Annotated in this window: 54 protein-coding genes and 2 pseudogenes (1 of these 56 running past the window's edge); 27 read left to right on the forward strand and 29 right to left on the reverse strand. The window is 55.3% G+C overall.

Going from position 1 to position 57425, the window contains the following annotated elements:
* On the reverse strand, positions 1-409 hold a 409-nt coding region (locus GOX63_RS18620; protein WP_170329042.1), incomplete at its 3' end, for an SDR family NAD(P)-dependent oxidoreductase.
* Positions 410-487: 78 nt separating this feature from the next.
* Here GOX63_RS18620 and GOX63_RS18625 point away from each other — a divergent pair.
* Entirely contained in the window at positions 488-1051 is a 564-nt protein-coding gene (locus GOX63_RS18625; protein ID WP_170329043.1) for a TetR/AcrR family transcriptional regulator, read from the forward strand.
* A gap of 88 nt (positions 1052-1139) precedes the next feature.
* Here GOX63_RS18625 and GOX63_RS18630 read toward each other — a convergent pair whose 3' ends face one another.
* From GOX63_RS18630 to GOX63_RS23675, 4 genes are all read right to left on the reverse strand, one after another.
* Complete coding sequence (locus GOX63_RS18630; protein WP_170329045.1) at positions 1140-1916, reverse strand: hypothetical protein; 777 nt, start codon at positions 1914-1916, stop codon at positions 1140-1142.
* Positions 1917-2060: 144 nt separating this feature from the next.
* Positions 2061-2642 carry a hypothetical protein gene (locus GOX63_RS18635; RefSeq protein ID WP_170546778.1) on the reverse strand — a complete coding sequence of 194 codons (582 nt, stop codon included), beginning with the start codon at positions 2640-2642 and terminating at the stop codon, positions 2061-2063.
* A 234-nt stretch (positions 2643-2876) separates the two neighbouring features.
* Positions 2877-4517, reverse strand: coding sequence for a sulfatase-like hydrolase/transferase (locus GOX63_RS18640; RefSeq protein WP_170329049.1), 1641 nt, complete (start codon positions 4515-4517; stop codon positions 2877-2879).
* A 23-nt stretch (positions 4518-4540) separates the two neighbouring features.
* Positions 4541-4783: a hypothetical protein gene (locus GOX63_RS23675; RefSeq protein ID WP_217356231.1), complete on the reverse strand. Its 243-nt coding sequence runs from the start codon at positions 4781-4783 to the stop codon at positions 4541-4543.
* Between the two features lie 238 nt (positions 4784-5021).
* Between GOX63_RS23675 and GOX63_RS18650 the strand changes: the two genes are divergently transcribed.
* Positions 5022-6266 carry a tetratricopeptide repeat protein gene (locus GOX63_RS18650; protein ID WP_170329052.1) on the forward strand — a complete coding sequence of 415 codons (1245 nt, stop codon included), beginning with the start codon at positions 5022-5024 and terminating at the stop codon, positions 6264-6266.
* Positions 6267-6668: 402 nt separating this feature from the next.
* On the opposite strand, the gene GOX63_RS18655 is transcribed toward GOX63_RS18650, so the two are convergent.
* The 6 genes from GOX63_RS18655 to GOX63_RS18680 form a co-directional block, all read right to left on the reverse strand.
* A complete protein-coding gene (locus tag GOX63_RS18655; protein WP_170329053.1) occupies positions 6669-8546 on the reverse strand; it encodes an adenylate/guanylate cyclase domain-containing protein in 1878 nt (625 codons plus the stop codon).
* 955 nt (positions 8547-9501) lie between these two features.
* Positions 9502-10155, reverse strand: coding sequence for a fructose-6-phosphate aldolase (fsa, locus tag GOX63_RS18660; protein ID WP_170546781.1), 654 nt, complete (start codon positions 10153-10155; stop codon positions 9502-9504).
* Between the two features lie 93 nt (positions 10156-10248).
* A complete protein-coding gene (locus GOX63_RS18665) occupies positions 10249-10920 on the reverse strand; it encodes a hypothetical protein (RefSeq protein WP_367647218.1) in 672 nt (223 codons plus the stop codon).
* Positions 10917-11699: an ATP-binding cassette domain-containing protein gene (locus GOX63_RS18670; protein ID WP_170546784.1), complete on the reverse strand. Its 783-nt coding sequence runs from the start codon at positions 11697-11699 to the stop codon at positions 10917-10919. Before GOX63_RS18670 ends, GOX63_RS18665 begins: the two co-directional genes overlap by 4 nt.
* Positions 11699-12769, reverse strand: a complete 1071-nt coding sequence (locus GOX63_RS18675) for an ABC transporter permease (RefSeq protein WP_170546786.1) — start codon at positions 12767-12769, stop codon at positions 11699-11701. Before GOX63_RS18675 ends, GOX63_RS18670 begins: the two co-directional genes overlap by 1 nt.
* A gap of 109 nt (positions 12770-12878) precedes the next feature.
* A complete protein-coding gene (locus GOX63_RS18680) occupies positions 12879-13898 on the reverse strand; it encodes a sugar ABC transporter substrate-binding protein (protein ID WP_170546787.1) in 1020 nt (339 codons plus the stop codon).
* Between the two features lie 186 nt (positions 13899-14084).
* Here GOX63_RS18680 and GOX63_RS18685 point away from each other — a divergent pair, with 186 nt between their 5' ends.
* The gene (locus tag GOX63_RS18685; RefSeq protein WP_170546839.1) at positions 14085-15284 is read left to right on the forward strand and encodes an ROK family transcriptional regulator; all 1200 of its coding nucleotides are present in this window, start codon (positions 14085-14087) and stop codon (positions 15282-15284) included.
* Positions 15285-15713: 429 nt separating this feature from the next.
* On the opposite strand, the gene GOX63_RS18690 is transcribed toward GOX63_RS18685, so the two are convergent.
* From GOX63_RS18690 to GOX63_RS18720, 7 genes are all read right to left on the reverse strand, one after another.
* A complete protein-coding gene (locus GOX63_RS18690; RefSeq protein WP_170329087.1) occupies positions 15714-16823 on the reverse strand; it encodes a Fic family protein in 1110 nt (369 codons plus the stop codon).
* Positions 16824-16976: 153 nt separating this feature from the next.
* Positions 16977-18032 carry a helix-turn-helix domain-containing protein gene (locus tag GOX63_RS18695; protein ID WP_170329089.1) on the reverse strand — a complete coding sequence of 352 codons (1056 nt, stop codon included), beginning with the start codon at positions 18030-18032 and terminating at the stop codon, positions 16977-16979.
* A gap of 206 nt (positions 18033-18238) precedes the next feature.
* Positions 18239-19213: a ParB/RepB/Spo0J family partition protein gene (locus tag GOX63_RS18700; RefSeq protein ID WP_170329091.1), complete on the reverse strand. Its 975-nt coding sequence runs from the start codon at positions 19211-19213 to the stop codon at positions 18239-18241.
* Position 19214: 1 nt separating this feature from the next.
* Positions 19215-20396: a plasmid partitioning protein RepA gene (repA, locus tag GOX63_RS18705; protein ID WP_254436017.1), complete on the reverse strand. Its 1182-nt coding sequence runs from the start codon at positions 20394-20396 to the stop codon at positions 19215-19217.
* A gap of 566 nt (positions 20397-20962) precedes the next feature.
* On the reverse strand, positions 20963-22027 hold the full coding sequence (locus tag GOX63_RS18710) for a tyrosine-type recombinase/integrase (protein ID WP_254436018.1): 1065 nt from the start codon (positions 22025-22027) through the stop codon (positions 20963-20965).
* A gap of 167 nt (positions 22028-22194) precedes the next feature.
* Positions 22195-23568: an SLC13 family permease gene (locus tag GOX63_RS18715; RefSeq protein ID WP_170546790.1), complete on the reverse strand. Its 1374-nt coding sequence runs from the start codon at positions 23566-23568 to the stop codon at positions 22195-22197.
* 192 nt (positions 23569-23760) lie between these two features.
* Complete coding sequence (locus GOX63_RS18720) at positions 23761-24678, reverse strand: LysR family transcriptional regulator (protein WP_170328276.1); 918 nt, start codon at positions 24676-24678, stop codon at positions 23761-23763.
* 80 nt (positions 24679-24758) lie between these two features.
* Between GOX63_RS18720 and GOX63_RS18725 the strand changes: the two genes are divergently transcribed.
* The 5 genes from GOX63_RS18725 (at position 24759) to GOX63_RS18745 (ending at position 29620) form a co-directional block, all read left to right on the forward strand.
* Positions 24759-25769, forward strand: coding sequence for a TRAP transporter substrate-binding protein (locus tag GOX63_RS18725; protein WP_170328275.1), 1011 nt, complete (start codon positions 24759-24761; stop codon positions 25767-25769).
* 101 nt (positions 25770-25870) lie between these two features.
* Positions 25871-26368, forward strand: a complete 498-nt coding sequence (locus GOX63_RS18730) for a TRAP transporter small permease (RefSeq protein WP_170328274.1) — start codon at positions 25871-25873, stop codon at positions 26366-26368.
* A complete protein-coding gene (locus GOX63_RS18735) occupies positions 26365-27747 on the forward strand; it encodes a TRAP transporter large permease (RefSeq protein WP_170546792.1) in 1383 nt (460 codons plus the stop codon). Before GOX63_RS18730 ends, GOX63_RS18735 begins: the two co-directional genes overlap by 4 nt.
* Before the next feature lie 89 nt (positions 27748-27836).
* Complete coding sequence (locus tag GOX63_RS18740) at positions 27837-29324, forward strand: aldehyde dehydrogenase family protein (RefSeq protein ID WP_170328272.1); 1488 nt, start codon at positions 27837-27839, stop codon at positions 29322-29324.
* Positions 29321-29620 carry a DUF2218 domain-containing protein gene (locus GOX63_RS18745; protein ID WP_170328271.1) on the forward strand — a complete coding sequence of 100 codons (300 nt, stop codon included), beginning with the start codon at positions 29321-29323 and terminating at the stop codon, positions 29618-29620. The genes GOX63_RS18740 and GOX63_RS18745 overlap by 4 nt, the downstream gene beginning before the upstream one ends.
* A gap of 372 nt (positions 29621-29992) precedes the next feature.
* On the opposite strand, the gene GOX63_RS18750 is transcribed toward GOX63_RS18745, so the two are convergent.
* Both GOX63_RS18750 and GOX63_RS18755 read right to left on the reverse strand, forming a co-directional pair.
* Entirely contained in the window at positions 29993-30400 is a 408-nt protein-coding gene (locus GOX63_RS18750; RefSeq protein WP_217356233.1) for an MOSC domain-containing protein, read from the reverse strand.
* Positions 30401-30549: 149 nt separating this feature from the next.
* Positions 30550-31113 carry a hypothetical protein gene (locus tag GOX63_RS18755; protein WP_170328269.1) on the reverse strand — a complete coding sequence of 188 codons (564 nt, stop codon included), beginning with the start codon at positions 31111-31113 and terminating at the stop codon, positions 30550-30552.
* 398 nt (positions 31114-31511) lie between these two features.
* Between GOX63_RS18755 and GOX63_RS18760 the strand changes: the two genes are divergently transcribed.
* From GOX63_RS18760 to GOX63_RS18840, 17 genes and pseudogenes are all read left to right on the forward strand, one after another.
* A complete protein-coding gene (locus GOX63_RS18760; RefSeq protein ID WP_170328268.1) occupies positions 31512-32291 on the forward strand; it encodes a coniferyl-alcohol dehydrogenase in 780 nt (259 codons plus the stop codon).
* Between the two features lie 110 nt (positions 32292-32401).
* Entirely contained in the window at positions 32402-33136 is a 735-nt protein-coding gene (locus GOX63_RS18765; protein WP_170328267.1) for a PIG-L deacetylase family protein, read from the forward strand.
* Entirely contained in the window at positions 33136-33807 is a 672-nt protein-coding gene (locus tag GOX63_RS18770) for a 4-carboxy-4-hydroxy-2-oxoadipate aldolase/oxaloacetate decarboxylase (protein WP_170328266.1), read from the forward strand. The genes GOX63_RS18765 and GOX63_RS18770 overlap by 1 nt, the downstream gene beginning before the upstream one ends.
* Entirely contained in the window at positions 33800-34873 is a 1074-nt protein-coding gene (locus GOX63_RS18775; protein ID WP_217356234.1) for a 4-oxalomesaconate tautomerase, read from the forward strand. Before GOX63_RS18770 ends, GOX63_RS18775 begins: the two co-directional genes overlap by 8 nt.
* An 11-nt stretch (positions 34874-34884) precedes the next feature.
* Positions 34885-35754 (forward strand): amidohydrolase family protein, encoded by an 870-nt coding sequence (locus GOX63_RS18780; RefSeq protein ID WP_170546795.1) that lies wholly within the window; start codon positions 34885-34887, stop codon positions 35752-35754.
* A gap of 24 nt (positions 35755-35778) precedes the next feature.
* Positions 35779-36273: a hypothetical protein gene (locus GOX63_RS18785; protein WP_170328264.1), complete on the forward strand. Its 495-nt coding sequence runs from the start codon at positions 35779-35781 to the stop codon at positions 36271-36273.
* 60 nt (positions 36274-36333) lie between these two features.
* Positions 36334-37122: a nuclear transport factor 2 family protein gene (locus GOX63_RS18790; protein ID WP_170328263.1), complete on the forward strand. Its 789-nt coding sequence runs from the start codon at positions 36334-36336 to the stop codon at positions 37120-37122.
* Positions 37123-37176: 54 nt separating this feature from the next.
* Positions 37177-38049 (forward strand): SPL family radical SAM protein, encoded by an 873-nt coding sequence (locus GOX63_RS18795; RefSeq protein ID WP_170328262.1) that lies wholly within the window; start codon positions 37177-37179, stop codon positions 38047-38049.
* A 353-nt stretch (positions 38050-38402) separates the two neighbouring features.
* On the forward strand, positions 38403-39587 hold the full coding sequence (locus GOX63_RS18800; RefSeq protein ID WP_170328261.1) for a 4-hydroxybenzoate 3-monooxygenase: 1185 nt from the start codon (positions 38403-38405) through the stop codon (positions 39585-39587).
* Positions 39588-39718: 131 nt separating this feature from the next.
* Positions 39719-40087 carry a protocatechuate 3,4-dioxygenase gene (locus tag GOX63_RS18805; protein WP_170328260.1) on the forward strand — a complete coding sequence of 123 codons (369 nt, stop codon included), beginning with the start codon at positions 39719-39721 and terminating at the stop codon, positions 40085-40087.
* 28 nt (positions 40088-40115) lie between these two features.
* Positions 40116-40961: a class III extradiol dioxygenase family protein gene (locus tag GOX63_RS18810; protein WP_170328259.1), complete on the forward strand. Its 846-nt coding sequence runs from the start codon at positions 40116-40118 to the stop codon at positions 40959-40961.
* A 97-nt stretch (positions 40962-41058) separates the two neighbouring features.
* A complete protein-coding gene (locus GOX63_RS18815) occupies positions 41059-41562 on the forward strand; it encodes a hypothetical protein (RefSeq protein ID WP_170328258.1) in 504 nt (167 codons plus the stop codon).
* Positions 41563-41685: 123 nt separating this feature from the next.
* Positions 41686-42366 (forward strand): annotated as a pseudogene (locus tag GOX63_RS18820) (IS6 family transposase).
* A gap of 57 nt (positions 42367-42423) precedes the next feature.
* Entirely contained in the window at positions 42424-42984 is a 561-nt protein-coding gene (locus GOX63_RS18825) for a sugar ABC transporter substrate-binding protein (protein WP_170328257.1), read from the forward strand.
* Positions 42985-43050: 66 nt separating this feature from the next.
* Positions 43051-44571 carry a sugar ABC transporter ATP-binding protein gene (locus GOX63_RS18830; protein ID WP_170546797.1) on the forward strand — a complete coding sequence of 507 codons (1521 nt, stop codon included), beginning with the start codon at positions 43051-43053 and terminating at the stop codon, positions 44569-44571.
* 37 nt (positions 44572-44608) lie between these two features.
* Positions 44609-45361 (forward strand): SDR family NAD(P)-dependent oxidoreductase, encoded by a 753-nt coding sequence (locus tag GOX63_RS18835; RefSeq protein ID WP_170328255.1) that lies wholly within the window; start codon positions 44609-44611, stop codon positions 45359-45361.
* A gap of 73 nt (positions 45362-45434) precedes the next feature.
* Positions 45435-45890: pseudogene (locus tag GOX63_RS18840) on the forward strand (IS6 family transposase).
* A gap of 366 nt (positions 45891-46256) precedes the next feature.
* Here the strand turns inward: GOX63_RS18840 and GOX63_RS18845 are convergent.
* The 6 genes from GOX63_RS18845 to hutI form a co-directional block, all read right to left on the reverse strand.
* On the reverse strand, positions 46257-47807 hold the full coding sequence (locus GOX63_RS18845) for a TRAP transporter large permease (protein ID WP_170328254.1): 1551 nt from the start codon (positions 47805-47807) through the stop codon (positions 46257-46259).
* The gene (locus GOX63_RS18850; protein ID WP_170328253.1) at positions 47804-48298 is read right to left on the reverse strand and encodes a TRAP transporter small permease subunit; all 495 of its coding nucleotides are present in this window, start codon (positions 48296-48298) and stop codon (positions 47804-47806) included. Before GOX63_RS18850 ends, GOX63_RS18845 begins: the two co-directional genes overlap by 4 nt.
* A 58-nt stretch (positions 48299-48356) precedes the next feature.
* Positions 48357-49442: a TRAP transporter substrate-binding protein gene (locus GOX63_RS18855; protein ID WP_170328252.1), complete on the reverse strand. Its 1086-nt coding sequence runs from the start codon at positions 49440-49442 to the stop codon at positions 48357-48359.
* Between the two features lie 76 nt (positions 49443-49518).
* Entirely contained in the window at positions 49519-51192 is a 1674-nt protein-coding gene (hutU, locus tag GOX63_RS18860; RefSeq protein ID WP_170328251.1) for a urocanate hydratase, read from the reverse strand.
* A complete protein-coding gene (gene hutG / locus GOX63_RS18865; RefSeq protein WP_170546800.1) occupies positions 51189-51980 on the reverse strand; it encodes an N-formylglutamate deformylase in 792 nt (263 codons plus the stop codon). Before hutG ends, hutU begins: the two co-directional genes overlap by 4 nt.
* Entirely contained in the window at positions 51977-53152 is a 1176-nt protein-coding gene (gene hutI / locus GOX63_RS18870; RefSeq protein ID WP_174826842.1) for an imidazolonepropionase, read from the reverse strand. The genes hutG and hutI overlap by 4 nt, the downstream gene beginning before the upstream one ends.
* A gap of 109 nt (positions 53153-53261) precedes the next feature.
* Here hutI and GOX63_RS18875 point away from each other — a divergent pair, with 109 nt between their 5' ends.
* Positions 53262-54632 (forward strand): formimidoylglutamate deiminase, encoded by a 1371-nt coding sequence (locus tag GOX63_RS18875; protein ID WP_170328248.1) that lies wholly within the window; start codon positions 53262-53264, stop codon positions 54630-54632.
* Positions 54632-55330 carry a GntR family transcriptional regulator gene (locus GOX63_RS18880; protein WP_367646758.1) on the forward strand — a complete coding sequence of 233 codons (699 nt, stop codon included), beginning with the start codon at positions 54632-54634 and terminating at the stop codon, positions 55328-55330. Before GOX63_RS18875 ends, GOX63_RS18880 begins: the two co-directional genes overlap by 1 nt.
* A 12-nt stretch (positions 55331-55342) precedes the next feature.
* Here the strand turns inward: GOX63_RS18880 and GOX63_RS18885 are convergent, their stop codons facing one another.
* The 3 genes in view from GOX63_RS18885 to GOX63_RS18895 are tightly spaced (at most 11 nt apart) and all read right to left on the reverse strand, a layout consistent with a single transcriptional unit that may run on beyond the window.
* On the reverse strand, positions 55343-56374 hold the full coding sequence (locus tag GOX63_RS18885; RefSeq protein ID WP_170328247.1) for a quaternary amine ABC transporter ATP-binding protein: 1032 nt from the start codon (positions 56372-56374) through the stop codon (positions 55343-55345).
* Position 56375: 1 nt separating this feature from the next.
* Positions 56376-57212: a choline ABC transporter permease subunit gene (choW, locus tag GOX63_RS18890; RefSeq protein ID WP_170328246.1), complete on the reverse strand. Its 837-nt coding sequence runs from the start codon at positions 57210-57212 to the stop codon at positions 56376-56378.
* Positions 57213-57223: 11 nt separating this feature from the next.
* A protein-coding gene (locus tag GOX63_RS18895; protein WP_170328245.1) for an alpha/beta fold hydrolase crosses the window boundary here: on the reverse strand, positions 57224-57425 show its final stretch. Its footprint extends 701 nt past the window's final position; only the last 202 of its 903 coding nucleotides appear in the window; its start codon lies off the right edge, out of view — the gene reads right to left on this strand; it ends in the stop codon at positions 57224-57226.

Here is a 57425-nt window from a genome sequence, read left to right on the forward strand (position 1 = left end):
TCCGCGATGCGGGGTCGTCCGGGAACATGTCGATCAGAAGTGCGGTCAGCAGAAAGTGCCCCAGGTGGTTGGTTGCAAACTGTAGCTCTACACCATCAGAATTCGTTTGAGTGGAGTACAGCAGGATACCCGCGTTGTTTATTAGCACATTCAGCCTGGAGTACCTGCCACGGAATGCTTCGGCGAACGCACGAACAGAAGTCGAGTCGCTCAGGTCCAGCACCAGGATGTCGAGTGATGCGGAAGGAATCCGCGCGAGAATGCTTGCTTTGGCCGTTTCGGCCTTTTCAAGGCTGCGGCACGCCATGACGACGTGGAAACCTGCTTCGGCCATACCGACCGTTGTTTCAAATCCGATGCCATTGTTTGCACCGGTGACGATCGCGACTTTTTCAGTTTGTTTAGACATTCTACGTCCTGACAAGTTGACATACGGTGGGTGATTGTCAATATTGACACAAGTCGTCTATTTGTCAATATGTAAATCATGGAAGATCGCTACGACTACATCCTCGAAGCCGCAAAGCAGCTTTTTCTTCGCTACGGCGTGAAGCGAACGGGAATGAACGACATCGCCCAAGAAGCGGGGATTTCGCGGCAAACACTCTACAAGGCATTCGCAAACAAGGATGAGGTGCTGCGGGCCACGATCCGGTCGCTGGCAGACAGCGTCGTTCTGGATATCGAAGCCGGTCTTGAAGAAGCTGACGGCCTTGGTGCGCAGCTGGATGTTGTCTTCAAATACGCCGTCATCGAGCATTATGACTTCTTGCAATCCTCACCCAATGCCGAGGACATCATCGCTGGCGTAACCTCGACAAGCCAGAAAGAGCTGGAGGCCGGAGCACAGCGAAACACCGAGATCATCGCACGCATCCTGGAGCCGTATTCGGGTGCGATTGAAAACTGCGATCTGACAGTCGAACAGTACGCTGACTTCATTCAGCGCTCTTCAACGGCGGCCAAGTACAGCGCAAAGAGCAAAAAACACTTGATCGAATTGTTATCCGCTTTGCGAATGTCGGCGTTGAAAGTCACCGGCAGCGTTTAGACGGGCCCGGCCCATAAGAGACATTGAATTAGTACCCCACATGCTGCGGTCGCAGCCCGCTTTACGGTCATTCGCTGCGAGTGCAAAGTTACGTGTGCGCCAGAGGCCGGGAGCGCAATAAAGCTGCCTTCGAATATCTACGTTCAATGACCGAATCCCTGCCCCTTAGAAGAAATACCTTGATGCCAAAGTAAGGCCCGTGCTGGTCGACGTCATAGGCGAATTCTCCAGAACTCAGCGTATCGCTATAGTCGACGCTGACGTACCGATACCCGAATGTGAGGGCGGTTTTCTCCCAGGGTTGGTAATCAAAACCAACATTCGCCCCGATCTGAAGGTCATTTCCGCTAGCGCCAAAACCGCCAAGCTCCAAAGAAGCAATTCCGGTCCATTGCTCATTCAGACGCCACATACCGCGCGCGCCGATTACAGGTTCGATCCAATCCCGATCTCCGCCCAATACAGACGGATTGCCCGGACCCGGTGTGGTTATGTCGATTTCCTGACGAATGGAGTTGTATCTCAGCCCGACCTGGAAATCGATTGTATATCGCTGGTTATTGGCACCGTATATACCATCCACGACGCGGTAAGCCCCAAGAATTCCAAACCATTTTTGACGCACATCCACGTTGAGGTCAGCACCCACTGGGCCAGGCAGTGTTGTGTCCTGTTCGATACCCACATAGTTGGCGTCGAAAATTACTCCTAAGTTTCCATTCCACGCCTCATACCGACCTGCTGCCGCGAAATTGAGTACATCCAGAACGTCGCCGAGGTCCAGATCCAGCTCGGCGGATTGCCCAGCCACGGTTAATGTACCTGAGGTTCTTAGGGGGGGGGAAAAGATAGAAAGAAGCTCCATGACGCCAATCGGTTTCGTCTTGACCAGTCGCTGGTAATGATTGAGCAGATACAAACGCTGGCAAAACCATAAGGCTTGTCGCAAGTACCATGGCGCTGTGTGATGCGGTATGGGGCATGACTGCTTCCTTTAGGAAATTGCGACTTAATAATTGAACCTAAGACCGATCCCGGCGCCTTGGTCATAGGGGCGATCAGTACCAATCCCGATCAGCACATCTGCATAGAGGGCTACTCCGGGGCTCAGGTTCTTACCGATCTGGAATTCTGCGTTCGCGGGCCAGGCGTCATTCTCCCAATCGTAGGGCGCTTTAATATCTGCTTTGATCCAATACCTCTCACCAAATGGCTGAAGTGCAATTAGGCGCATCGCGGTTTGGCTGACATCGGTCGGTCCATTGTAAGATGCGAAATGCTGGATCAGAGGGATCAGTGTCAGCCCACTGTTTGTGTTTGCAAAGGCGAACCCTCCGAACGGAGCAATTTGATCAGACCCGGTGCCAATGCCTTCATCGGGGTCGCCGAAATCAAGTGTCCACTCAAAACCAAGCGCGGATTTTACGGTCCAGGTGTCATTCAAGGGGTTTTGGGAAGGGAAGTAGATCAGCTTGAAGCTGGTTTTTTCAAACCCGTTGAACCTCTCTCCCGTCACATTCGTTGAATTGTAATGTAGCTCGTATTTTAGCTTCAGATCGGGGCGCAGCATGTATGCACCATCGATGAACATGTCCTGACGGTCTGCCCCCCCCTTCCAGATCGAAATACTGATAGCGAATGTCCGTGTTGTTAACCGCCGCCAGCGGATTTGACGCGTTTTCCTCGGCTTCGGTGGTAGAAGCCATCACGAGCAACGCTGAGGTCAAGACTGCCAGATGAAGAGAGATGCGGGTCATCGTACACCTTGGAAAAATTCATGCGACCAGTTAGACGGCGGCGTCTCGGCACCGCCGTCTCAAGTTCGTCATTGCCAGCTAGAAAAGACTTCTCGGGCCAATTCGCTTTCGGGCCTGAGGTTTTCAATCCCCTCATAGGGGACACCCTTGCCGAGCGGTTTGTGAGGGTGCTTTTCGATGGACTTCTGGTGGCGCTTCAACATGTCCTGGAATGACGCCCCGGACCAAAGCGAATACCCGACAAGCGGATGTTGTTCACGTGGATCGCGATAGACATTGAACACGGGGGCCGCCGCGCCGGGCAGGCCGGGGGCCGGCAGGTGCATCTTGAACTCTTGCTTCACCACCGAGCGCAAAACAGGCCCTTCGTACACATAGACGTAGTCACGGCGCGAATTGCCTTCTCCCTCAAGCAACAATGCCGTCTGGTCGATGCCATCAATCACACGGTCGCGTGGAATACGGTCAGTCGCACCTGCTATGCGGGCGAAGGTGGTGAACAGGTCCGATACATGCACGATGTCGCCTGCTGCACTGCCCGCCTCGATGGCGCCGGGCCACCGGATGAAGGCATCGGTTCTCACGCCACCTTCGAGGTGCTGTGTCTTGCCGCCGCGATAAATCAGCTGATTCAAGCCAGACGTTCCTTCGTAATGGTACATCAAACCATTGTCAGCCATGATCATAACGACGGTATTATCTGACTTGCCGGTTTCATCCAGTTTGGCCAGAACCTCGCCGATCCAGCCGTCCAGAACCTGCAATTTGTCTGCATGGAAGCCGCCGTTGCGGGAAACGGCCTCATCAGGATAGGCAAAGTTCAGCGGATAGAGCGGCCAGTATTGCATAAAGAAAGGCGCGTCCTGCGAAGCCAGCTTCTCCAGCTGTTCCAATGCCTGACGCTGATAGCGCAGATTCATTTCTTCGTACTTCGCCTGTGTCCATTCTTCGCCCGGCGCCATATCGACTTCGCGGGCCAGGGCTCCCGTTTCACCTTCGACGCCAGTTACCAGACCGTAGGGTTTGAACCGCTGGTCCAACTGAAACTGGTTGGACTGACCCGACGGATGGTAACCAAGCATGTTGTTGGCGACCATTGCATCCCGCGTCATCAGGCTAAGCTGAACCTGTTGATGTAACGGAAAGGCCGCCCAGTCGAATCCCTGATTGTGTGGGTAGGCCTGTTCAATATCGCCCTGATGCCATTTGCCGACATGGGCCGTGTTGTAACCTTCTTCCTTCAGGATTTCGGCAATCGTTACCTCTTCGGACGCAAGCCCTTCTCCGACAAGTGCGACTTTGACCTCTTCGACGCCCGCGCGTACCGGATGGCGACCAGTCAACATTGCTGTCCGCGTCGGTGTGCAGGATGGTTCGGTATACATTCTCATCAAGGACATACCTTCAGTGGCAAATTCGTTGATGTTGGGCGTGTCGAAACCGGTGACGTAGTTCATTGTCCGGTTGCCCATCTGGCCGAAACTCACATCGTCAATCAGGATGTAAAGAATGTTGGGTGGCTTGCCGCCATTGGCGTCACGGATTTCTGCAAGCTTTGCGTCGATTTCCGTATCCTGAGCGTCCCATTGCTCGCCAAACTGTGCGCGGAGAAACTGGAACTCTCCGTCATGAATGATGGGCGTATCCTGAGCAAAGCTCGCGCTTGCCATCAGCACCATGGCAGAGGCATGTTTCAGTATTGATCTCATTGGTATCCCTTCCCCATTCTGGATTACATCTTTCCAGCACGCCTCAGCGATTGGGCGATTTCATCCCGAAGACCATCCAGGGTTTCGCGGATATCGCAGGCAAACTGGTACGATTGGCTTCCCGGCTCAGTGTCCATGGAGAGGTACTCATCGCTGAGAAGCAGATAGTCCCGGCAAATCTCATCGAATACCGTGTCCGCGCGCCGTAAGTCCGCAATCACGGCTTGTTGGTCGGGAAACAGGGTATCAAGGTCATAACCTTTCAATTTTGATGGCTCGCTCGATGGATCAGCAGATGTCCCGGAGTGTTCGCCGATTTCACTTCTCACAAAAGGTAAATAGGGGCATAATACGGTGTAATCAGAGATGTAACTTGCTGAAAATATGAAACTATCCGAAAGCACGTCGACTGTTAGGAACGATGGCAGAACGCCTGACGCCAAGGATGTGCGGGCCGCCCTTCGGCGGCTAGTCAGGTCCTCTACTTTCGCGGGTTCACAGCGGTTGCAGGACTTTCTCGTCTATGTTGTGGAGGAAACGCTCAACGGCAGGGGCGATGACATTCGCGCCAAAACAATCGCCATGGATGTATACGGCGGGACCGTTTCTGAGATGGCGCGCCGTGAAAACGTGGTGCGGGTAGACGCAGGTCGCCTGCGTCGCAAGCTGGCCGAATACTATGCCGAAGATGGTCGCGATGAAGGCACTGTTTTCGATCTGCCGAAGGGCGGATATGCACCAGATATATCGATCAGGTCGACCGAGACGGCTCTGTTCGAAATATCCGATCGGGAATCCAAGACCTACACCTGGCCTCGCCCATTCATTGGAATTGCTGGAGTTTTCCTTATCATCTGTGTTGCTGCGGCAATTGCATTAATGTCGACAAATCGTGGGATTCCAGTCAGCTTACCAGTCGATAACCTCAGCCGCGATGAACGCAGCGCCATATTTGATGCATCGCCTATGCGGCTTCAGGCCGTCAACCTGGCCAACTCGGGCCGCGATTTGATCTTTCCTGCGTTGGAGCCCGCGCGGCTGAACGCGGCCCTGACCATATTCAAGGGGGCAATTGAAAACGACGACAGCTATTTCGGAGGCCATGCAGGGGCGGCGCAGGTTGCCGCAATGATAGCGCTGGTGACACCGGATGCCGATCCGGTCGGGGACATGCTGCGCTACGCTGACGCGCAGGCCAACAGAGCGATTGAGCTGGCACCTGAAACGGGTTGGAGCCAATCCGCAAAAGCCTGGGTTGAATTTACTAAAGGAAACTGGCCTGAAGCTATGGAATTTGCGTACAGAGCGCAGCGTTTGGCATCAAACGACGTGCATGTGTTGGAGTTCGTGTCACTGATCCTGTTGTATTCAGGTGAGTTCGAAAAAGTCGTGGCGATCAGCGAAGATGCACTGTCGAAAATCGATTTGGACCGGGGTTATGTGTTTCAGAACGCGATGGGGTCAGCAAAGTTTCATCTGAAAGATTTCGAAGGTGCCGTTTCCGCCTTTGAGCAGGTGACCGAAAAGGGCGGCCCCGTCGGTCCTGTGTCTGTTGCCTATCTGATGGCAGCTCATCAGATGCTGGGTAACGAAAGTGAAGCTCAGGCCTTGTCGAACAAACTCTCGCGTGAATGGCCTGACAGTCGGGTGGATATTCTGTTCCAGAGACTGTTCGCGAACCCGGAATACGGGTTGGAATTAGGTGACGCTATGAAACAAGCCAATTGGAAGCCAAAAGTTAACGAATGAAGTTCGTGTCTCGGCTTTCGAGGCCATTCCAGTACGAACTGGCCACAGTGGTTGTTTAACCACACATCATTCCCTGCCGCGGAGCGGTATTGGCCCCTTCCCCATTGCCGCTGGATTTCAAAGACGGCCCATTCCAGCCATTTATCGGGTAAGCTCACGCCGCAATGCAGCTTCACCGAACCGGGCATTCGCTGCGGGCGCAAAATCCAAAGGTAGTTGAACTCACGCTCTGTGGACAAAGCGCCAATTCGCTGCGCTCAGCCACGGCCAGAATTATTTTGATTGAAGAGCGCGAGGCGGCAGCCTTAGCTGTTGGAGCGCGTAAACATAGCCAGTTTCAGCTCACATTATGTAACAACGCGAGCTGCTGTAATGATATATCTGTGCGCGCAGTTCGAGCTCTTATTCCGGTAGGCCCGCCGATTTCAACAGATCTATCCGGCGTTGCCGTTCGGCCGGGTCAGTGGTTTGCTTGTGCCAAAACTCGTGTTTGGAGATGCTGTAGTTCGGAAATACTCGAAGCACCTCCCTCGCCGCTTCTCTGGCTGCTTCTATATCGTTGGCTTCGAGATGCATCACTGTACGATATCGGTAACAGGAAACGTATTCAGGCGCCAGTTCGAGACAATGCCCGAATGCCTCGTCGGCTTCGTCAAAGCGGTTTAAGCTGGTTAAAACGATTCCGCGAATACTGTAATAGTACGGGGGTGGCAGTGGATTGAGACGAAATGCGCGTTGCGTCAGCTTCAACGCTTCCTCGGTACGAGATGATTCAGAGGTATAGTACGCCAGAATTATCAGATTGTCGGCATTTCCAGGGTACAGTTCGACAGCAATTTCCGCTTGTTGAGAGGCCTTTCCGAAATCTTCTTCGTACAAGGCAATCTCGGCTAACAACATATGTGGATCCCCGAAATCGGGGTCGGCAGCGATGGCCCTGTTCGTGGCATCCAGGGACTTTTGTTTGTAGCTTTCGATATCATCGGTCATGCCAAGCCACACGTGAGACCAGTAAAGCCATCCGAGTTCTACCCAGGCAGCGGCAAAACCCGGATCTCGGGTCAAGGCTTCCTCGATCAACGGCAGTGCGCTAACAACATCCTGCTCACTGAAAGTTAATCTCAATGCGCGGCCCTGCAGGTAGAGATCATACGCCCGTGTATCCTTTGTTTGACCACGCCAGCGACGGGCCTGCTCGCCCTCGGATAGTTTGACGTCCAGAGTCTCGACGATCTTGCTTGTCAGTTCATCCTGAACCGCAAATATATCGCCATTGGGTCGATCCCAGCGCTCGGCCCAGAGATGATTACCTGAAACCGCGTCAATCAACTGTGCGTTTACCCTCAACCGATCGCCCGCCTTACGTACACTACCTTCAATCAGAAATCGAACTCCCAGTTTTTCGCCGATTTCCCGCACATCGAGTTGCTTTCCTTTGAAAGCGAAGCTCGAGTTGCGGGCAATGACGGTGAGCCCGCGCAGCTTGGACAGATCGGTAATCAGATCCTCGCTCAGGCCATTGGCGAAATAGTCCTGGGCAGAATCGTCCGAGAGGTTGTCAAAAGGCAGCACGGCGATCACTGGTGCGTCCGCAACCGACGGCTCCTTCCCGCCCCCACCGCCGGCTAGTCCCTGCAGCCACCACCAAGCGCCGCCGACGCCAAGGGCGAGGAGCAGCACCAGCGTGGCGGCGATCAGCACCCAGCGCGGCGGGCGGCGGTGCTCGGCTGAGACCGATGGGGCGCCGTCTTTGCTCGATAAGACCTGAAAAACACGCACCGGACGCGCGATATTCTTGACTTCGCGCTCGCCGAGGTCGCTGAAGCGGAACGACAGCTTGTCGCGAATCTGTTCGTATACGTTCTGGCTCACGCAGATGCCGCCGGGTTCGGCCAAGCCTTCAAGGCGCGAGGCGATGTTGACACCGTCACCGTAGATATCGTCGCCTTCGATGATGATATCGCCGACATTGATGCCGATGCGAAGCTGCAGGCGCTCGCCATCGTCACTGTCGAGCGACCGTTCGGCCACGTGTCTTTGGATCGAAACGGCGCAGCTGACGGCAGCGACAACCGAAGGGAATTCGACCAAAAACCCGTCACCCATCAACTTGACCAGACGACCGCTATGCTCGGTCAGCAAAGGTTCAATCAACTCGGTTTGGAGTCGCCGCAGCCGGGTCAGCGTACCCGTTTCATCCTCCCCCATCAGCCGGCTGTAGCCCACTACATCAGCGGCAAGAATAGCCGCGAGCCGTCGCTGTACAGCATTGTCCGACATTGAAATCTCCTCTGCTTATGGCAATGATTTCACACCTGAGCCAAATAATGTGAGCTGAACGCGATTATATTGTCACGCTAATGTAAGCTGAAAACAGCGAGGTTTGCGAGCAGAGCCGGTTATGATTGCGCGCTCCAACACTTAGCCCTTGCTTGCCTTCTCCGCTTGTACAAAGGCAATTAGCGAAAGCTCTGAAAAATCCGCTTGCTTCCATTGAAAGCAAATCTGCTCTGAGCTTTCCGCGTGTGCCTTTGCTGGTGGCTTGATCTGTGATCTTTCCGCATCTTTGTTAGGGTTCCGGGCTACGTCCTGTTAAGCGCGTAGGGCGGAGAAAACGAAAATACTTATGAGGCCCAAGGGGCCGAATTCTTTTAAGCCCGAAGGGCAATCAATAAAATGAGTACGGCGTAAGCCGTTGCCTTATCGGTCTGGAGAACCGGGCATTCGTGCAATTTGCAGCATCGGTCAAGAAGGGCTCACTGCCGACCTCTGAGGCAGCGCAGCATCGGGGACGGCCCAGAGCCGACTTTGAGCACTACCTCGAATTTCTGCGGTCGCAGCCCGCTTTGCGGTCATTCGCTGCAAGAGCAGCGTTTTAACAAGGCCGAGTTCACAGTTCGCGGACAAAGTTGCCATTTATCGATGCAGCATGATTGGCTGCTTGCAGCCCATAGCGGACGTTTGAGTCCGACGCTCGGGGCGGGAAGCGGAAGTGTCGCTGCGACCGCGCCAAAGTCTCCAGTCACTTCAACAAAGCGGACGTTGGAGCGGTCTGCTGTTGCCGCAGTGTTAATGCTGCTATTGAAGAGGAGTTTTGACAGTTTCCCACGAAACTCGGCCTATTTGTCAAATCAAGGAGCGTCTCATTTAATTTTAAGTCCCGAAACATGGCCTTGCTACTCAGCCGTTCAAGGTCTGGTTCAGGTCATCCCGTTTCAATCAAAATGAAAGCCCATTAAAGAATCGATTGCCCTGTAGACTTCCAATCAAAAAGAAACTGTTCAATGCCAGCGTCCGTCAGCGGATGCGTGACTAGTTTGCGGATGACGGACGGGGGTATCGTGGCAATGTCTGATCCGGCCAAAGCAGCCTCAGTTATGTGATTGGGGCTTCTGATGGATGCTGCAATGATTTCAGTTTCAATGTCATAATTGTTGAAGATGCTCCGGATGTCTCTAATGAGGTCGACCCCATCCAGATTGATGTCGTCCAATCTGCCAATGAAAGGCGATATATAGGTCGCGCCCGCTTTTGCCGCCAAGAGCGCCTGATTGGCTGAGAAACAGAGTGTGACGTTTGTGCTGATCCCTTCCGTTTTGAAATGAGCACAGGCCCTGAGGCCATCCAGTGTCAGCGGCAGTTTGACAACGACGTTGTCCGCGATCGCTGCAAGATGCTCTCCCTCTGCAATCATTCCCGCAGTATCTAGGGCTGCAACTTCTGCTGACACGGGTGTATCTGTCAGGGTGCAAATTTCGGCGATAACTTCTTTGAAATTGCGGTCGGACTTGGCAATCAGGCTTGGATTGGTGGTGATACCATCTACTAATCCAAAGCCTATAAGGTCTTTGATCTCGTCTACTTCTGCTGTGTCCACAAAGAACTTCATGAGGTTTCCTCATCGTGAATGGAGTGATTTTGGTTGCACCTGAACCCGCATAGAGGTGCTGCTTTAACGGATGGGTGAATCCAATGCGCAAATTCAGAATGCGTAGCGCATCCCGAATTCGGTGTAATTCTGGTTCAGTATAAGATCGGCTTTCCGGCTATCACGGATGACACGTTCAGCGTTGGGCAGATCGTTCGTTTTCGCGCGTTGCAACGCGGTTTTCGGATCAAATCCATGCTTGATCCAGCGGTGTTGCAACCGCTTTTCGAGCTCTTCCAAAGTTGGGCTGACAAAAACCGTTGCGGCATAGACATCCGCCAATGTTCTCCACGGGTCGCTATCCATCAGAAGGTAGTTCCCTTCAACAACAACAGTCCGAGTGTCCGGGTGAACCGCAATCGCGTTGGCAATGGCGAGATCCATTTGACGGTCAAATCTGGGGTGAAAGGATTCTTGCTGCGCAGATTGCAACTTTTTTATTGCATTGCAAAACCCAACTGCATCGAAGGTTTCTGGCGCGCCTTTTCTCGCCAGCAATCCTCGCGCTTCAAGTACACGATTGTCTAAATGGTAGCCATCCATAGGCACTAACGTGGCTAACGGAACCGCCGAGTTCTGTTGTGCGTTCAGCGATTGCACAACGGATTCTGCCAGGGTCGACTTTCCGGATGCAGGGGGGCCGGCGATTGCGACAATCGTCCGAACCCCAACCTGCTTCCGGGAGGAGATCAGGTCGCACACGCGCTTTGCATCCTGCTCGATCACGCGGCGTCTTCTTTTGGTGGTTCTTTGGCGCCAGTCATAAAGGCCACGGCGTCGGACATCGTGTAGTCCTTGGGATCAATCGTGCAGAGCCTTTTACCGAGCCGGTGCACATGAATTCGGTCAGCGACTTCGAAGACATGCGGCATGTTGTGGCTGATCAGAATGATCGGAATACCACGCGCCCGTACGTCCTGGATCAGCTCAAGCACCTTGCGGCTTTCCTTCACGCCCAAAGCAGCCGTCGGTTCGTCCATGATGATGAACTTGGTCGCAAAGGCGGCTGCGCGCGCAACGGCAACGCCTTGACGCTGACCGCCAGACAGCGTCTCAATTGCCTGATTGATCGACTGCACTGTCATAAGGCCAAGCTCGGTCAGTTTTTCACGGGCGAACTTCTCCATAGCTGGCCGGTCGAGCTGACGCATGTATTTGCCCATGAACCCCTTTTTGCGGATCTCGCGCCCCATGAACATGTTGTCCGCAATCGAAAGGGCAGGAGACATGGCAAGCTGCTGATAGACGATTTCAATACCCATATTGCGGGCGTCGATTGGAGAGGTAAAGTTTACCTTCTTCCCTTCGATCAGGATCTCGCCCTCATCCGGGATGGTGGCCCCGCAAATCGCCTTGACGATGGAAGATTTACCCGCACCGTTGTCCCCGATAACTGCAAGGATTTCTCCTTGCCGCAGTTCAAAGTCGGAATGGTCGATGGCGGTGACGTGGCCATAGCGCTTCACGATCCCGCGCCCTTGGACGACTGGAGTTGTGTCTGACATTAGCCCGATACCTTTCTGATCCACTGGTCGACTGCGACAGCGGCGATGATGAGAAGCCCGATGAGTAGGAAGGTCCACTGCGCATCTGCGCCCAGCAGCCTCAGTCCTAGAGTAAATACGCCGACGATCAGTGCTCCGAACAACGATCCCAGAATGGAGCCCCGCCCGCCGAACAACGAGATACCCCCGATCACAACAGCGGTAATGCTCTCAATATTGGCCAATTGGCCGGAGGTTGGCGAGACCGATCCGATGCGCCCGATCAAAGCCCAGCCCGCAAAGGCACAGATCAAGCCGGAAAGCATGTAGACGGACATCAAAGTTCTGTGGACGTTCACACCGGAAAGCTCGGCAGCCTCGGGATCGTCACCGACCGCATAGACATGCCGTCCCCAGGCCGTGTGTTTGAGCGCATATGCCAATACAAAAATCAGGGTGAGCATGAAAATGACGCCAACAGTTAAGGTCGCTCCACCGATGCTGAACTTGGTTCCGAAGAATTGAAGGAAAGGGGCGTTGGCTTCGATGTCCTGACTACGAATGGTTTCGTTTGCGGAATACAGGAAGTTCGTAGCCAGAACGATCTGCCACATTCCAAGCGTGACGATAAACGGCGGGAGCTTAACGCGGCTGACAAGCCATCCGTTGAGGGCCCCGATCAAAGTTCCGACTGCAAGGCCGCACATGACCGCAATTGGTACCGGAATGCCGTACCGAAACGTAAACTGCCCCATGATGACAGAAGAAAAAACCATGATCGCACCGACGCTCAGGTCAATGCCGGCCGTCAGAATAACAAGGCTTTGAGCGGCAGCCACGATGCCGACGATCTGGACCTGTTGAAGGATCAAAGTCATTGCGAACGGAGAGAAGAACTTTGAGCCTAATAGAAGGCCAAATATCAACATCGCACCGACTAAGACGATAAGAGGCACAAAGGATGGATTGACGTGGAGAAGGTGCTGTAACTTCCCCAATACACCGCGCCGGTGGTCCTCGAACTCTGCAACTGTTTCAGTTCGACTGGCAGCAGATTCAAATTCCTGGGCGCCTTGGTTTGCTTCAGACATATCTCCCCCTTCCGTGGCGAGCATCGCGGCCACGAGGCCAGTTTACAGGAAGTTTCGGTTTGCAGGTGAAAGGAATGGTGAGGCGCCGTTGCGCCTCACTTGGTCGGACTTAGCCCCAGCAAAGGTCCAAGCCCTCGGCGACTGAAATCGAGTCCACACCTTCGACAGGTTGATCGGTGATCAGCGCGACGCCGGTATCAAAGAAGTCCTTTCCCGGAGTGTTTTCGGGCTTCACACCCTCGTCGGCCCATTTCTTTACGGCCTCGACCCCAAGCGAAGCCATCAAAAGCGGATACTGCTGGCTGGTGGCTCCAATAACTCCGGCCTGCACATTTTGTACACCGGGGCAGCCACCGTCGACCGAAACGATCAGCACATCGTTTTCACGTCCAATGGATTTCAGAGCCTCATAGGCACCTGCCGCTGCCGGTTCGTTGATCGTATGGACAACGTTAATCGTTGCGTCCTTGGCCAGAAGGTTCTCCATGGCGCGGCGCCCACCTTCTTCGTTGCCGTCGGTCACGTCACTGCCGACCAATCGCGTATCAGTTTCATCGCCGATGACATTGGGGTCTGCCAGGTCCACACCGAAGCCGTCGAGGAAGCCCTGATTGCGAAGAACGTCCACGGTTGGCTGACTGACGTTCAGGTCAAGCGTCGCAATCTTGGCGTCAGCCGCCGCGTCGCCCATCTTTGCCTTCGCCCATTGTCCGATCAACAGGCCAGCCTTGTAGTTGTCTGTCGCAAAGGTTGCGTCAGCGGAATCAATCGGGCTTAGCGGCGTGTCCAGAGCAATAACTAAGAGGCCAGCGTCACGCGCCTGCTGAACAGCGGGGACAATCGAGCTTGTGTCCGAGGCCGTCAGGAGAATTCCCTTTGCGCCGTCGAGAATACAAGTTTCAATGGCCTGAACTTGAGTTTCATGGTCGCCGTCGATTTTACCGGCAAAGGCCTTCAAGGTCATGCCAAGCTCTTCGGCCTTGGCCGTCGCGCCTTCCTTCATCTTTACAAAGAATGGATTGGTATCTGTCTTCGTTATCAGACAAACGGTTTCTCCGGCTGCGTGAGCAGATGCAGCAGCCACCGTAAGCGCGGTAGCAGATGCGACAATCTTGAATAGATTTTTCATGTAGTCCTCCCAGAAAATTGTTGATGCCCCGCATGGCAGGCCAACGAGACTCGCCCTCATCCTCCAATGAAGGTCTACTTCAAGAAACTGTGATTCTAGCCTTTCTGTCAATAAATAAATAAAGTTTATTTATTAATTTACCGGAGTACCTTTTCATAAGAAAACAAGGTGTTTATGTTCGAACTTATGGAGAGAGAAGCGCTCAACACACTGACCGGTGGGGTAAGTCAAAGCGGGGTTCGCGATCACAACGAGCGTCTGATTTTGACAGTTTTACAACGGCATGGGCCCGCCGCAGGCGCCGACGTCGCGCGATTAACGGGCCTGTCTCCTCAGACTGTATCAATCATTCTGCGCAAGCTTGAAAAGGACGCGATTCTCAAGCGTGGTACTCCACTGCGCGGGAAGGTTGGAAAGCCCTCAACCCCTATGGAATTAAACCCGGAAGGCATCTTGTCGGTTGGGATGAAGATCGGGCGGCGTAGCGCCGATCTGCTCTTGATCGACTTTACTGGCACGCCGCGCCGCCAACTTTCCACGACTTATGACTATCCGCTACCAGAGGTCATTTTCGGTTTTTTGGAGTCTGGTTTGGAAACGCTTCTGTCCCGCGAACCTCAGAGGCTTCGTGATCGTGTTTGTGGGATCGGGATAGGGACCCCATTTGAACTTTGGAAATGGCACGATCTGTCTGGGCTTGCTGCAAAAAAATTTAGGTCTTGGAGAAACGTGAATTTCTTTTCCGAGGTCGCCAAGTTCAGCGATTTGCCGGTTTTTGTGGTCAACGACGCAACAGCCGCATGTCACGCAGAGCATCTCTATGGGCGTGGAGCAGAATACCGTGACTACTTCTACTTTTTTATTGGCTCAATGATCGGCGGCGGTGTTGCATTGAACGGCACCGTGTTCGAAGGCAACCAAGGCAATGCCGGTGCATTGGGCGCCATGCGCACGACCGGTCCTTTGGGTGAGAGCCAACAGCTGATCGACACGGCGTCGCTGTTTTTGCTCGAGGACCGACTGATCGAAGCGGGTGTCGACCCGGGGATTCTATGGGAGAAGCCACAGGATTGGAGCAGCATTTCTCGCTATGTCGAGCCGTGGATTGGCACCACGGCGCAAGAATTAGCTAAGGCCGCTCTTTCAATCTGTGCTGTCATCGACTTTGAGGCCATTTTCATCGATGGCGCGTTCCCGCCTGAGGTTCGGGAAGAGCTGGTGTCTAGGGTTCGCCGTTACTTAGTCAACCAAGACAAACGCGGCTTGATTCCTCCCGTCGTTGAGGCCGCTGCGGTTGGGGAAAACGCCCGCGGCATTGGGGCGGCTAGCAGCCCAATTTTCCGCCAGTTTCTATTGAATACCAATGCTGGGCTTTCTGGAATGTAGCCGAAGTTCATCGCAGTCAAATTTTCAAAGCAGGAGGTATCCGCTGGTCATGTTTTGGTGACGGCCTTTGAACGCCGCTTTGGCACGCGCGAGTTCAGCTTGGATTGGACCGCATGCCAGCCGCGAACGACCGCTTTGAAATACTATGTCCCAAGCTTATCACCTGCCGTCGAAAGTGGGTAATAGGCCGATTGCACATATTACACCGCCGTGGCCAACGTGAGTTTGCAACGTCCGCTTCCTGCGCATTGCTGTCATTGGAGTTTCGCGCAGCATCAGTCAATTTTGGGCTCGGAGTTGCCATGCCGTCGTGCGGCGAGATGCTCGGTTTCAGGCCATTCTGAACGTCCGCTCTCACTGTCCTGGCACCATCTCATCGCACTGGCGGCGAATGGCCGGATCCCGCCCTTCGTGTCGTACTTCGGCCACCTACCCTTCCCGATCCAGCTTTAACCAATATCGCGTGTATCGGAGTTCACCCGTTCGGCTCAAAGCGCCCTTCTCGACCAGATCCTGCAGATCCCGCGTCGCCGTGGCGCGGGACGTTCCCGTGATCGAGATATAGTTCTCGGCGCTCAATCCGCCTCTGAATCCATCCGGCCCAGCCTTGAACAAACGGGCGATTACCTTGCTTTGGCGGGCGTTGAACTGATCACGGTACCGGTCATAGAAATGCGTCTTGGATATAAAGAAACCAACCCGTTCAAGCGTCACCTGCTGTGCTGTAAGGACTGTCTCAGCAAACCAAACGAGCCATGGCGTGACGTCCAGCGTCTTTTGATGGCGTTCAAGCTGATCATAATATTCTTTCCGCTCTCGCTCGATCGTGAAAGCAAGAGCAATCAGGCTTGGCTGACCAATGTTTTGCGCCAGGGACTTTTCAGCCAGCGCCCTGCCCAACCGGCCATTGCCGTCTTCAAAGGGGTGAATGCTCTCGAAATACAGATGGCTCAATCCGGCCCGGATCAGCGCGCGCAATGGTTCGGGACCATTTGGTGCGGTCCGGTTGAACCAGGTTACGAACTGGTCCATTTCAGCCAGAACCTGATGTGAAGGTGGCGCTTCGAAATGGACAGTTGGGCGGTCGAGCCTGCCTGAGACGATTTGCATCGCATCCTCATGGCTCCGGTAGGCCCCGATCGTATCCAGATGCCTGTCATGGGACAGAAGCATGTCATGCCACCGAAACAGGGTGTCGTGTGACAGTGGTTCCGAATAGTTTGAATAAACATCCACCATCATTTCAGAAACGCCCTGTTCGCGCGGTTTGGATGGATAGCTGCCGGGAGCCAGTCCAAGATGTCGGCGCAAGGAAGATTGCACGCTTAGACGATCCAGGATCTCACCTTCGATCGCGCTGGTCTTCATCGCTTCTTCGCTTAGCAAGTCGATACGCAATTGATCTCGATCCGATGTGTTCACATGATGAACCGCTCCAAGAACTTCCCCTGAGGACAACAGGAACTGTTGCTCGTATGGTTCGAGTCTTGCGGCGTCGTAACGAAAGGTCGGCCAGTCAGGTTTCTGCCAGTTCCACATCGTGAGGTATAAGATTCCTTTCTATAGCTCACTATTTATGGTTACGTGATTTATAGAGGTCAATCCTATTGCTCACCTTTTTCAAATTCTTCAATCCGATCATCGGTTGGAGGTGTAATCTGAAAACGGTAAATCTCATCCTGTTTACCAAATTTACGTAGCATTGGAGGTCCGCGAGAGCATCGCCTTTGGAGACAGCTCTCCCTTTTCGATCTTGGCCAGTAATGAAATCAGGTAAGCCCCTGGAGACTGTATGTTCTCAGCACGTTGAAAGATGTATCCGAGAACGATGAAGCGAATAGCTGGGCCAAACGTTGATTTCATTGCATACCAGGTTTGGCCGAGCCGTAGATACTCGGCAATATCATCCATTAGTCGATCACAGTGGTGCTGATCTTTTGCAAAGCGTAGTTCTGAGCATAGCCGTGGAAAACTGCGCTCCATTTGTTCTGGAGAAACCTGAATCTGAGAAAGTTTATCTTTCTTAACTTCCGGATTCAAAGAGTCCTCTTTGTGCCCCTCAATTTCACTGTCACTGGCCCTCAAGTTTTCTGTATCTGCCTGTGTTATCTCAGAGATTTCCACAGAGATTTCAGCCAGCAGTTTGCTGAGTACATTTGCATCTGGTTTGCGACGCAGAGCATTGCGTACGGTGGTCATCAAATCAGAGATCGCGGTGTCATTTGCTACGAGGTCCCTAAGGCGCGCCAGAGCGGCGGAAACCTTGTCGCGGAGTACAGTGAACTCGAGAACGCGATCAGCATGCCGCTGGGCTTCTTGGATGAACTCCGCATGCCTTTCAGACAATGGCATCAAGGACAGCCCAGTTGCGGTGACCACCCTGCCCTGTCGATCCCGGCGCGCCCATCGCTTGCCGTTTGCGCTTATGACGCGGCGGATAAGACCAAGCTCAACCAGCGTCGATATATGACGCTCAACGGTCTGTACGCTGACATGAGTTCGTTTGGCGATCGCCGCGTTGGAAGCGAAGCAGATGTGATGATCATCCTGGTCCGTAGCAATCTGATCAACGCCCACAAAGGAAATCATCGCTCTCAGGACATTGAGAGTTGTGGATTTCAACCCAAGTGGTTCTCTGGCCTCTTCAACGGCGCGAAGAAGGTTCCATTTTTTGGACGTAATAGCCCCCTGCCCTGCCGTTCCCGACAAGGTTGCTCCATTTGGAGCCAATGCAGTTAGTGTTTTCATGAAATTTTGTCAGCAGACAAAGAAAACCTGTTCACCCAGAGGCGTTTTTTATTGTGTCGTGATTCGCGGGCTGTTAGGGTTTAGGTGTCTAATCTATAACCACTAGTTGGTTTTCAGCCCTCGGAGCCTCAGGTTTCGGGGGTTTCTTTTTTGCTTTTCTCCTCTTTGCTCGTTACCTCATGTAGAGTTAACACCTGTTAACTCGCTTATTCCTCGGCGCTTTCTTTGAAACGCTCGTAGGAATCTTGAATGAGTTGACCAAGGTTGTCCGAAAGCCAGCTAGTGTAGGCTTCATTGTCCCCTGCCCTTTTGATCGTCATGTTCACCGCAGAGTTGCTGGTCCTGATGACAACGTCGGGCGCCGGTCGGACTTCCTGTGCTTCTTTCTTAGGAGTCAAGCTGCCTAGGAGCCCGTTTAACCGATCGTCTGAATTAGCAACGTTGAGCGTCTCCAGGAGCTTCTTAGCCTTGTCCGCTGTTATCACCCCTTTCCGCAACGCATCGGCGAGTGCTGTCCATTTGGGTCGACCGGATTTCGGTGCTGGGCCAATCATATCCCCGAGATCGTCCGGAATATCGTTTGTGACTCGCTCCAACTGTGACAGCGTGTTCTTGGAAATCGCTAGCGCTGTGATCGCTTCCGAGCGGTCATACCCCTGGTTTAGAATTTCGCGTGCGAACCGGGCTCTCTCGTAATAGCTGAGGTCAACCCGGGAAGAGTTCTCCAGACCCTTTGCCTGAAGCGCTTCCTTATCATCAAGCGTCCTTACTAGCGCGCGAACTGGCTGGTTTAGGTGCTGACAAGCTAAGATGCGACGGCGGCCGTAGATAACCTCGAAGTGACCGTCGACTTCCTCGGAAGGACGCAACAGGACGGGTACCTGTTGGCCTCCTGCATCCTTGATGCTTTCAGCAAGTTCCAGAACAGCTGAATCGACGTACGCCTCGGCGTCAGAGTTAACAGGTGTTAACTCGATTCCAAGCCTGTCTTTCGGGCCCCAAGGCAAAATGAGTGAGGTATCGATGTCTTGGATGCCACCGGCTCCAACACGGACCGATGCAATCGTACCGCGTGGAAGTGCCGCATTGGCGCGTTCCGCTTTTGTAGGTGGGATTGGCGGGTTTCCAGCTGCCGCTGCAATCGCTGCAGCCATGCTGGTTTTGTTTTGTTTAAGTGCCATTTCAACGGCCCCACGCGGTTTGAATCATGTTTGAAACTTCGTGCCCGACGGCATCCATGCTTGAGCGGGCGCGATCATAGGTCGACCGCGTCATTTCTGATCGAACGACTTCGTACATTGTCATTTTCAGCATCGCGGCATCAGCAATGGCAGTGCTTCGTAGCGCAGTTGCACCGATCACCCGATCCTGAAACAACGCCCGCATCAGGCTGACAATTTGCTGAGACGGGGTATCTGAGGGGTCGTCCCGTGTTATGAGAAACTGGAAATTGTCATGGACGATCGGAATCCCGGAGTTTTCAAACTCTTCAAGGTACGCCGAAGTCATTTCAAGAAACTGCTGTGTGGAGGCTACGTCCAACATGCTCGGTGTCAGCGGCACAATCACAGACGTTGCCGCGAACAATCCCGCCAGCGTCAGGAAGCCTAAAGAAGGCGGGCTATCGATAATGATCACATCATAGTCTTTCTCAACCGTCTCGATTGCGTTAGCGAGCCGATTATAAAAGGGGACACCTTTTCGGGCGTAGACAGCGGTTTCTGTTTCAAACTCTGACAAGATCAACTGGGCGGGGGAAAGGTCCAAACCCGGGAAGTAAGTGGCCCGAATGCAATCGGACATCGGGACCGGATCCTCGTAGCGTAAAGCGTCGTAGATCGAGTTACCCTCAAATTCGATCTCGGGCTGGATACCGCAGAATCCGGTCAAGCTGCCTTGCGGGTCAAGGTCGACCGCCAGAACGCGATAACCTTGAAGCGCAAGATAGTGACATAGGTGAATGGCCGAAGTGGACTTTGCGCTACCGCCTTTGAAGTTCATAAGTTGAATGACCTGAAGCCGGTCGCCATCGCGACGACCGGGCAGGTACTTTCCGGGCTTTCTGGAGCTGCCTTCAAGGATCTGGCGCATCGCCGAGATCTCAGCTCCGGAGTAAAAGCGCCGACCATTCTTGTTGACTTCCGGCTCTGGAAGAGAACCCTCGGCATGGCCTTTTCTAAGGAACTGTCCAGTTGTACCAAACAGGTCGGCTACTTCTGTCGCACTGAAGAGACGGAGGGTCTTTGACAACTCGGGAGAATACGCCTGAGTTAAGTGGGTCGTCAGTGCAACTTGTAGACGATCAGAGATTTCACGTGTAACGTGAGACTGCGTATTCGCAGCAATGGGAGTGGTCTGTAACATAGTTGCAGTTTTCCTGCTCATTTTTGTATGGTTGCGCAACTTGAGTACATTTAGGCACTCGTATTCCGATTCATGTCAAGAGAAAAATCAATAACTTGTGGACCGTTTTGCAACCAACACAAGCGCCCTGGAGTTAACATCTGTTAACTCCAGGGCGCTTGTAGCACTCCAAAGGCGATTAGTGACAGCAGGTTGTCAGTCCGAACTCGATCTCAGAGATCGCATTTAAGGGCAATCGGGTATCAAGTGCGTTGTCCTATTTTGACCAAGAGACGATCTACAACTCGTATAATAGAGCAGTCGCTAATTGCGTAAATTACGGGCGGGAACCTCAATTAGGCGCAAAGCCGTAAGGCGTTTTGGAGCCGGATAGGTGGGTGCTCTTGGCAGGTTTCGACAGATTGTCCGGCGTGTTAGGGCAGGGCGGGTGTCCATTTTGACTGCAGAGCCGCTCAGCTGACGAATTGTCTCTGTCGTTAAATCTATTCAGTTTCTGACCTATAGGGAGATGAAAGCGTTGATCAAACAAATGATGGGGCGGTGGATCAATTGAACCGTTGCTGACCTCACCCCAGCAAATCCGCTGCCGGATTTTCGGCGATATCGACGTCATCATAGTATTTCTGCGCCTGGGCCATGGAGCGGTGCAAGGACAAGCGCATGGCGGCCTGAATCGGAGCGCCGTCCAGCGCGGCCTGGGTCAGGAAGCCGGAGCGCAATCCATGCGGCGAGGCAAATCCTGCCGGGAGCCCAGCCAGTGCCAGCCGATGTTTGACGATCTGGTAGATCGCATCCGGGCTGAGCCAGCGTCTCAGAACATTGTCCGCTTTGGAGACCGGCCGGAACAGCGGCCCATCATTAATCTCTCCCACCTCGATCCAATGGACCAGGGCCTGTGCGGCGCGCCCTTTCAGCACCAGGCGCGGGGTCTCACCCTTTTGGGTGGTCTTAGTCTCCAGCAGCGAAATCCAGACGACACCGCTTTTGTCGAATTCCTTCAGCGAGACGTCTTCAAACATCAACCCGGTGATCTCGGAGCGCCGCCGGCCACCACTGGCCCAGCCCAGCGTCAGGATCGCCCGGTCGCGGCAATCCCGGCGGCTGCCGCGGCAAGTGGCCAGCAGTTGCTCGAGGATGTCGCGGGTAATCGGGTGCTGCGACTTTGGGGCAGGGGGCCGGGCTGCAGCCCGGCGCGCCTTGGCACGGGCCTGTTTCACCTGCGGTGCGTCAAACGGGCTGGTGAGGTTCTTCATTCGATGAAAGGCAAGCCAGGAGGCGATGCGCCGGTCGAGTGTCGACGGGGCTGGGCAGGCGAGGGACTTGCGCAGCCCCTGGGCAATCAGCGCTTCTGCGGTTTCACGCGCCACATCCGTTTCTGGTGCGTCATTCAGATCGCGGGCGTGATCGAGAATGAAGGCCAGCGCCGTGGCCTCAGATTCCGGCCAGTCCAGCGTCGCTGCGAACCGCGCGAACTTCCAGGCGGTGACATAAAGCAGATCCCGTTCATATGCCCGCAGCGTGTTTTCCGGTGTGCCGCGCACATAAAGATCCGTCAGCGCCTCCTGATCGGCTTGCGACAAGGTCGGGGAGGCGGCGGGGAGATAGGGCGCAGGGGCTGTCATGGGGCGCATTTTGCACCGCCTTGCGGCAAATTTCAATCAAACATGATAAGCAGTACTTATCAATTGTAATAGTGATTGCACGTCACAACAAAAGTAATGAACAAAAATACCAGATTTTGAGCATCAAGCAGGCGGAGGATATTCCACGCAGCAAAATATCAATTCTGTAGAACCAATCATGAAAAGAAACCCAGCCACTGCGCCCAGGCAAAATGCAAGGGAGCAAAAATGACGATTCCGATTGCGAAATAGCTCAGCAGCAGGCGCACCGCCTGGACTGAGGGTATCCGGCCGATTGACAATGTCAGCAGAAGGGGCGGTACCAGATAGGGAAGTGGCACTAGAACCCATGTCGGGACCTGCGCTAGCAGCACCGATTCAACCGGCCACCCGGTAGCGGCGGCCAGCTGTCCGGCAAGCGGTGTCATCACACCAGGTGCTGTCGGGACGGTGGTGCCGATGGCGACCAGCGAGCCGATGAACGTCAGCGCGGCGAATATCGCAGCGTTGCTGGTTAGGTTCGCTTGCTGGAACAATGTCACCAGATAGTCTCCTACCCAGCCGCTGATGCCGGTATAAGAAGCGACCACGCCGAAACCGATTACGCCGGACACAAAGAAAATCGGCGCGATGTTGATTTTCTGGGGCAGATCCGCGACCGGAATAACGCCAACTCCCGGCAGCGAGCAAAACAATGCAGCGCCCATCGCGACCCAGGCAGGGGCAATGCCATGCCATGCGTCGGTGATCCAGAGCAGAACAGTGAGCGCCAGTACAACGGCGAGTTTGATCTGTGACGGGGTCAAAGGTTCGGCGTCTGTCGCGGTTGGGATTTGCCGGGGCGTTTCCCGAAAGAACAACCAGTTTAGCGCGATCGTCGTGACGAAGCTAAACAGACCAAGCACCGGGAAGTTCAGAAGGAAATAGTCGCTGTAGCTGAACGAAACGCCATAGAGGCCCTCGGCTGAGCCCGACATCACCAGGTTTGGGACGTTCGAGGGCAATATGGTGAAGGCGGGTAGGGAGGTGCTCATCCCTGCGGTCAGAACCAAACCTGCTTGCCCGTTCGACCCGGCCTCGAACCCGAGGCGTTTGGCAAGGTGAACGGCGATGGGTGCCATCAAGACGACTCGCCCGATGGCGGTGGGCACGATGAACGATAAAAGAAGCCCTGCCAGCGCAATCGTTGTCAACGCGCCCAGGTAGCCCGGGGCAGAATGCAAGGCCAGCCGGTTTACCAGCCGGTCCCCCAAACCGCATTGCGTCACAGTATGGCCGATAACCAGTCCGCCAAAGATCAACCACAAGGCGCTTGAGTAGTATCCCGAGAACACAATTTCTGGCGGGGCGATCACCAATAGCGCCGACAGAAACAAGAAAAGCAGCGAGGTAAAAAATTCGGGAACGACACCGGTGATCCATAGGCCCAGGGTGAATATCGCGACGCTCATGGCGCGCAACATCGTCGGATCAACGCCCGCCAAAGACTTGCCACTTTGCCCTGTAATCAGCAGCCCGATCCCTACAAGAGTTGTAAGCAGGGCAATCACCCTGGCGGGTCTTGGCCTGCTCTGTGTGACAAATAGGTAGGGTCGGCTAACAGAAAGCCTGGCCATCGCGATCTCCTGACATGTCGATTGGATCGCGCCAGGATATCACTCAGGCACATAAAATCCATTCATGGCTTTTTATTTACCGCATTAGGAAAATTATATGCCGCGCGATGGCTGGGGTAGGGCAATTCACAGGTTTTTCATCAATTCTGGCACTCCGGCCGCGATCGCGGATATTCTGTTGCGCAACCACATATGGGCCGGATCGTTGGTGCTGCGTTCGTGCCAGATCATGTAGATTGTCACGACATTGCCTTTGAATGGCAGCGGTGCGGCACTCAGGCTGCTCAGTGTATGGAGTCGCATCAGGTTCATTTCGGTGGCGATCAGCCGTGTGCCTTTGATAAAGGGCGGAATCGCGTTGAAATTCGGCACCGATACCCGCGGTTCCCGGATTTGCGACGCTTCCAGGTCGGTTATCACCTTTATCGAAGTGCCACCTCCCGCAAATTGTACGGTCAGATGATCGGCTTTGCAGTATTCCTCCCAGGTCGCAGGCGGGTCGCGCATTTCAGCGTCATAAAAGCACATCATATCGCTTGCAAACAGAGGCTTCTGGAAAATGTCCGGCCCGTCCGGCGGCAGCGGCGTCAGAGCAAGGTCGCATTGCGCCTCGCGCATCATGTTTACTGTCGGTTGACCCGATGGCAAAAACCGGATGTTCACTGAAATGTCTTCTTCCCAGGCTTCACGCAACAACTGCGGGAACACCAAGTCACGCTGCATGTCATTGGCAGCGACCACAAAACGCATTTCCTCTGTTGTGGGATCGAAGATGCGATCGTCGGTCAGGTTCTTAAGGCTGTCGAGCGCCCTTTGCACCGGTTCTTTCAGCGCAAGTGCCGTTTCCGTCGGCATCAGCCCTTGACCGGACCGAACGAAAAGCGGGTCGCCAAGAATCTTGCGCAACCGAGAGAGCGTGTGGCTGACCGCGGGCTGCGTAACCCCCAACTGTTCGGCGGCAATCGAGACCGAGCTGTTTTCGAGAATTGCGAGGAAAGTCCGGAGGATATGGCCGTCCAGGTCCAAGAAATTAGTTTTTTGCATGAGATATATAAAAGCACATAAATAGATTGAATGTCTAGCTGCGCGTACTCTGCACTGATCAAATTAGGCGGAGGAACGCAATGAAACTTACCCAAATCCTCGGCGCACTGACTGTCGCAACTTCGACAGCCATCGCCTCATTCACCCATGCGGAAGAACTGTCGGTCGCGACCTTCATCCCGCCGCAGCACCACGTCAATGCGAATCTGTTCCAGTGGTTCGGCGAAGAGCTGGAGAAGCGCTCTGGCGGTTCTCTGACCATGAAGCTCTACCCGGCGGGCCAGTTGGGCGCCGGTCCGGTGCAGCAATACAAGCGTGTTGTTGAGGGCGTCGCCGACATCACATTCGGTCTGCAGGCCTATACCCCCAACATCTTCCCGCGCAGTATGCTGATCATTCCGCCGGGCAAGTCCACCACAGCAGTAGAAGCCACCCAGCGACTGCTGGGTACTTATGACGAGCATCTGGCACAGGAATATGAAGATGTGAAACTGCTGGGTCTTTTCACGACGGCCGGCAATATCTGGGCCGCCACCAGCGATGTGTCGACCATGGAAGGCGTTCAGGGTAAGAAGATGGTGCCCTTTGCCGCAATGACCACCCCGATCGTCGAGGCGTTGGGTGCCGTTCCGGTGCAAATGCCAGTGACCGAGATGTATACTGGCCTTTCTACTGGCACTATCGACAGCACCACAGCGACATACAACAATATCACCGCGCCCTGGAACTTCTGGGATGTGTCGAGCCACTTGGTGACCAATGTACCGGTGCAATTCGCAGTTTTCTTCGTGGCGATGAACAAGGAACGTTACGAGGGTCTCTCGGATGAGCACCGCGCCATCATCGACGAATTGGCGGGTGAGGCATTCTCGCTGAAAGGTGCCGAAAGCTTCGATGGGGCTGACGCACGCTCCAAGGAGATCATGCAGGGCGCCGAACAGATGGCCAACGTTACCGAGATTGTCGTCAGCGATGATGAGCGCGCCAAAATGGATGCTGCGGTCACGGAAGGTTTGGAAGTGATCTTTGCCGACTACGAAGGTCGCGGCATCGAGAACGCCCGCGCGATTTACGAAGCAATCAACAACTAAAGACCTGGCGGCGCGCCCGATTTGCGGGCGCGCTGTCCGGGTGACTATTCGCGGAGGTTCGAATGTCGGAAAAAGCTAAATTGCCCATCTGGATTCGTTTGATGGACAGAGCAATTCTGATCACTGCCCTGGTTGGCGGAACTCTGACTCTCGCCTTCATGATGCTTCTGAGCACGGCCAACGTGCTTGTAATGCGCAAGATGCTTAATGCGCCGATCAAGGGTACCGAGGATTTGTTGATCCTGAGCTTGGTGATCCTCGTGGCCATCGCCATTCCCCTTGGTGGTCGGACCGGTGCGCATATCGAGATCGAGGTCATGGAAAGCCGTATGTCGGCCGGGTTTGCGAAATGGTCGATGGTGTTTTTGCGCCTGATCGGCAGCGTGCTGATGTTCATCATGTCCTATCAGTTAATCCATGCCGGACAGAAGGCGACCAAGTTCGGCGAAACCACCCAGCAGCTGCTGATTTCCTACGAACCGTTCTACTACCTGCTGGCCGTCTGCATCGGGCTCTATGCGGTGGTTCTGATCTTTGACGTGTTTCAACTGCTCACCCGCGGAGTGATCCGCCTGATTAATTTGGGAGACTCCGAATGAGCCTGGCTTTGATTGGCATTCTCGGACTGCTTAGCCTGTTCGTGTTATTGGGACTGCGGTTTCCAGTTGCCCTCTCGATGGTTTTCGTCGGCGTGATCGGGACCATCATCGCCACCACTCAGAAGTTCCTTCTGGTCGGTATGGATCCGGATCAGGCGCTGTCGCGGGGTATCAAGACCGCGATGTCAAATATGTCGGGTGAGACCTTCGAGGCAGCGTCGAATTACAATCTTTTGGTCATTCCGATGTTCGTGCTCATGGGTAACCTAGCTGGGGTGTCGGGCATGTCGGCCGATCTGTTCAACGCGGCTTATCGCTGGATGGGGCATTTGCGCGGCGGTTTGGCTTCGGCCACGATCGCGGCCTGCGCAGGGTTCGCGGCGTTGTCAGGATCGTCCCTGGCGGCGGCGATCACCATGGGGCGCGTGGCCTTGCCCGAGATGAAAAAATTCAACTATTCGGACAGCCTTGCCACCGGATCGGTCGCAGCCGGCGGTACGCTGGGCTTCCTGATCCCGCCCTCTGGGGGCATGATCATCTATGCTGTGCTGACCGAGCAATCGATAGGGCGGCTGTTCATGGCCGGTGTCATCCCTGGTATCCTGCTGACCCTGCTGTTCGTTGGCGCGATCTATCAGACCGTGCTGCGCAAGCCCGAAACTGGGCCCGCGGGTGAAAAGGCACCTTGGCCTGAACGCCGCGAAGCACTGATTTCCGCACTGCCCTTCGCCTTTGTGGTGGGGATCACCATCGGCGGCATGTATACCGGATTCTTCACCCCGGTGGAGGCGTCTTCGGTCGGTGCTTTCCTGGCCTTTCTCGTGGCCCTCTGGCGGCGAACGCTCAACGGGGCTGCGATCCGCGAAGTTGTCCTGCAGACGATGAAGGCCTCGGCCACGGTATTCCTGATCATCATCGGGGCTTTCATCTTCATCCCTTTCATGTCGCTGACCGAATTGCCCGGCCAACTGGTGTCGCTGCTGACGTCACTACCGATCGGGGATTACGGCATCCTGCTGGTTATCATCCTGATCTACATGTTCCTGGGCATGTTCCTCGAAGGCATCGCGATGCTGGTGCTGACCATTCCGGTGGTGCTGCCGATCATCGCCGCACTGGAATTCGGCTTCGATCCGTCAATGGCCAGCATGAAAATGATCTGGTTCGGCGTGCTGGTGGTGATCGTGTTGGAGATGGGCATGATCAGCCCGCCGGTTGGCATCAATGTCTTCGTGGTCAAATCCATCGCGCCAGGTGTTTCCATGGCCGAGGTTTTCCGCGGGATCTGGCCGTTCTGGTTCGCCATGGCCCTGATGCTGGTGCTGCTGATCCTGTTCCCTCAGATCGCCATTTGGCTGCCACAGACCATGATCGGCTAGGACTTTAACGAATGACTTGAACGGCTTTGCTGCCACGAACCGGCATTTGCACGGCCCCCTATAATCCTTAGTTTGGAAGGAGCACAGCCATGAACAACATGGATCAAGTGATCACCACCGAGATTTTCATCAACGGCGAAGCCCGGCGGGCTTCAGATGGTGCGGTCTATGATATCTTCAACCCCGCACGACCCGACGAACTGGTCGGTCATGCGGCATCCGCCACCGAAAAGGACGTCGATGATGCGGTCAAGGCCGCCCATGCAGCCTTCCCGGCCTGGGCGGCGCTTGGCTTCAAGGAACGGGCGGCGCTGCTGCGCGAGGTGGCGCAGAAGCTCACCGCCGACGAAGAGGACGTCAAATTCCGCTCGCGCTTGTTCACCCGCGAACACGGCAAGATTGCGCGTGAGACCCTGCTGGAGATGTCGCGGCTGGGGGATCGTTTCATGCAGGCCGCCGCATTTGCCGAACGCCTGGCAATCGACGAAGAGATCAAAGGCCCTCCGTTTGATACGCTGATCGCTCGCCAGCCGCGCGGTGTCGCGGCCCTGATCGTGCCGTGGAACTGGCCTCTGTCGATTCTGGGCGCAAAGCTGCCTGCGGCTCTGGCCGCCGGTAACACGGTGGTTGTCAAGCCTTCAGCCAATTCGGCGTTGGCACCGTGTCTGACCCTGCAGATCATCGCGAGGATGCTGCCGCCGGGTGTTGTGAACATCCTCACCGGTTCAGCGTCGACCATTGGTGATCCCTTGGTTGGGCACCCGCTGGTGCGCATGGTGAATTTCACCGGCTCCACAACCATAGGCCGTCATGTCATGAAGGTGGCCGCCGACAACATCACCCCGGTCACGCTGGAACTGGGTGGCAACGACGCCGGGCTGGTGCTGGATGACGCTCAGCTGGATGATGATGCGTTCAACCGGATGTACTGGGGCGCGTTTGGCTCGTCAGGGCAGATCTGCATGGCGCTTAAGCGGCTCTATGTGCATGAAAGCCGTTATGACGAGGTGATCGACGGATTTACTGCCGTATGTGAGCGTGCGGTTGTCGGTGATGGACTGCTGCCGGAAACCACCATGGGGCCGGTCAACAATGCCAAGCAGCTCAAGGTGGTGACCGACATGATCGCCGAGGCCCGCGCCAAGGGTGCCGAAGTGCACGAATGCGGCCAGGTGCCGGACGAGGCATTGTATAACGGCGGGGGGTACTTTCAGAAACCTGCGCTGGTTTACGATGCCGACCCGTCGCTATCGATCGTTCATGAAGAACAGTTCGGACCGGCTCTGCCGATCATGAAGTTCAAGACCGATGAAGAAGCCATCGCCAAGGCCAATGACAGCATCTTCGGCCTGTGTTCTTCGGTCTGGACACCGGATCAGGACCGTGCTGTTGCAATCGCCTGCCAGATCGAGGCCGGTTACACCTATCTCAACGCGCACGGCCCGACAGCACAGGATTCACGCGGACCGTTTGGCGGCTTCAAGCAATCCGGGATAGGGCGCAATCTGGGCTACGACGGTATCTTGTCCTTCACCGAGGCACACACGATCACCGGACCCGAAGGGTTTCTGTTATGAGCGTACAACGGACATCCGTGGCCCGCGTCGCCGTCTCTCCGGCGTCGCGGTACCTGCAGCAACTCGCCCAGCACTTCGCGCACAAGGTCGACGTTGAGCAAACCAAAACGGCGACTAGGGTAAACCTGAGCTACGGGTATTTCGAGCTAAGTACCGATGGTAACGACACCCTCATCATGAGGACATTTGCGGATACGGATGAGCACTGCAAACGGCTGGAACATGTCGCAGCTTCGCATTTGGAACGATTTGCCTTTCGCGATCCGCCCGTGATCGTTTGGTCCGAGGGGGAGTGACGCGAACGCGCCGTGAACGACGGTTGCTCTGGGAAACTCTGCATTATTGGCATCGGCGGGCTGGCTTTTCTGATCAACGATCCGAAAGGCCAGTCCAAGAGTGAACTGATAGGCTTGCGATCCCCGCGTTTCGCGGAAGACAAATACGGTTATATCGCAAAGCTACGACAACAATCCCCGATTGGGCGTCGCGAGATGTGATTCACAAGTTATTCAGATCAAATGGGCGATCGCGCGCTGGTGCTGATCCCGGTCGCAACAACGTCCACGAAGGGGAGAGTCCGCTGAAAATACGCGTGGCTATGACCAAGCGCATCTGAAACCGCATTTTGAACGTGCGGTTGCCCGCTTTGTTCGAGCTGGTTTGGCGGCTCAGTCCAGTGTGATCGGGTCCGAGACATTGATCGACCCGCCTTTCACGACCCGGCAGATCAGCCCGGCGCGATCCGTGAGCGGAACCGAGACCTGTTTGCGTGCGGCAACATTCAGGAACCGGCACGTGTTGCAGGGGCGCAATCCTTCAAGAATGACCGCTCCAACCGAAAAGGTTTTGCCGACGAGCTGCATCAGCGCAACGCCTTCGGTAGTCAAATTGCGCCGGTGTTCTTGAGGTCGCAGTTCGAGGCCGCGCTCCTGCTTCAGGGCGTGCAGCATTTCATTCTCGAAAAGGGTCACGTCGCGAGAGCCTGGGGACCGGGAAAATCGGCCATTCCCCTCCAGATACCTGTCACCCTCCAATCCTGCGTCGGCAACGGCGATGGCGCTTTGATGCGAAACCATCGGTCGCCCAGATCTCGGGGCCGTGTGAATGTGTAGAAGTCTGCCGTTACCCATAAGAGCCCCCTTCGTTCGTGTGTCCTCGCATCGCTCGATGTGGTGTTAAAAAAGGTTTTTGCTGGATCATGTCCGGACCCAGTCGTGGATCGGATTCACGTAGATGATTTCGCGCCGTATTTCTCCTCTAACCTGTGCAGCAGCGCCATCGACCGGGGCAGGAAGAAATAGGAGTTGAGCAAAATGTTGCAGATCAGGAGTACGACGGTGCGCGGGTAACCGGTAGGGAAATCAGGCGAAATCAGATCGGCGATCCAGCCGAGACAGGCCCCGACGACCAGAACCCAAAAGGTCAGGACCGTCACGGTTTTCCATTTCTTGTGGGCATGTGTTGCGCCCAGCCCTCCAAGCAGGGAATCTAGATCCCAGAGCCGGTTCTTGACCACCTCGCCTTCGATGTATTGCGACAATTCCTCTACGATTTCCCTGCGCGTAGACGACTGTTCCCAGGCGATCAGATCATCCAGCGTTGCAAATGAGATCACCGTGGCGGACGTCCCGGCAGATTCGTTTGAAGGCACGTTGTGTCGGACCTCGATGAACCCGGGTTGCGCTTTTAGTGCCTGCTCGAAACGGTCCAGAACCTCGTTTACCGCATCCCTTTGAGTTTCGCGGAACTTGCGAACGATGACAGACAGGACAGGTGACGCGTTTGACATTGTGTCCCTCCAACTCGGAGGCGCCCTTTGCGAAATTTTATGGGCACCGTAATCACCGTCAGAGTAGGAACCATGTCTTGATGCCACAAGTGCCCGACCGGCCGGGTGAGGGCCCAAATTCGCACGCTCTAAACTTCACCGACTCATCGCCAAGGGCGTTCAGAAGGTAGTGCATTGAAGTGTCGGAAAAGCATAAGTAGCTGTTTTAAATTTCAAATTGTCAAGAGTGTGACAAGTGTCCGGGAATTCGGTGGCGACCGCGAAGATCATGGTCAAAGGGTATTTATAAATTTTCATCATAATAAATATCACCACACATCAATAGCTCGAATGAATTTCAGGGCTTAGGATCGAGTGAAGAAAGCCGAAGTTCAATTCCGACAAAAGGTGAAAACAACATGCTTACGAACAAGAAAATCATCGTGACCGGCTGTGCATCAGGGATCGGTGCCGAAACTGCGCGCCTGGTTAAGGAACTTGGTGGCACCGTCATTGGCGTTGACCGCAACGAAGCCTCCGAAAATGTCGCTTCCTTTTTCAAGGTCGACTTTGGCGATCAGAACTCGATCGACGCTTTGGTTCAGGCGCTGCCCGATGGCATCGACGGGATTGCCAATATCGCGGGTGTACCGCCAACCGTGGACGCCGAGACAGTGATCCGGGTCAATCTGGTCGGTCTGAAATACTTCACCGAAAAGATGATCGACAAGCTGGCCGACGGCGCGTCCATCGTCAATCTGGCCTCGCTGGCCGGGCTGGGTTGGCCGAATTCGGTCGAACAGATCAAGGATGCTGCCAATCTGGATTTCGGCCAGGTCGCAGATTTCGTTGCGCGCCATGGCATCGACAAGGAACAGGCGCGCTCCTACTTCTTCGCCAAGGAAGCGCTGGTCGTCTGGACGATGCAGAACCGTTGGACATGGCGCGATCGCGGCATTCGTGTGAACGCTGTCAGCCCCGGTGCTGTCGAAACCCCGATCCTGCAGGATTTCCTAGATACTCTCGGTGAAAAGGCCGAACAGGCGCGTAAGGTCATGGATCGCGCCGGTACGCCGAAGGACATAGCACCGGTGGTCACCTTCCTGCTATCGGACATGACACCCTGGATTCGCGGCACCAATATCGCCGTGGATGGCGGACAGGCGGCCAATGCCCTTTGCGGTATGAACGGTCTGTAAATCTCCTCCCCAAGCAAGTGCCTGGTCCGTCTTTTCAAGGGCGGGCTAGACAACCTTTTGTAATCCCGTTGTCCCGCGGCCAAAGCGCCGCCTCGCTGGAGAAGTTCACCATGACGGAAAAAAAGAGCGCCCTTGTCATCAGTGCCCATGCCGCCGATTTCGTCTGGCGCTGCGGCGGCGCCATTGCCCTGCATCAGGAAAAGGGCTATGACGTGACCATTGCCTGCCTGAGCTATGGTGAGCGGGGTGAGTCTGCCAAACTCTGGAAACAGGAGGGCTGCACGCTTGAGCAGGTGAAGGCTGCACGCAAGGTCGAAGCCGAGAAAGCTGCTGCGGCTCTTGGCGCACACGATATCGTTTTCTTTGACGCCGGTGACTACCCGCTCGAACTCAAACGTGAACAGAAGTTTGAAGTTGTGGACCTGATCCGCAAGGTGCAGCCCGACTTCATGTTGAGCCATTCGGCATACGATCCCTACAACACCGACCATATGTATGCGACCAGCATCGCCATGGAGTGCCGGATGATTGCCCAAGCCTGGGGCCACAATCCGGGCGAGAAGGTTCTGGGCGCACCGCAACTCTACTTGTTCGAGCCGCATCAGACCGAACAGATGGGCTGGAAGCCTGACACGTTCCTCGACATCACCCCGGTCTGGGACAAGAAGCGCGCTGCAATCGAATGCATGCAGGGGCAAGAGCACCTGTGGGACTATTACACCAACGTCGCCAGCAACCGTGCCAACCATTTCCGCCGCAACTCTGGTGGCATGGCTGGCGGTCGCAAGGCCGAGTATGCCGAAGGTTTCCAGTCGGTTTACCCACGCACTGTGGATGAACTCTGATGGGTGTCGTCGTTCAGCATATCGAGCGGGCAGACCCGGCCATCGTAAACGGGCTTGCCGAATGTGGTGTCGCAACCGTGCATGAAGCACAAGGGCGCAAGGGTCTGCTCGCTTCTTACATGCGGCCGATCTATTCGGGGGCGCGGATCGCGGCCTCGGCGGTCACCATCTCGGCTCCACCGGGTGACAACTGGATGCTGCATGTGGCCATCGAACAGCTGCAAAAAGATGACATCCTGGTGCTGGCACTAACCTCGCCCTGCGAAGACGGTTATTTCGGTGACCTTTTGGCGACATCCGCCAGGGCCCGCGGGTGTGCCGGCCTGATCATCGACGCCGGCGTGCGTGACGTGCGCGATCTGACGGAAATGCAGTTTCCGGTCTGGTCCAAGGCCGTATTTGCTCAGGGGACCGTCAAGGAAACGTTGGGTTCGGTCAATGTGCCGGTCATCTGCGCGGGCGAATTGATTAATCCTGGCGACATAGTGGTCGCCGACGATGACGGCGTCTGCGTGGTACGCCGCGAAGAAGCTGCCGAGGTTCTGAAAAAGGCGCAAGCGCGCGAGACCAATGAGGCGGAAAAACGGGTGCGCCTGACCAATGGCGAACTGGGTCTGGATATCTATGACATGCGCGCCCGCCTGGCGGAGAAGGGCCTAAAATATGTCTGACGCCGGATGGTCTGGAGCGGCCAGATGCATGTGGATGCGGGGCGGCACGTCCAAGGGCGGGTTTTTCCTTGCCGAAGATCTGCCCGACGCGCATGCCGCGCGTGACCAGTTCCTGCTTCGGATCATGGGTTCACCCGACGCGCGCCAGATCGACGGTTTGGGCGGCGCGGACCCTCTGACGTCCAAAGTTGCGGTGGTTCGCAAATCGACCCGCAAGGGCGTTGATGTGGACTACCTGTTTCTACAGGTATTTGTCGACGAGGCGGTCGTGACGGATGCGCAGAATTGCGGCAACATCCTGGCTGGGGTTGGAGCCTTCGCGATTGAGCGAGGACTGGTTCAGCCGCAGGACGGTATCACGCCAGTTACCGTTTTCATGGAGAACACCGAACAGATCGCCACCCTTAAAGTTCGAACTCCGGACAGGCGCGTTGACTATTCGGGCGATGCGCGGATTGACGGTGTTCCCGGAACGGCTGCGCCAGTACCGATCACTTTTCGGGATACGGCAGGGTCTAGCTGCGGCGCACTTCTGCCCACCGGTCGCGCGGTGGATGAGATCGACGGCACTCCAGTAACGATGATCGACAATGGAATGCCCGTGGTGGTTCTGCGTGCCAGTGATTTGAACGTCGATGGTGCAGCAAACCGCGAGGCCCTCGATAGCGATCAAGCACTGAAGGCGCGTCTGGAGAGCATTCGCCTGCAAGCCGGGCCGTTGATGAACCTCGGCGACGTAACATTCAAATCGGTGCCGAAGATGACGCTCGTCAGTGCCGCGCGACAGGGTGGAGCAATCTCGACCCGAACCTTTATTCCGCACCGCTGCCATGCCTCGATTGGGGTTCTGGGCGCGGTTAGCGTCGCCAGTGCCTGCCTGATCGAAGGGACACCTGCGGCAGCAATGGCACAAGTGCCGGATGGCACATCGAAAACCCTCTCTATCGAGCATCCAAGTGGTGAAACAACCGTGATGGTCGATTTGACTGAAGATGGCGCCATCGAGTCAGCTGCCATCCTGCGGACCGCCCGCAAACTGTTCGACGGAACTGTATTCTCTGACTGAAGGACAGCCCTATGGATTCTGATTATCTTGCCTTTCACCCAAATCCGTCCAAACCGGCCTTCGAGGTGCCGCTCGGGGCGGTCGATGCCCATTGTCACGTTTTCGGTCCGGGGAGAGAGTTTCCCTATGCACCCGAGCGCAAGTACACACCTTGCGACGCAGGAAAGAACCAACTCTTTGCGTTGCGTGACCGGCTTGGTTTTTCACGCAACGTAATCGTTCAGGCGTCGTGCCACGGGCGCAACAACGATGCCCTTGTAGATGCGTTGAAAGCCGCCGGAAATCTGGCGCGTGGCGTTGCGGTTTTGGACCCGGACATCACAGACGGCGAACTCAATGAGCTTAACGCAGCTGGGGTGCGGGGCGTTCGGTTTAACTTCGTCAAACGTCTGGTCGACAGCACACCCAAATCGGTGTTTCAGGGTATCGCCGAGCGGATCGCTGCGCTGGGTTGGCACATCGTCGTCTATTTCGAATCCCCCGATCTGGAAGAGCTGACCCCGTTTCTGACCACTCTGCCCACCACGGTTGTTGTGGATCACATGGGCCGACCCGATGTGACCAAAGGGGTGGAGCACCCGGATTTCCAGAGCTTCATTCGCTTGCTTTCGGAGAATGAAAACTTCTGGACCAAGGTCAGCTGCCCGGAACGGCTGACGATCGACGGCCCGCCTTATGACGACGTTGTGCCCTATGCGCGGGAACTGGTGGACCGCTTCCCGGATCGGGTTCTATGGGGAACAGATTGGCCGCATCCGAACATGAAATCCCACATGCCGGACGACGGGCATTTGGTCGATATCATCCCGAAAATCGCCACAACGCGTGAGAAGCAGCAGGCTTTGTTGGTCGATAACCCAATGCGCCTGTACTGGCGTTAAACCTGCATCGAATTTGGAGATTAAATGATGCTAAGAACACTTTTCGCTTCAACTGTTTTTGCTCTTTTGGCCACCACATCCGGGGCCGAAACCACATTCACCGTGGCAAACACCTTTCAGGATTCAAAACTAACTGAGAACGCCGAAATTTCGACAACGGCGTTCGACGCTGAAATCTATGCCAACCGCGTCGCAAACGTAGGTGCAGGCGTGGAATTGCCGGACTTTGTCAACTTCTACAGTATTGACGTGTCCGAGGATCTGGCGACCCTGACCATGACGGTCAGTGAACTGGCACAACCATTCAACAACCCGATGCCCGCAGGCCGGTTTGACCGATATTATTTCACCTTCACCGGTGCCGTACCGACCGCTGCCAGCATCGACGCTGAGGCTTCCAATCCAGAGCTCGCACAAGGTGCAAGCGTCGCTGTGACGACCGCTGGCCGTCTCGTGGTGGAATTTGCAGAAGGTGCAGATTTCACAGCCGGTAACAAACTGGTTGTAACCCTGCAGTGATCCAATCAGGGGCGTTGGGCCAATCCCGACGCCCCGTATTTTGATTTTGGGAGATAAAACATGACCGATAGCAATAAGATAGCGAACGCGAAAGGGCTCTACCTGGAAGGAATCCGGGACGGTAACCTGCGCGACGCCTTAGATAAGTACACCGGCGCCCGCTACACTCAGCATTCGACCGGCGTGGCTGATGGAAAAGAAGGGTTTCTTGCATTCTTTGAGCCGTTTCTGGAAAGAAATCCAGTTCGCGATATCCGTGTCGTCCGGGCAATCGAAGACGGGCCGAATGTTTTTCTCCATGTCTACCAAAGCCTCAATGACGGTGAAGCGGAATGGGTTACCGCTGATCTGTTCGACACCGATGATCAGGGGCGCATGATTGAACATTGGGATGTGATCGCGGCATATGAAGGCGAAAACCCGGCGGGTCGCACCATGGTTGACGGCCCTACTGAGGTCCAAGACCTCGACAAGACCGACGCCAACAAGGCTATTGTCAAGACCTTCATGCAAGAGGTGCTCGTCGGACGGAGATTCGAACGGGTACCGGAGTTCATTTCGACCGAGACCTACCTTCAACACACACCGAACATGAAAGACGGCATTCAGGGCTTGGTCGAACATGTCGAAGAGTTCAAGAAGCAAGACATCGAGCCGAAATACCACAAGGTGCATAAGGTCATCGGTCAGGGGAATTTCGTGGTTGGTTTCAGCCATGTTCAGCGCGGACAAAGCCACTATGCTGTGTTTGATATTTTCCGGGTAGACGACGCGAAGATTGTCGAGCACTGGGACGTGGAAGAGAAGATACTGGCGCCTGACCAATGGAACAATTCGGGTAAGTTCTGAAACCTTAACCGCCCCGCCTTGTGTGGGGCGCGTTCTTTCTGGAGGCAATGGAACGTGGCGCTAAAAATCTCTGAGATTGAGGCCAAGAGCATCGTGACGCCGACCAAGGTGCCGAGTGCGGATTTTGTGATCAACCCCTATACCGGATGCCAGTTTGCCTGCACCTATTGTTTTGCCAGCTTTATGGGCCGGTTTGTCGGCGAGGGAACGGCGAACTGGGGAAACTATGTCTACGTGAAAACCAATGCTGTGGATTTGTTCGAAAAGGAAATCCACCGCCTGCTGAAGCGAAACCCACATCCGCGGCTGTCGATCAGCACGGTCACCGATCCCTATCAGGGCGTGGAGCGCAAGTATCGCCTGACCCGCGGAGTTCTCGAGTCCCTGTCACGCCACCGCTATAAGGGGCGCGTAAGTATCCTGACCAAGAGCCCGTCCGTTTTGGATGATGTCGGGTTGCTGCAGCAGATCGAAAAGGCAGAGGTCGGACTGTCGATTGCCACATCGGACGATACGCTCAGCCGTGAGTTGGACGCGAAAGCGCCGTTGGCGAAAGTGCGACTTGATACGTTGCGCCGTTTGAATGAGGCGGGCATCCAGACTTATGTCTTTGTCGGCCCGTTGCTGCCGCATATGCATCTGCGCCCGGATCTGCTCGATCAGTTGTTCGCGGAAATCAGGAACGCTGGGACATCCGAAATCAAGGTGGAGTTCCTGAACATGCCGGGCCACGTGCGCGCACGGCTGAACGGTTATCTGAAAAACGAACCGGCCGAGATACGAGATGTTTATGCGAGCTCTCAGAAAGCCGAATACCGCGCTCTTCTCGAAGAACAGATCAGAGCGTCGATTGCCGCGCATGGGCTGAAAATGCGTTTCGACCAGATCATTCACCACGCGGGAGCCCAGTCGTTGACAGAGGGTTGAGCCGTGGGGGTTAGCGATTCCGACCGGACGTGCACTTGCGGGCCAGTCCAAGGCCCTTCCCGTTGCATGCTTTTGGAAGGCTGGGCAATCAAGCGGAATAACAAGTTTCTATATTACTTATCATTCTGCATGAATAGCTTTAATGGATCGCGGCCGGTATCTTGATGTCATCAAAACGGCGCTGGGAGGAGACCGGACCCGTCAGGGTAATGCCAACACGAACAGCGACGCTGGTGCATTTTGTGCCTCTGACGCTCCGCTGCCGTTTTCTCTCTCGCTGCCCCTAGAAAAGCCGCCCGGCCAGTATCGCCGATCCGCGGAACACGGACATTAAGGTAATAAGGAGCCCCCCAATGCATGTCCCCGTCGCCATTATCGGAGCCGGACCTTCCGGATCCCTCCTGGCCTGGATTCTCCGCCAGCGCGGAATCGAGAGCATCGTGTTCGAAAACCGTAGCCGAGCCTATGTCGAGGGCCGCATCCGCGCCGGTGTCATGGAGCAGAACGCGGTTGATCTGATGATCCGCGCCGGTGTTGGAGAGCGGCTCCAGAAAGAATGCATGTATCAGCCCGGTGTCGAGATCGGCATCAACAATACCCACCATTTCATCGATTTCGAAAAGCTGATCGGCATCGGGGTTACAGTTTACGGACAGTCGGAAGTGACCAAGGATTTGCTGGCCGCGCTGGACGGCGTTGGCCACAACGTCCTTTATGAAACTCCGGTGACCGGCGTCTCAGATCACCACGGCGACAAGATAACTGTTACCTATGAAGAGGGCGGCGTCGAAAAGACCATGACCGCAGATTTCGTGGTCGGGGCCGACGGCTATCACGGTGCGTCGCGCAAATCGATCCCGGACGGCGGGATCAAGATGCACGAAAAGACCTATCCTCTTGGGTGGCTGGGCATCATGGTCAAGGCGAAACAATCCAAACCGACCGCCTTCTTCTCGTTCCATGACCGGGGCTTTGCCCTGCTCAGCATGCGGACACCGGATATCCAGCGCCTTTATCTGCAAGTTGCCAATGACGAGAATCTGGATGAATGGTCGGACGACCGCATCTGGGACGAACTGGACACCCGCCTGGGCACCGAGGGCTGGGAGCTCATCCGCGGCGAAATCTTCCAGAAAGACCTCGCCCCGCTGCGCAGCTTCTTCTGTGAAGAGCAGCGTTATGGCCGCATGTTCCTGGCCGGCGACGCGGCCCATATCGTGCCACCCACAGGTGCAAAGGGTCTGAATTCGGCCTTTGCCGATATCAGCGTACTCTCGGCCGGTCTGATCCAGCACTATACCAAGGACGACTCGTCCATCCTCGACCAGTATTCCAAGCTGGCGGTGGAGCGGAACGTGCAGACGCAGCGCTTCTCGTGGGCGAATACCGCCAAATACCACATCTTCCCGGGTACCAACTCGTTCGAGCGCCGCATGCAGCAGGCCGAGCTGGAATATCTGGTGACCGACGAAACCGCGCAGACCTCCTATGCCAAGCAGCATACGGGTCTGCCCTTCGCTTACTGGCCGGAACTGTGAGCCAGCGCAGCGGCTGTAGTGGCAGCCAAGGGTGCCACAACTGCGGCGGCTGTAAACCGACCGCCCGGTTCCTTCAATCAGGACCGGGCGACGAACCCGTTCAAACTCTCGCTGGGAAAGGAGAAAAGAACATGAGCAAAGAAACCGGACACTCGGACCACATTCCGGGCACAACGGTGTTTACCGGGCAACGGTCTGCAAAGGGCCTGCAGCTGAACAAATTCGCCTATTCGCTTCGCTTGGCCGAAAACCGCGCTGCGTTTGAAGCGAATCCTGAAACCTACATGAACAGCTACAACCTCTCGGATTGGGAAAAGCAGAAGATTGTCGAAAAGGACGTGAAGGCGCTGATCGAGGAAGGCGGCGGCAGCATCTACATGCTGATCAAACTTGGCGGCGTCACCGGTGACGGGCTGGCCACCATGGGGGCTCAGCAACGTGGTGAATCCGTCGAGGAGTTCATGAAGACACGTAACGTTCCGCTGAAGCAGAACACCTGAACGAAGTCAGATTTCAAAGGATACGAACATGGGAAAAATAGTTGCAGGTATTGGTTCGTCGCATATCCCGTCGATCGGGACTGCCTATGACCAAAACGATCAGTCTCCTGAATGGCAGCCGTGCTGGGAAGGCTACAAGCCGGCCAAAGCCTTTCTGAAGGAAAAAGGCGTAACGCATGCAATCGTTATCTATAACGATCACGGCACCGACTTTTTCTACGACAAGTGCCCGACCTTTGCGATGGGTGCGGCCGATGAATACCCGATTGGCGACGAGGGCTGGGGTATCCGGGATCTTCCGCCGGTAAAAGGCGATGCCGATTTTTCCTGGCATTTGGCCAACTCGCTTATTATGGACAGCGAGTTCGACCTTACCGTTTGCCAGGAAATGGTAATGGACCACGGTCTGCTGGTTCCGCTGCCACTTCTCTTCGACCACGATCCGGATTGGACCGTCAAAACCGTGCCGCTGCACATCAACGTGCTTCAGCACCCGCTGCCGACGCCCAACCGCATCTGGCAACTGGGCCATGCACTTCGCAAAGCTGTGGAATCCTATCCCGAAGACGCCCGCGTTGCCGTGGTTGGCACCGGCGGTCTGTCGCATCAGCTCAATGGTACGCGCTTCGGCCATACCAACGAAGATTGGGATGAGGAGTTCCTCAACAAGATCGAGGATGATCCAGAAGCGCTGATCGACATCCCGCATGATATCTGGATGGAGCGCGGTGGCGCGGAATCGGTTGAGATGATGATGTGGCTGGGCATGCGTGGTGCGCTGACCCCCGAGGTCAACAAGATCCACCGCAGCTACTATATGCCGATGCTGACAGGCATGGCGGTCACCGTCATGGAAGATGCCAAAGCGGCATAACAATTATTGCGTCCGGTCGCAGAATGTACCGGGCCGGACGCAAATACCCAATCATTCGCAAAAACTTCAAAATCGGGGATCAGTCCTGGGGAAACACTTGAAAGTGCGTGAAATGATAGCGGAAGATGTCAGAACCAGCCCACATACAAATGCTGCGAATTTCTACTCGGATTTGCTGTCCGGGAACTTTGATGCCGTTCTCGATGCTTTTGAGGGCGAACCTATTATCGATGCCCCGCGCAATGGTCTGGTCACGGGTTACAAGGATGTGGCCAATTTCCTCGGAGAAGAAAAGGCTTGGCTGGAAAGCCTGGGGGCGTCGATCGACAAACTAAAACTGATTAAAAGCACCGCATCGCCGGAACGCGTTGTTCACGAGGTCGGTATTCAATTGCAGATTCCGACGACCCCGTGCCCGATCATGTTTGCAAATGTGTCTGATATAGGAATTTCGGGCATAACAGCTATGCGGCTTTACTACAGTTACGGCTTTTTGAACCGTAACCAACAATTCGATAGAAAAGTGCTACAACCAATGGACGGTTCGCTATTTGAGTCGTTGCTGTTCCGGATTGCAGATAGTCAATGCAACGAGGTGTAACGCTCGAAACTTTGTAGTAGAATTGGTACTCGCGGCCAGGCTTTGTTGCAAAGATTTGGCTGTTGACGCGTTTGGGTTTAGCGCGTGGATGGCTTTCGGTCCCAACTAGTCGAAAGCCAACTCATGATCTCCTTCAAAGGTGCGCAATATCCCAAGGATGTGATCCTCTTTGCTGTGTTCTTTTACGTCCGATACGGCGTGTCGTACCGTGATCTTGAAGAAATCATGTCCGAGCGTGGCGTTGCGGTAGATCACACGACGCTGAACCGTTGGGTGACAAAATACGCTAGTGCAATCGCCGACGTGGCGCGCAGGCGAAAGGGACCGTGTGACCGCTCCTGGCGGATGGACGAAACTTACATAAAGGTGAAAGGTGAGTGGGTCTATCTCTACCGAGCGGTCGATAAACACGGCAAGACATTGGATTTCATGCTTTGAGGACGTCGGAACAAACCTGCCGCTACGAAATTCTTCGCTCGAATGCTTGAAAGCAATGGCCTTCCACGAAAGATCGTCATCGACAAGAGCGGTGCGAACACAGCCGGCATCAAAGCCATCAACAAAATGCTGAAGGGGTTTGGTTGCCCGATCCCGATTGAGATGGTGAGGCGGAAATACCTAAATAACATCGTGGAACAAGATCACAGGTTCATCAAAAGACGAACCCGTCCGATGCTTGGCTTCAAGTCTTTTGAATCTGCATCTGCAACTCTTTCAGGCATCGAAGTCGCGCACATGATCCGCAAAGGTCAAATCACGCCCGGCCTCTGCCCATTTCTACAGTTCGCAGAACTGGCAGCCTAACCCTTCGGCTCAAAAGCAGGTTTCCGAACAACCGCAAACTTTGCAACGGAACCTTTGATGGTTCTGGAAAACAGGATCGCGGGTTTTCGGGCTGGGATGAACGAACTAATGCCTAATGTGACGCTACCCCCTGTTGTTGAGACAAAGCCAGACCGTTCCGGCAATTTCGTTGTCTGGAATCAGGCGATCCAAGCTAATCGCGATGCGCTCGGCTATGCTGACGCCTGTGAGTCAGGCCAACAAAACATTGCGAAGATAATTGAAGATGACGATATGTCAGCAGTTACTGTGGCATTCGACGGGCCGGAAGAAATCCGAGATGCCGTGCGTCGTGGCTTCGTTCTGGCTGCTTCGCCCTCAAATCACTATTTACAGGGCTACATAGCGGTTCTTCTTGCATCAAAAGCAATCCACGAAGGCAAAGAATTACCGCAGGGTTGGGCTAAACTCCCTGTTACAATCGTGGATTCCTCAAACATCGAAAATTTTATCGAGGCTTGGAAGACTCCGGCGCCTGGCCTTCGAGCATTTTTCGAAGAGGATGTGAACGACGTTTTGGATGCCGTTGCTAAAGGTAATTTCGCTGAGACTGGGGCATATGATCTGCCACCGCTTTAAACAAAACCCAGAGCAGGGCAAGAGCCCTGCTCCACAAATTTAGACTGCACGCCCGGAGATTTTTCTATGAATGACCACGTCTTTCAGGCCCAGAACATCTGCAAGAACTTCGGTAAGAATCCGGCGCTTGTTGATGTTTCGCTGAACCTGCGAAGAGGGGAAGTCCTCGGTGTAATAGGCGCAAATGGTGCAGGCAAATCGACGTTGATGAGAATTCTCGCCGGTGCGCTGAAGGCGGAAAGCGGCGAGATTCTTTTGGATGGCAAAAAACGGCAAATGAACTCCATGCTGGAGGCATGGGAAGCAGGTATCGGCTTTGTTTCTCAGGAATTGAACTTGTTTCCCGCTCTATCTGTCATCGAGAATCTATCCTTGGTTCCGGGAAGCAAGCACAACTCTAATGTTATTTTGGAGAAGTCAGCGCGCGCAACTTTGGATGAGTTGGGATTGCAGGTTTCGCTGACCGCCAAAGTGGAAACTCTCAGTCTAGCCGACAGACAACTTGTTGAAATTGCCCGGGCTCTCCTGCAGAAACCGCGGGTTTTGATTTTGGACGAACCGACTTCCGCTCTACATGTTGGTGAAGTTGAACGCCTGCACAAAGTCCTTCGCGATCTTAACAAGCGTGGTGTTTCGATTATCTACATCACACATTTTCTCGAGCATTTACTTGATATATCAAACAGATTCGCCGTTCTGCGTGATGGAAAGCGGGTGAAATTGGTGACAAAGGGCGATCGTCCGACTGTCCCGGAACTCGTAGAGGCAATGCTAGGTGAAAAGCCACATTCAGCCGACAGCCTGCCTGAACAAAAGCAAGATGGGACCGATGGCGTTGAACTACGTATTTCAGAACTGACCACGGCTAAAGGACTCAATGTTGCGGAATTCAAAGCAACCAATGGGGAAATCGTCGGTGTTGCGGGTCATGCCGGATCCGGCCCAGAAGAACTCTTTTCTGTGCTCTTTGGCCGAACTAAATCCACGGGGGGGTCAATTACATTGCCTTCCGGAGCAGAGCATAAGAACAACTCTGCTGATGCAGTGAAGTCCGGTGTCGCCTACTTCCCTGCCGACCGAAAAGGGTGTGGCTTGACGCTTCGGCAATCAGTTACAGAGAATGTGTCGGCTGTTCGAGCGCTTACACTCGGTTGGGATGGTCTGTTTCCCGGCCGGAGGAAACAGACTGCCATCGCAACTGAACGCTGTCGTGATCTCGGTGTCAAATTAGCAGATGTTTCGCAGAAAGTGGGCGAGCTGTCCGGCGGGAACCAACAAAAGGTGGTATTCGCGCGTTGGCTTGAAGCTAACCCGTCCCTTCTTCTTATCGATGATCCGATGCGTGGTGTGGACGTGAACGCCAAGAAGCAAATTAACAGCGTCATTCAAGGGCTCATGGAAGAACCCCGGGTAATTCTCTTTCATTCCACAGACCCTGAAGACTATGTCTCGGTGGCACATCGCGTCGTAGTTTTCGTCGACGGTGAGTTGTCCTGCCAACTGTCAGGTCCTGAGATCACGGAACATAATCTGATGGAGGCTATGAATGGTAGTTGGAATTCCGTTTCAGTTATTCCTCAAAATTAACCACATACGCCAGCATTAAAAAACAAGGAGTGCCTAAATGGGACGTGTCGACGGGAAAGTAGCAATAATCACTGGTGCAGGGGGTGGAATGGGGCGCGCCCACGCGCTCAAACTATCTGCTGAAGGGGCCAAAGTCCTTGTTACGGACGTTAAGGAAGCAGGCCTTGCCGAGACTGTTGAACTGGTGGAAGCTATGGGCGGTTCCGCCGCGTCTCTCCATCACGATGTGCAGAACGAAGAAGCTTGGAATTCGGTTTTTAAGAAAGTGATCTATGACTTTGGTCGCCTCGATATCCTTGTCAACAACGCTGGTGTGTATACGGTTGGCAATGTCGAGGACTGTACCTTGGAGCAGTGGGATCGTGTTTTCAACATTAATGCCCGCGGTTTGTTTATGGGGGTGCGTGGTGCAATTCCATTGATGAAAAAAGCTGGGGGTGGTTCGATTATCAATGTTTCATCAAATTTTGCGCTCGTGGGTCGTCCAGGGTTTTCAATCTATTGTGCGTTGAAAGGGGCAGTTCGCCTGCTCACTAAAGCCATTGCGGCTGAAGTTGCCGAAGACAAAATCCGCGTGAATACATTGCATCCTGGCCTCATTGAAACGCCCATGACTTCCGATCTTATCGACACACCAGAGAAACTCGATTCTCTCCTTGGTGGTGCACCGCTTCGCCGCGCGGCACAGCCGGAAGAGATTGCAGATGCGGTATTGTATTTGGCCTCGGACGAGTCGCGCTTCATGCTTGGATCCGAGCTGACTATTGACGGCGGCTATCACGCAGTCTGACAAGCCTTGTCGCAAACTTTTGGCTAGGAGTTCTTTGTGAAAATGGCGTCTCGGATGTTGATCGAGGCAGACAGTGTCGATCTCATTCAGAGGCGCGCATTTTCCAAAGGACGCGATCTTGCATGCGGTCTTCTTCTACGTGCGCTACGGTGTTTCATGCCGGAATCTGGAAGAAACCATGGCTGAACGCGGTGTTGACCTCTATCGAGCCATCGACAAGTTCGGAAAGACGCTTGATTTCATGCTGTTCGAACGCCGGAACAAGGCTGGAATCAAAGCCATCAACAAAATGTTGAAAGGCTTTGGTTGCCCACTCCCAATCGAGATGGTGAGGCGGAAATTCTTAAACAACGTAATTGAACAAGACCACCGATTTACCAAACGTCGGATCTGACCAATGCTCGGCTTCAAATCGTTTGAATCTGCTTCCGCTACGCTTGATCGGATTGAAGTTGCGCAGATAACCCGAAAGGTCCAGTTCGGCCTCGGAATCTGCTCGTTCAAGCAGTATGCGGAACTAGCCATCTAAACCAGCAAATTCCAACAATCATTCATACTTCAGAAAATAATGCGAGAGAGCCGTCGTCCCTTCGTCATGATCAATCGCGGCAACGCTTCTTACGATGCGCCCGGTAGGCGACCATAGTGTTCGAGTGATTTGCTGGTGGGCTAAAGAAAACGCCCGTCGGGCAAATGCATCGGGCTGTTCCTGGTTCCCTTGGTTAACGGGTTTGTCCCGGTAGGATCAAAGAAGCCGCCATTCGGGCCTAGGACTGATGAAGTCGCTGACCACCTCCCGAAGCCGAACGCCGCACGAGGTTGAAATGATCGCGGTTACCAGAAAGCTCGCTACAACCGTAAATGACTTCATCAAACCGAGCCAGTAAGACAGCTGTTAGAACATCACTTCAGGTAACCACGTCGCAATTTGAGGGACGAACCAGATTAGTAGCACCCCAATGGCTTGCAGGCAGATGAACGGTATGACGCCCTGATAGATTTGCCCAGTTGAAATCTCTTTTGGTGCAGCGCCGCGCAGATAGAAAAGCGAGAAGCCAAAGGGCGGCGTCAAGAACGAGGTTTGGAGGTTGATCGCCAGTATAATGCCCAGCCAGATCGGGTCATGACCGAGCAAAATGAGCGTTGGAACCACAAGAGGTAGGACGATGACCGAGATTTCCACGAAGTCGAGGAAAAAGCCCATTAGGAAAACGATCAGCATGGTCACGATCAACGCACCGATTGCGCCGCCAGGGAGGCTTTGAAGCCAATGGGCCACGCGTTCTTCGCCGCCGAGCCCTATGAATACCAGTGAGAACATACTGGCCGCGAGGATGGTCGCGAAGATCATTGAGGTCATTGTCATGGTCGACGTTAGGGCATCTTGGACGACTTTCTCACGGATCACGTTGAGCAAGGCGGCAGCGATTCCTGAGACACCAATTACGGCAAATAGAATGTAGAACACGCCGGCAACAATATCTCCGGTGGCTAGATCGCTGCGTTGGAAACGCACCGGGAATACGTCTGCAGCGACTGCGAGGGCGATAAGCGCCGCTGCGCTGGCAAGGATTACCCCTCGATAGCGACCCAGTTTCGCGCCTGCCATGAGCAATGCGCCTATGGCACCGACACCTGCGGCTTCGGTGGGCGTCGCAATCCCCGAAAGGATTGAACCCAGTACGGTCACAATCAGCAAAACCGGTGGCACAACGGCCCTTAGAAGTTCACTGACGCCCGGACGCGCGAAACTGACGTCCGCCGGTGGCATGTCCTGGGGGCGAGCGAAACCTCGCACGAGGATATAGAGCAGGTAGAGCGCAACCAAAAGCAGGCCGGGCAAGAGCGCAGCGGCAAAGAACTGACCCACCGACAACGCTTCGACTGAGAATTTGCCCTGCTCGTACTGTGCTTGCTGGTAGGCGTTCGACATCACGTCGGCAAGGATGATGAGAAGGGTTGAGGGTGGAATGATCTGGCCAAGTGTACCCGCTGTGCAGACGATACCCGATGCCACGCGCGGGTCGTACCCCGATCGCAACATCGTCGGAAGGGCAATCATGCCCATCGCAACGACCGTCGCGCCTACAATTCCGGTTGACGCTGCCAGCAAGGCGCCAACCAACACTACCGAAATGCCAAGGCCACCGCGCAATTGTCCGAAAGCCCTGCCCATCGTATCCAGCAGCTCTTCTGCAATGCGGCTTTTTTCCAGTAGTGCTCCCATCAGGACGAAAAGCGGGATTGCGATCAGAACCTGGTTGGAGATTAGGCCGAAGACGCGTTGCCCGAAGGCACCCAGAAGCGAGATATCCATGACACCTAGCATCCAGCCGAGATAGGCGAAGATAACGGCGACACCTGCAATGCTGAATGCAACCGGAAAACCTGACAAAACCGCCACGGCTAGCGCCGCGAACATCAGGATATCGAGATTGGCGCTCATTCCGAACCCTCCGCGAACAATCGGATCAAGATGGCAATGGATTGCAATGCGATCAGGATGCAGAAAAGCGGGATCAAAGATTTGAGTAGGAAAACAGCCTCGATGCCGCCGACAGAAATTGGGCCTTCGAGAATTTTCCATGAATTTCGCACCGATGCCCAGGACCACCAGGCTAGCGCAGCCATTGACGGCAACAGCAGGAACAGGTGCCCAAATATGTCGATGCGACGCTGAATCCTGCGGTTAACACCGGCATAGAAGATGTCGACCCGGACATGTTTGTCGACAAGGAGGGTATAGCCTGCTGCCAGCATGAAAAGCGCGGCGTGTAGATAGAGTACGCTTTCCTGCGCTACGATTGAGTTAACCCCGAACACATAGCGCCCGATGACGATTCCAAACTGGATAAGAACCATCAACAGGGCAAACCACTTAAGCACTGCGCCGAGACGCGTGTTCATCTGGTCAACCAGGTCAGCGAAGCGATGCATCAGAGCCCCCTGCTCGAAAGTGTAGCGGCGCGGGGAATTTGACCGCGCCGCAATCGGTTTAATAGCCCATCACAGACGCGCGGGCGTTCATTTGCCCATTATCCGCAAAAGTCATATAGCCGCCGACACTGTCTCGGTAGGCGATGAAGCTTTCGGTGATGCGCTGAACAAGCTCGTCTTCGTCGCTCCGAAGCTCTTCAATGACCTCGGCGGATGCAGCGCCCATTGCGTCAATGACATCCTGCGGGAATACGCGAACCTGGACGCCGTCCTCGTCGACCAGCTTTTTGAGTGCTAGCGCATGTTTTGTCGTGTACTCGGTCCAGACCGGGTTATAGAGGCTTTCGCAGGCAAAACGGACAACCTGTTTCAAATCCTCGGGAAGTTCGGCAAAGACGCTCGCGTTGACACCGCATTCTTCGGCTGACGAAGGTTCACCGACACCGGGCCAGTAGTAGTTCTTGGCAACCTGCTGATAGCCGAGCGCGCTGTCAGTCCAGGGTCCTATGAACTCTCCTGCGTCGAGCGCGCCGGTCTGAAGGGCCTGGAACATGGCTGGACCGCTCATAGCTTCGGCAGCCATACCGAGCTTACGGCACATCTCCGAAGCGAGTCCGGTGGTGCGGAACTTCATACCTTTGAGATCTTCGACCGAGTTAATCTCGTCGCGGAACCAACCACCCCATTGCGGGCCAGAATTGCCGCAAAGGAAAGGTTGGATCCCAAAGCGACCATACATCTCATTATAAAGCTCCTGACCGCCGCCGTGATACAACCAGCCAAATTGTTCATCCGCACGTAGACCGAAGGGTTGTGATCCGAAAAGCAGTATGCCCTTGGATTTCGATCCCCAATAAGCTGGAACCGCGTGATATAGTTCGGCCGTGCCCTCGCTGACGGCGTCAAAAACGCCCGGTCCTGGCACAAGTTCACCAGATGCAAAAAGCTTGACCTCGATCCGTCCGCCCGAAAGCGTCGTAATACGGTCCGCCAGCATTTGCGCTGCGACGCCGGGTCCAGGTAGGTTTTTCGGCCAAGCCGTGACCATCTTCCATTGGCGTACGTCTTGCGCGATTGCCGGGCTTGCCAGCGCCGTCGCCGCCGCGCCGACTGTGCCAGCTGACAGAAACTTACGTCGATCCATGATCTTTTTCCTCCTTGATAATCTCAGATGTTATGCCGCCATCGCCCAACGACGCACGTTGGGCGATGGGTCCGCGTCAGTTCCCCAATATTCCAGGCAACCTCAGACCGTGTTCACGCGCGCAATCCAGTGCAATGTCGTATCCGGCATCGGCATGGCGCCAAACGCCCGAGGCCGGATCATTCCATAACACGCGTTCCAGCCGTTTGGCGGCTTCGGGAGAACCGTCGGCGCAGATTACCACGCCCGCGTGCTGGCTGAACCCCATGCCGACGCCGCCGCCGTGGTGCAGCGACACCCAGGTCGCGCCCGACGCGGTGTTGACCAGAGCGTTCAGAAGCGGCCAGTCACTCACCGCGTCCGAGCCGTCTTGCATCGCTTCTGTCTCGCGGTTGGGTGAGGCGACGGAGCCGCTGTCGAGGTGATCGCGACCGATCACGATAGGGGCCTTGAGCTCGCCGTTGGCGACCATCTCGTTGAATTTAAGGCCTGCGCGGTGGCGATCCCCCAGACCAATCCACGCGATACGGGCGGGCAGGCCCTGGAATTCGATCCGGTCTTGAGCCATGTCCAGCCAGTTGTGCAGATGTTCGTTCTCGGGGAACAGTTCCTTCATCGCCTGATCGGTTTTGTAGATATCCTCGGGGTCGCCTGACAGCGCGGCCCAGCGGAATGGGCCGATACCCCGGCAGAACAGCGGGCGGATATAAGCAGGTACGAAGCCCGGGAAATCAAAGGCGTTTTCCAGCCCTTCCTCAAGCGCCATCTGGCGAATGTTGTTGCCATAGTCGACGGTCGGGATACCCATAGCGTGGAAATCGACCATCGCCTTGACCTGCACCTTCATCGAAGCCCGAGCGGCCTTTTCTACGGCTTTCGGATCGCTTTCGCGCTTTTCGCGCCACTCGGCCATCGACCAGCCCTGCGGCAGATAGCCGTTGACCGGGTCATGGGCCGATGTCTGGTCGGTCACGATGTCGGGCCGGACGCCGCGGCGGACCAACTCTGGGTAGACATCAGCAGCATTGGCCAGTAGGGCAACGGATTTGGCCTCGCCCGCCTCAGTCCAGCGGCGGATCATCTCAAGCGCTTCGTCAAGGTTATCTGTCTTTTCGTCGACATAGCGGGTGCGCAGACGGAAATCGATGCTGTCGGGGTTGCATTCCACAGCCAGACAGCAGGCACCTGCCATTACAGCAGCCAGCGGTTGCGCGCCACCCATCCCGCCAAGGCCGCCGGTTAGGATCCATTTGCCTTTCAGATCGCCGTCATAATGCTGGCGTCCGGCCTCGGCGAAGGTCTCGTAGGTGCCCTGCACGATGCCCTGCGACCCGATGTAAATCCACGACCCTGCAGTCATCTGGCCGTACATCGCAAGGCCCTTACGATCCAACTCGTTGAAGTGATCCCAATTGGCCCAATGCGGTACAATATTGCTGTTAGCAATCAGAACGCGGGGCGCGTCGGAATGGGTCTTGACGATCGCAATCGGTTTGCCGGACTGAACGACAAGCGTTTCGTCCTCCTCAAGGTCTTTGAGGCCGGCGACGATCCGGTCGAAGTCTTCCCAAGTCCGAGCCGCGCGGCCAATGCCGCCATAAACCACCAGCTCATGCGGGTTTTCTGCCACGTCGGGATGTAGGTTGTTCATCAGCATCCGCAGGGGGGCCTCTGTCATCCAGCTTTTAGCATTCAGTTCGGGGCCCGTCGGCGGATAGATGTCGCGGGTGTTCTTACGTGGGTCGTTCATGTCGGCCTCCAGGTTTTAAGGGTGTTTAGGATTTTTGCGAGAGTGTGTTGCAGCCTTTCCGCACGTGATGAATCAAACGTCCAAGGTGGGGCTTCGTTTGCCAGGTAAGTGCTTTGGGAAAGCTCCATCTGAAGGGCGTGGACACCCTTGGCAGGTTGCCCGTAATGTCGGGTCGTCCACCCACCTTTGAAACGACCATTCACGACACTGGAATATCCCTCGGCCGCCGCGCAGATCGCTGCTGTGTTTTGCTCCAGCTCAGGGTCGCAGGTTGTTCCGTCATTGGTGCCGAGGTTGAAATCGGGCAGGGTTCCGTCAAATAGAAACGAGATTTGTGAGCGGATAGAGTGGCAATCGAACAATATCGCAAAGCCATGAAGCGCGTGCACCCGTTCAAGTTCCGCCCGGAGTGCTGTGTGATAGGGCGCGTGATATGCAATTTCGCGTCGTGTAATTTCGTCCGCATCCGGCTCGTGACCTTTGCGGTAGATCGCGGCACCGTCAAAGTCTGTCAGTGGGCAAAGAGTGGTAGTATTCTGACCGGGGTAGAGGCTGACGCCGCCCGGATCGCGGTTCACGTCGATGGCATAGCGGTGGATGGCAGTTCTGACTCTTGTCAGGTCGGTGCCGAGGTCCGCGTACAGCTGGTCAATGTGCCAATCGGTGTCGGCCAAGGCGCGCCCGGTCTCGTTCAGTCCGGCGGCGATGTCATCCGGAAGGTCGGTTCCCGTGTGCGGCAGACCCAGAACGATGGGGCTGTCACCGCGGTGGGTTTCGATGAAACTCATGGGGCTTCTCTTCCAGCTACGATCCGTGAGTATAGAGGGTTTATGCCGATGCCGTAGGACAGTTCGGCAGGGTCGGCGGCGTTCCAGACCGCAAGGTCAGCGCGCTGCCCTGGTGCGATAGTACCCACATCGGACAAGCCAAGCGCGCGGGCTGCGTTGCGGGTGGTGCCCGCCAACGCCTCGACCGGGGTGAGGCCAAACAGAGTGCAGGACATATTCATGGCCAGAAGCAAGGATCCCAGAGGCGATGAGCCGGGGTTCCAGTCTGTTCCAACAGCCATGGGTACTCCGCACTTTCTGAATGCATCCACCGGAGGCGCTTGCGTTTCGTTGATCGCGTAATAGGCCCCGGGCAGCAGAACCGCCACGGTGCCGGCTTGGGCCAGTGCCTCGGCATCCGTTTCGGTGGCATATTCGACATGATCCGCCGAAAGCGCCCCGTACCGCGCGGCCAAGGCGGTGCCGCCGATGTTCGACAGCTGTTCGGCGTGAAGCTTGACTGGCAAGCCCAATTCGACCGCTTTGTCAAAAACGCGCGCGATTTGATCGGGCGAAAAGGCGATCCCTTCGCAAAAGCCATCCACTGCATCAACTAGACCTTCCGCATGGGCCTCTTGCAGGGTGGGCAGACAGATTGTGTCGATATAGGTATCGGCGTCCATCTCTTTCGGTTTGGCATGGGCGCCAAGAAAGCTTGTCAACACCCGCACGGGACGTTGGGCGGCGATGGCGCGGGCGACGCGCAGCATCTTGAGTTCGGTGTCGCGGTCCAAGCCGTAACCGGACTTGACTTCGATCGTCGTGACGCCCTCGGCAATCAACGCGTCAGCGCGCGACAGTGCGGTTTTGAGCAATGTCTCTTCTGATGCCTCCCGCGTTGCGGAAACGGTCGAGACAATCCCACCGCCCGCGCGCCCACCGCCCGCGCGGGCGATTTCTTCGTAGCTGGCCCCTTCTAGACGCATCTCGAACTCTCGGGCGCGGTTTCCGCCATGCACGATGTGGGTGTGGCAATCGATCAGGCCCGGGGTGACAAGCCGACCGTCAAGGCCACGGCGGCTGAAGTCTGCGTACTCGGCTGGCAAATTTGAACGGGGTCCGACCCAGGCGACAGAGGCATCCTGAATTGCGATCGCGGCATCGGAAATCAGGCCGTAGCCACTGCCGGTCATTGTGGCTGCTGAAATGTCTGTCAGGATTTCGGTTCCCACTTTCGCCCCCTTGTTAAAACGCTACATATTGCTATTATGTCGCTACATAATAAGTCAAGAGCAATCTGAGATGTATGAAATCAAAGCAAAACAAGCGCTTCTGCCAGACGGCTGGGGATCAGACGTTGCGATTGTCGTCGGCGATGATGGTCGTATTGATTCGGTCACACCTGGCGCGGCAAGTGGCCCGGCGACCCATGATCTGGTCCTTCCGGCCCAGACCAACCTGCACAGCCACGCTTTTCAGCGGGCTATGTCTGGCCTGACGGAAGCTCGCGGGCCTGATCCGCGCGACAGTTTTTGGACGTGGCGCCGATTGATGTACCGCTTTCTGGATCAGCTTGACCCGGATCAGGTGCAGGTCATCGCGTCGCTAGTCTATATGGAGATGCTTGAGGCGGGATATGCCTCGGTTGCCGAATTCCACTATCTGCACCACGATGTGGGCGGGCGGCCCTATGATGACCTTGCTGAAATAGCTGGGCGCATCACGGCCGCTGCAACTGAGACCGGAATTGGCCTGACGCTCCTGCCTGTCCTTTATTCCAACGGCGGGTGCGACGGGCGCGCGCTGCAGGGTGGACAGCGCCGGTTCGGAAATGATCTGGACCAGTTTCTGGCATTGCATGAAAAAAGCGCTGCCCTGATTGGAAAGGCTGCTGACGATTATTCTATTGGCGTCGCGCCCCATTCATTGCGCGCTGTTTCCACAGAGGCGTTGCGCGAACTGGTGACAGGCTCGGCTGAAAAGAGCCCCATACATATGCATCTGGCAGAACAGGTTGCCGAGGTCGAAGAAGTCGAGGCCTACTTGGGTGCGCGACCGGTTGAGTGGTTGTTGGAGAACCACGATGTGAATGACAGATGGTGTCTGATTCACGTCACCCAGATGAAAGATCACGAAACGCTTGGTCTGGCAGCGACCGGAGCAGTCGCCGGGCTGTGTCCGATCACCGAGTCCAACCTTGGCGATGGCATCTTTGAAGGCACGACTTATCTGCCTGCCGGAGGATCCTTTGGAGTGGGGTCGGATTCCAACGTGCACATCTCACTGTTTCATGAGCTGACGACGCTTGAATACTCACAACGCCTGCGAGACCGTAGTCGCGCTGCGCTAGCGACACCCGAAAAGTCGACCGGGCGCGTTCTTTACGAAGAGTCTGCGCGAGGCGGGGCCCAGGCCGGAGGGCGCAGATCTGGGCAGATCAAAGCTGGCGACTGGGGTGATCTCATTGGTCTCAGCACGGACACTCCGGCCCTTGCCGGGCGGGGTTCCGATCAATTGCTGGACAGTCTGCTGTTTTCCGGGCAAGGCGGTAATGCGATTACTGACGTGTGGAGTGCAGGACGACACATGGTGAAGAACGGTCGACATGCGCTTCGCGACAGGATTGTTGCGGACTATGTCGCGCTGATGAAATCGCTCCAATTGGAGATCTGATGGCAGAACGAAAGACAACATGGAAATCTGTTCGCGATCGTGTTCGTGATGACATTCTGGCTGGTCGATTCAAGCCCGGTGATCGTTTGCCACGCGATGCTGACTTTGCTGATACACTGAACTGCGCGCGTTCCACAGTGCAGCGCGCGATGCAGGATTTGGTCGATAGTGGGCTCATAGAACGCAGGCGCAAGGGCGGGACCCATGTTCGTCGCGAACCGATCGCGCGCGCAACGCTCGATATCCGTGTCACCCGGCTGGAGATTGAGCAGAGTGGGCGCGAATACGGCTACCAGCTGATCTCGCTGAAAGAGGCCGTACCGCCCGTGTCGGTCCTTGCCAAGCTGGGTATTGCTGCGCCGCGACCGCTGTTGCGGGCGGATGCGCTTCATCTTGCGGATGGACGTCCATACATTCTGGAAGAACGATGGATCTGCACGCAGACTACCCCCGAAATTTTGCAGGTAGACCTGACTCGTATCAGCGCAAACGAGTGGTTAATCAAAAACAAACCCTACTCGCGTTACGAACTGCGTCTTTATGCGCAGAAAGCCAGTGCAACAACCGCACAGCAAATGGAGATCGACCAGGGTGACGCGTTGTTCGTGATCGAGCGTGCGACGTTTGAAGACGAGCGCCCCATCACCTTAGTCAAATCCTTCGCGCAGCCGGGTTATCAGCTAGTGGCGACGACCTAACCAAGGTGTGTCTTAGTCCCGCAAAAGGGCTTGTAGGATGTTCTTGTCGCTCAACTTGCCAACGATCTGATCACCGTTAGAGATATAGCTGTCACCGTCGCGCGCAATGTGGGACCGGATGAGCTCTTTGACGGGTGTCGAGATGGGATGGACAGCCGCGTCGGCGGGGGCGGGGCCTTCGGCGGGTTTCATGACTTCAGCGGCGCGCAATACGCCAAGCGGATTCATCTCGGCCACGAATTTGCGCACATAGTCGGTCTGCGGACGCAGCACGATGTCTTGCGGGGTGCCAAGCTGAACCATTCGCCCGCCTTCCATGATGGCGATCCGATTGCCCAGCTTCATCGCTTCGTCCAGATCGTGACTGACAAACAGGATTGATTTGTCGAGAACGCGCAAAAGTTCCAATAACTCTTCTTGCAGCTCATTGCGGATCAAAGGATCAAGCGCTGAGAAGGGTTCATCCATCAATAGGATCGGGGCTTCGGTCGCCAGCGCTCGAGCCAGGCCAACACGTTGCTGCATCCCGCCGGACAGCTCTGAAATCTGCATATGAGCCCAGTCGGCCAGATGCACGGTTTCAAGCTGTTTCATGGCTTTTTCAAGGCGCTCGGCCTTATCTACTCCGGCAGCCTCCAACCCGAATGCGGTGTTTTCTAGCACGCTGCGCCACGGCAGCAGACCGAATTGCTGGAAGACCATCGAAATCTGTTTGCGCCGCACGTCGCGCAGTTGCCCCGCCGACAGATCGGCAAGGTCAACAAGCCCATTTTCGGTGCGAACTTCGACTGTTCCGCGGGTCAGCGGATTGAGGCGATTAGAGGCTCGCAAAAGGGTTGATTTTCCAGACCCCGAAAGTCCCATTAAGACGACAATCTCGCCTTCGTTCAGATCCAGCGTACAATCGTGTACGCCCAACACTTGCCCTGTTTCCTTGCGAATTTCCTCGCGTGATTTTCCCGCGTCCATCAGCGGCAGTGCTGACTTTGGGTTGTCTCCAAAGACAATATTTGCCGCGCTGAATCTCAATACTGGCTTGGTCATCTCAATTCTTTCCTTTGAAACGCAGAAGGCGATCGAGGACGATGGCGATGATGACGATGGCGATGCCGACTTCGAACCCTTTTGCAATGTTGACTTGGTTCAACGCCCTAAGTGTAGGCACGCCCAAACCGCTTGCACCCACCAGCGCGGCAATAACCACCATGGAGAGCGACAGCATGATCGTTTGGGTCAGACCTGCCAGAATCTGCGGCATCGCCCATGGGATTTCGACTTTCCACAGGATCATGCGGTCAGAGGCGCCGAAGGCTTGCGCCGTTTCGATCAGCGCGGGTGGGGTCGAGGATACGCCCAGATAGGTCAGCCGGATCGGTGCGGGCACAGAGAACACAACTGTAGCGATCAAGGCCGGAACCGCACCCAATCCGAACAGCACCAGCGCCGGGATGAGATAGACGAAGGTCGGGATCGTCTGCATCAGATCTAGGATCGGTTGCAGGACTTTATAAAAGACCGGGCGGCGTGCGGCGAGAATACCGATGGGGACGCCGATGACCATACAGGTAGTTGTCGCCGCCAGCACCAAGGCCAGCGTCTCCATTGTTTCCGCCCAATAGCCGAGGTTGATGATCAAAAGCAGTCCGAAAACTGAGAAAAGCGCTAACCAAATTGATCGGTGGAGATAGAGCGCGAGCGCCCCGACGAGAGTGACAAACAGCAACGGGTGCGGCAACTGCAGCAACCAAAGCGCCGCGCCAACGATCGCCTCAATCCCGGCGGACAACGCTTCAAAGAAGCCCGACATGTTGCTTGTCAACCAATCGACCCCGGATTTCGCCCAATTGCCGATAGGCAAACTGTTTTCTTCCAACCATTCCATGTCAGATTTCCTCAGTTCAAGTTGTCATTGGGCAGAAGCCACCCAAGAGCGGCGTCACACATTTCTCCGCTGATGACATGACCAACCCCGGGCAAAGTACGAAATTCGGAGTTGGGAATCTTGTCCGCCGCCGCCTTGCCGCGTCGATATGAAATGCAGGGGTCTGAATCGCCATGTAGCACCAGAGTTTTCGCCGTGATGTTATTCAGTATC

This window comes from Ruegeria arenilitoris, assembly GCF_013031355.1.
Lineage (GTDB): Bacteria > Pseudomonadota > Alphaproteobacteria > Rhodobacterales > Rhodobacteraceae > Ruegeria > Ruegeria arenilitoris_C.

What these genes read in the sequence shown, in the direction of transcription:
- GOX63_RS18625 (WP_170329043.1), top strand. Translation starts at nt 488, where the DNA reads ATGGAAGATCGCTACGACTACATCCTCGAAGCCGCAAAGCAGCTTTTT.
- GOX63_RS18630 (WP_170329045.1), bottom strand. Translation starts at nt 1,916, where the DNA reads ATGGAGCTTCTTTCTATCTTTTCCCCCCCCCTAAGAACCTCAGGTACA.
- GOX63_RS18635 (WP_170546778.1), bottom strand. Translation starts at nt 2,642, where the DNA reads ATGTTCATCGATGGTGCATACATGCTGCGCCCCGATCTGAAGCTAAAA.
- GOX63_RS18640 (WP_170329049.1), bottom strand. Translation starts at nt 4,517, where the DNA reads ATGAGATCAATACTGAAACATGCCTCTGCCATGGTGCTGATGGCAAGC.
- GOX63_RS18655 (WP_170329053.1), bottom strand. Translation starts at nt 8,546, where the DNA reads ATGTCGGACAATGCTGTACAGCGACGGCTCGCGGCTATTCTTGCCGCT.
- fsa (WP_170546781.1), bottom strand. Translation starts at nt 10,155, where the DNA reads ATGAAGTTCTTTGTGGACACAGCAGAAGTAGACGAGATCAAAGACCTT.
- GOX63_RS18670 (WP_170546784.1), bottom strand. Translation starts at nt 11,699, where the DNA reads ATGTCAGACACAACTCCAGTCGTCCAAGGGCGCGGGATCGTGAAGCGC.
- GOX63_RS18675 (WP_170546786.1), bottom strand. Translation starts at nt 12,769, where the DNA reads ATGTCTGAAGCAAACCAAGGCGCCCAGGAATTTGAATCTGCTGCCAGT.
- GOX63_RS18680 (WP_170546787.1), bottom strand. Translation starts at nt 13,898, where the DNA reads ATGAAAAATCTATTCAAGATTGTCGCATCTGCTACCGCGCTTACGGTG.
- GOX63_RS18685 (WP_170546839.1), top strand. Translation starts at nt 14,085, where the DNA reads ATGGAGAGAGAAGCGCTCAACACACTGACCGGTGGGGTAAGTCAAAGC.
- GOX63_RS18690 (WP_170329087.1), bottom strand. Translation starts at nt 16,823, where the DNA reads ATGTGGAACTGGCAGAAACCTGACTGGCCGACCTTTCGTTACGACGCC.
- GOX63_RS18695 (WP_170329089.1), bottom strand. Translation starts at nt 18,032, where the DNA reads ATGAAAACACTAACTGCATTGGCTCCAAATGGAGCAACCTTGTCGGGA.
- GOX63_RS18700 (WP_170329091.1), bottom strand. Translation starts at nt 19,213, where the DNA reads ATGGCACTTAAACAAAACAAAACCAGCATGGCTGCAGCGATTGCAGCG.
- repA (WP_254436017.1), bottom strand. Translation starts at nt 20,396, where the DNA reads ATGTTACAGACCACTCCCATTGCTGCGAATACGCAGTCTCACGTTACA.
- GOX63_RS18710 (WP_254436018.1), bottom strand. Translation starts at nt 22,027, where the DNA reads ATGCGCCCCATGACAGCCCCTGCGCCCTATCTCCCCGCCGCCTCCCCG.
- GOX63_RS18720 (WP_170328276.1), bottom strand. Translation starts at nt 24,678, where the DNA reads ATGCAAAAAACTAATTTCTTGGACCTGGACGGCCATATCCTCCGGACT.
- GOX63_RS18725 (WP_170328275.1), top strand. Translation starts at nt 24,759, where the DNA reads ATGAAACTTACCCAAATCCTCGGCGCACTGACTGTCGCAACTTCGACA.
- GOX63_RS18730 (WP_170328274.1), top strand. Translation starts at nt 25,871, where the DNA reads ATGGACAGAGCAATTCTGATCACTGCCCTGGTTGGCGGAACTCTGACT.
- GOX63_RS18735 (WP_170546792.1), top strand. Translation starts at nt 26,365, where the DNA reads ATGAGCCTGGCTTTGATTGGCATTCTCGGACTGCTTAGCCTGTTCGTG.
- GOX63_RS18740 (WP_170328272.1), top strand. Translation starts at nt 27,837, where the DNA reads ATGAACAACATGGATCAAGTGATCACCACCGAGATTTTCATCAACGGC.
- GOX63_RS18745 (WP_170328271.1), top strand. Translation starts at nt 29,321, where the DNA reads ATGAGCGTACAACGGACATCCGTGGCCCGCGTCGCCGTCTCTCCGGCG.
- GOX63_RS18750 (WP_217356233.1), bottom strand. Translation starts at nt 30,400, where the DNA reads ATGGTTTCGCATCAAAGCGCCATCGCCGTTGCCGACGCAGGATTGGAG.
- GOX63_RS18755 (WP_170328269.1), bottom strand. Translation starts at nt 31,113, where the DNA reads ATGTCAAACGCGTCACCTGTCCTGTCTGTCATCGTTCGCAAGTTCCGC.
- GOX63_RS18760 (WP_170328268.1), top strand. Translation starts at nt 31,512, where the DNA reads ATGCTTACGAACAAGAAAATCATCGTGACCGGCTGTGCATCAGGGATC.
- GOX63_RS18765 (WP_170328267.1), top strand. Translation starts at nt 32,402, where the DNA reads ATGACGGAAAAAAAGAGCGCCCTTGTCATCAGTGCCCATGCCGCCGAT.
- GOX63_RS18770 (WP_170328266.1), top strand. Translation starts at nt 33,136, where the DNA reads ATGGGTGTCGTCGTTCAGCATATCGAGCGGGCAGACCCGGCCATCGTA.
- GOX63_RS18775 (WP_217356234.1), top strand. Translation starts at nt 33,800, where the DNA reads ATGTCTGACGCCGGATGGTCTGGAGCGGCCAGATGCATGTGGATGCGG.
- GOX63_RS18780 (WP_170546795.1), top strand. Translation starts at nt 34,885, where the DNA reads ATGGATTCTGATTATCTTGCCTTTCACCCAAATCCGTCCAAACCGGCC.
- GOX63_RS18785 (WP_170328264.1), top strand. Translation starts at nt 35,779, where the DNA reads ATGATGCTAAGAACACTTTTCGCTTCAACTGTTTTTGCTCTTTTGGCC.
- GOX63_RS18790 (WP_170328263.1), top strand. Translation starts at nt 36,334, where the DNA reads ATGACCGATAGCAATAAGATAGCGAACGCGAAAGGGCTCTACCTGGAA.
- GOX63_RS18800 (WP_170328261.1), top strand. Translation starts at nt 38,403, where the DNA reads ATGCATGTCCCCGTCGCCATTATCGGAGCCGGACCTTCCGGATCCCTC.
- GOX63_RS18805 (WP_170328260.1), top strand. Translation starts at nt 39,719, where the DNA reads ATGAGCAAAGAAACCGGACACTCGGACCACATTCCGGGCACAACGGTG.
- GOX63_RS18810 (WP_170328259.1), top strand. Translation starts at nt 40,116, where the DNA reads ATGGGAAAAATAGTTGCAGGTATTGGTTCGTCGCATATCCCGTCGATC.
- GOX63_RS18825 (WP_170328257.1), top strand. Translation starts at nt 42,424, where the DNA reads ATGGTTCTGGAAAACAGGATCGCGGGTTTTCGGGCTGGGATGAACGAA.
- GOX63_RS18830 (WP_170546797.1), top strand. Translation starts at nt 43,051, where the DNA reads ATGAATGACCACGTCTTTCAGGCCCAGAACATCTGCAAGAACTTCGGT.
- GOX63_RS18835 (WP_170328255.1), top strand. Translation starts at nt 44,609, where the DNA reads ATGGGACGTGTCGACGGGAAAGTAGCAATAATCACTGGTGCAGGGGGT.
- GOX63_RS18845 (WP_170328254.1), bottom strand. Translation starts at nt 47,807, where the DNA reads ATGAGCGCCAATCTCGATATCCTGATGTTCGCGGCGCTAGCCGTGGCG.
- GOX63_RS18850 (WP_170328253.1), bottom strand. Translation starts at nt 48,298, where the DNA reads ATGCATCGCTTCGCTGACCTGGTTGACCAGATGAACACGCGTCTCGGC.
- GOX63_RS18855 (WP_170328252.1), bottom strand. Translation starts at nt 49,442, where the DNA reads ATGGATCGACGTAAGTTTCTGTCAGCTGGCACAGTCGGCGCGGCGGCG.
- hutU (WP_170328251.1), bottom strand. Translation starts at nt 51,192, where the DNA reads ATGAACGACCCACGTAAGAACACCCGCGACATCTATCCGCCGACGGGC.
- hutG (WP_170546800.1), bottom strand. Translation starts at nt 51,980, where the DNA reads ATGAGTTTCATCGAAACCCACCGCGGTGACAGCCCCATCGTTCTGGGT.
- hutI (WP_174826842.1), bottom strand. Translation starts at nt 53,152, where the DNA reads ATGACCGGCAGTGGCTACGGCCTGATTTCCGATGCCGCGATCGCAATT.
- GOX63_RS18875 (WP_170328248.1), top strand. Translation starts at nt 53,262, where the DNA reads ATGTATGAAATCAAAGCAAAACAAGCGCTTCTGCCAGACGGCTGGGGA.
- GOX63_RS18880 (WP_367646758.1), top strand. Translation starts at nt 54,632, where the DNA reads ATGGCAGAACGAAAGACAACATGGAAATCTGTTCGCGATCGTGTTCGT.
- GOX63_RS18885 (WP_170328247.1), bottom strand. Translation starts at nt 56,374, where the DNA reads ATGACCAAGCCAGTATTGAGATTCAGCGCGGCAAATATTGTCTTTGGA.
- choW (WP_170328246.1), bottom strand. Translation starts at nt 57,212, where the DNA reads ATGGAATGGTTGGAAGAAAACAGTTTGCCTATCGGCAATTGGGCGAAA.